We start from the raw sequence: 56,261 nt of genomic DNA, 5'->3' as shown, positions 1-56,261 counted from the left end.
TGGTGGCGTTCGCCTACCTGGCCGCCGGTCCTGGCGACGCGAGCGATCGATACCAGCTCGCGCCCTACTACGGCGCCCTGATCACGGTCGCGGTCGGTGCCCTCGGGTCGGCCGCCGCCGCGCTGCTCCCCCTCGCCGTCCTCGACCGCGACACCGCCGACAGCGCCGGGACCGCCATCGAACCGACCGCGATCCTGCAACCTCTGCCGGCCTCCCCCACCCTGCCGACGTCGGCCGCGCGTCCCGCCGACCGTCCGGCCGGCACCGGGGCCGCCGCCGGGGCCGTCGTGGTGGCCGACCCACCCGGCGGTACGCACACCAGCCCCGGCCTGCCGACCACCAGCCCCGGCCTGTCGGCCACGGGCGACGTGTCGCCACCGCACTGGCACTGGCCCGGCGAGCCCGCTCCCCCGGTGCCCGCCACGCCGGACGGACCGCCGACCGGCACCTCGCCGAGGCCCGGCGTCCCGATCGCCGCCGGCCCGACCATCGACGGCGACCTCGCATCGGCCGCCGACGGGACTTCCTCCGCCGCAGTGGAGGACTCGACCGCCGGCACCCCGTCGACCACCGGCACCCCGTCGGGCAGCGGACGACCGGACGAGTCGGACGCGGACACCGGCTCCACCGCTGCTGGTCCCCTCTCCGACGGCGCCGCTCGCGGCGACGTCTCCGACGCGGCCCCCGATTCCGCCATCGGTGCCGACCACGAGACGCCCGAGACCGACCACGACGCGACCACGGCCGACCGCGACGCGACCACGACCTCCGACCCCGGCGCGGTCACCGACGCCGGCCCCGGCGCCACCCGGCCCACCGCCGTCGACCTGGACACTCTCGGCACACCGGCCCTCGCCGTCCAGGCGACGGACCCGCTGCCGAGCGGTCCCGAACGTCCGGACCAGCCGATGACCGGCGCGATCAACGGGCCGTCGTCAGGCGGGCCCGACCCGGTCGGCGACGGCGGTGACCTCACCCCGACGGCGGGCCGGGCACCCGGGCGTACCCGCACGCCACGTCCCCTCGCCGAGCCGCCGAACCGGGCCGTGCCGGCAACCCGGTCCGGCGACCAGGCCCGGTCGTCGAGCCCGTTCGACGATCCGAGCCCGAGCGCGTACACGCCGCCGCCCTGGGACGGGCCGAACCAGAGCGGCGGTACGGATTCCGCCGACACCGTGCCCGTGCCGCCGGGCGCCGATCCCGCGTCGGCGCACGACGACGGGGTACCGACCGACGGCGGTCTGCCGGACGCGGCGGTGACACCGGCGGCCCGTCCGGCGGAAGGGCCGGAGACCGCACCCTGGCCCCGACACCGGCTCCCGTTGCCCGACCTGAACACGACGGAGTCCTGGAACGCCTTCGCACCGGCCCGCCGCCCCGACCCGGCCGACGAGACCGCGCCGCCGACCGGATCGGGCACCGACGGACCGTCGGACGACGCCGCCGACCGGGTCGACTCCACCACCGGGCCCGACCCGGCGGCAGCCGCCCGGGACGTCTCGGCGGCCTTCGCCAGTGCCGCTCCGGCGGTCTCCACCGACCCGGCGGCAGCCGCCCGCGACCTGACGGCCGCGTTCACCAGACCGCCCGTCCCCCGTGCCGAGCCTGCCGCGCCGGAGCACGAGCGGGAGAAGGGCCGCCGGGGACTGTTCCGGCGCAGCCGGCCCCGCCCCGCGGAGACCGAGCCCGCGGAGCAGGAGGAACCGCTCGCCGCGCAGGACGAGGAGTACGTGGACTGGGTGGCCGGGCTCGGCCGCCCGTCGATCGAGGACGAGCCGCTGCCGAAGGAGACCCGCCGCCGACTGCGGCCGACCGGCCGGCACCACCGGGAGTAGCCGGGACGGTCGTCAGGCCAGCGGCAGGTACACCCGCCCGCCGGAGGCGAGGAACTCCTCGGACTTGTCCTGCATGCCCCGGGCGGCGTACTCCTTGAGGTCCTGACTGATCTTCATGGAGCAGAACTTCGGCCCGCACATCGAGCAGAAGTGCGCGGTCTTCGCCGGCTCGGCGGGCAGCGTGGCGTCGTGGTACGACCGTGCCGTCTCCGGGTCGAGCGAGAGGTTGAACTGGTCCTCCCACCGGAACTCGAACCGCGCCTTGGAGAGCGCGTCGTCCCAGGCCTGCGCGCCCGGGTGCCCCTTGGCCAGGTCCGCCGCGTGCGCCGCGATCTTGTACGCGATGACCCCCGCCTTGACGTCGTCACGATCCGGCAGCCCCAGGTGCTCCTTGGGCGTGACGTAGCAGAGCATCGCGGTGCCGAACATGCCGATCATCGCCGCGCCGATGGCCGAGGTGATGTGGTCGTACGCGGGCGCGACGTCGGTGGTCAGTGGACCGAGCGTGTAGAACGGCGCCTCGTGGCACCACTCCTGCTGGAGGTCCACGTTCTCCTTGATCTTGTGCATCGGCACGTGGCCCGGTCCCTCGATCATCACCTGCACGTCGTACTCCCAGGCGATCCGGGTCAGCTCGCCCAGCGTCCGCAGCTCGGCGAACTGGGCCTCGTCGTTGGCGTCCGCGATCGAGCCCGGCCGCAACCCGTCGCCGAGCGAGAACGTCACGTCGTAGCGGGCCAGGATCTCGCACAGCTCCCGGAAGTTCGTGTAGAGGAAGTTCTCCTCGTGGTGCGCCAGGCACCAGGCCGCCATGATCGATCCGCCCCGCGACACGATGCCGGTCACCCGGTTGACCGCCAGCGGCACGTACGGCAGCAGCACCCCGGCGTGCACCGTCATGTAGTCCACGCCCTGCTCGGCCTGCTCGATCACGGTCTCCCGGAACACCTCCCAGGTCAGCTTCACCGGGTCGCCGCCCACCTTCTCCAACGCCTGATAGATCGGCACCGTACCGATCGGCACCGGCGAGTTGCGCACGATCGACTCGCGGGTCTCGTGGATGCGCTTGCCGGTGGACAGGTCCATCACGGTGTCCGCGCCCCACCGGGTCGCCCAGGTCAACTTCTCGACCTCCTCGGCCACCGAGGAGGTCACCGCCGAGGTGCCGATGTTGGCGTTGACCTTGACCAGGAACGCCTTGCCGATGATCGCCGGCTCGCACTCCGGGTGGTTGATGTTCAGCGGCAGCACCGCCCGACCGGCAGCGATCTCGTCCCGGACGAACTCCGGTGCCATCCCCTCCCGGATCGCCACGAACTCCATCTCGGGCGTGACGACCCCGGCCCGCGCGTACGCGAGCTGCGTGGGACGGTTGCCGTCCGCCCCGCCCAACGGGGTTCCGGCACCGCGTACCGGGGCGACGTCCCCCCGCTCGGCGATCCACGGTCCCCGCAACGGCGGCAGACCGACCTCCGGGTCCGAGCCCGGCCCGGCGGTGTCGTAGAGCCGGACCGGCGGGTTGTCCCCGGTCAGCTCGACCTCCGCGAACGGCACCCGGACGTCCGGTCGCGAACCCTCGACATAGACCTTGCGACGTGCCTGCATGACAGCCTCCCTCGCCTAAGCGGACCAGCCGAAGTGGTCCATCGGGCCGCGTCCCGCGCCCAACTCCCAGTCCCGCGCACCGGCCAGCGCGCGGGTGACGTACTCCTTGGCGGCGGCGACCGCCGCCGGCACCGGGTCGCCCAGTGCCAGCCGCACGGCGGTCGCCGCCGAGAACGAACAACCGGTGCCGTGCGTGTGCCGGGTCGGCACCCGTGGGGCCCGCAGCACCGTCGTGCCGTCCGGACCGTGCAGCACGTCCACCGCCTCATCGCCGGTGTCCACGTCACCGCCGGTCACGATCACCCACTCGGCTCCGCCCGCCGCCAGCGCCCGCGCCGCCGCCGTCATCTCCGCCACGCCGGTCACCGGCGCCCCGGTGAGGGCGGCGGCCTCTGCGCTGTTCGGCGTCGCCACCCGGGCGTACGGCAACAGCCGCTCCACCGCCTCCACCACGCCGAGACGATGTCCACTGGTGGCGACCAGCACCGGGTCGACCACGAGTTGCGGCAGCCGACCGGCCGCCGCCGCCTCGGCGATCGCCTGCGCCACCGCCGGCGTACCGAGCATCCCGGTCTTGACCGCGCGCACCTCGAAGTCGGACAACACGCTGTCCAACTGGTCGCTGACCATCTGCGGCGGCAACGGCAGGACCGCGTCCACCCCCCGGGTGTTCTGCGCGGTCACTGCGGTGAGCACACTCGTGCCGTACGCACCGAGCGCGGCGAAGACCTTGAGGTCGGCCTGGATGCCGGCACCGGCACCGGAGTCCGAGCCGGCGACGGTGAGCACGGTGGTCGGGGTTGTCACGTGTCTCCTCTTGGCTTGGTTCTTGCTTGTTCTGGGTTGCGGTTCAGGGCTGCGGCCGACCGTGCCCACTCCGGGCGGTCAGGCTTGATCCCTGCGTGGGCACGGTCGGCCGCAGCCCGTCGTGGGCGTTGCCCGTCGGGACGGGTCGGTGGGGGGCGGCTTTGGGGGCACTGCCTCGGGGGAGTCTCGCGGGGTGGGGTGGGGCTGGGGGCTGCTTCTGGAGAAGCTCGTGGTGGGCGATGGTGAGGGTGGTGGCGACCTGGTGGGGGTCTCGGGCGCGCATGATGGCGCCTTGCACGGCCACACCGGTGGCGCCGGCCTCCACGCAGGCCCGGACCTGTGCGGGAGTCTCGATGCCGCCCAGAGCGAGAACGGGCACGGGGCTGCGACCCACCAGGGCGGCCAGGCCGTCGGGGCCCAGCGGTGGGCCGTGACCGGGCTTGCTGCGGGTGGGAAAGACCGGTGACAGGGTCACGTAGTCCTCGGTGGTGAGTCGGTCCAGCTCCGCCTCGTCGTGGCAGGAGCGGCCGACCAGGTCGGCGACGGGTGGCGGGTACGGGCCGGCGGCCGGCAGGTGGAGCGCGACGAATGCCCCGCCGAAGGTGCTGGGGATCCGCGGGGCGGGCTCGGTCTCGGGCAGGAGCGGGTCGGGGCCGGCGACGATCAGGGTGCCGCCCGCCTCGGCCAGGATCGGTCGCAGCTCGGCGGCGAGCACCAGGCGCTCGACACGCGGCAGGTCCTTCTCGCGCAGCACCACGCACCGCACTCCCCCGGCGACCGCCTGCGCCACCACATCGCGCAGGTCCCCCCGCGCCGCCCGGCGATCCGTCAACAGCACCACACCCGAGACCAGCTGGAGCTTGGTACGAAGAGTCTCCTGGAGGGGCGGGTCAACACCAGGATCGGCGACGTGGCGGGTCACAGGTCTGGTCGACCGTCGTCGGGCGTGGAGGCGAGCGCGTGGAAGCGACGCGGAATACGTCCCGCGCCGTACGCGAGGCGGCCCGCCTCGATCGCGTACCGCATCGCGGTGGCCATCGCGACCGGGTCCTCGGCCCGGGTGACGGCGCTGGCCAGCAGGACAGCGTCACAGCCCAGCTCCATGGCCAGGGCCGCGTCCGAGGCAGTGCCGATGCCCGCGTCGAGGATCACCGGGACCGTCACGTCCTGACGGATCAGCCGGATGTGGTGCGGGTTGTTGACGCCCAGCCCTGAGCCGATCGGCGCGCCGGCCGGCATCACCGCAGCGCAACCCACGTCGGCCAGCCGCCGGGCCAGCACCGGATCGTCCGACGTGTACGGCAGCACGGTGAACCCGTCGTCGACCAGTTCCTCGGCGGCGCGCAGCAGCTCCACCCCGTCGGGCAGCAGCGTGCGCTCGTCGCCGATCACCTCCAGTTTGACCCAGTCGGTGTCGAACGCGTCCCGAGCCAGCCGGGCCACCTTCACCGCCTCACCTGCGGTGTAGCAGCCGGCCGTGTTCGGCAGCAGACGTACGCCACAGCGGTCCAGCAGGTCGAGCAGGCCGCCCGAGCCGACCGCGACGGTGTCCACCCGGCGCAGGGCCAGCGTGACCAGCTCGGTGCCGGAGGCACGGATCGCCTGCTCCAGCACGTGCAGGTTGGCGGCCCCGCCCGTGCCCAGGACCAGCCGGGAGCCGAACCGGACCCCGCCCAGCTCGAAGCCCTTCGTGCCGGCGTCCACCTCGTGCCCGTCAGTCGACGGTGTGCGGTCCATCCCGCTCACCCGCCCTGGGCGGCGCTGAGCACCTCGACCCGGTCGCCGCCCCGCAGCACCGTCGCCGGCCAGTCGGTACGCGGCACCACCTCGCCGTTGACCGCCACCGCGACGCCGCGCGGCTGCGGGGTCACGTCGCGGACCAGTTCGGCGACCGTGACCTCGTCCGACACATGGCGTCCGACACCGTTCACCGTCAACTCCATCAGGCATCCTCCGTTCACTGCGCAGGTCGGGTGGCGTCGCCGGACGCGCCGAGGCCGTCCCCCGGTCCGACGTGGGCAGCGGACGTGCCGAAGCCCTCGCCCGGTCCGGCGTCGGCGACGAACGCGCCGAACCGGTCACCCGGCCCGACGTCGGCGGCGAAGCGCTCGGGGCGGAACGGGCTGCCGATGGTGTCGGCGGTCGCCCCGGTCACCAGGTCGGTGATCAGGTCGGCGGTCACCGGGGTGAGCACGATGCCGTGCCGGTGGTGACCGGTGGCGACCAGCACGTCCGGCCGGCCCGGCAACGGACCCAGGATCGGGGCGTTGTCCGGGGTGCCGGGGCGCAGCCCGGCGATCGCCTCCACCAGGTCGTACTCGGCCAGTTCCGGCAACAGATCGGTCGCGGCACGCAGCAGTCGCAGCACCGCGCCGGCACCGACCGCCAGATCGGAGCGCTCCTCGACGGTCGCCCCGACGACCACCTCACCGTCGTCGCGGGGCACCAGATAGACGTGCTCGCCGTCGGCGTACCCCCGGATGACGTGCCGGAAGCCCGGCGGGCCGCCGTCGGGCGCGCGCAGCCGCAGCACCTGGCCCTTCACCGGGCGGACCGGCAACCCGGTGAGGGCGGCCGCGCCGCAGCCGGCGGCGATCACGGTCACCCGGGCGCGGACGTCGGCCGGTGTCCGCACCGGCTCCGGGACCACCGTCGCACCGGCCCGCTCGGCGGCGAGTCGCAGTGCCGGCACCAGTCGGCGCGGGTCGACCTGGTGGTCGGTGGCGGCGAGCGCCCCACCACGGACCCGGACCGCCAGCGCCGGCTCGCGGTCGCGCAGCTGCGAGGGGCGCAGCGGCGTCACCGGCAACCCCAGTCCCTGCTGGTACGCCCAGAGGCGACGCGCCTCGGCGAGGTCGTCGGCGGTGAGCCCGACCATCAGCGTGCCCTCGGTGCGGTAGCCGATGTCGGCGCCGGTCGCCTCGGTCAGCTCGGCGGCGAACGCCGGCCAGCGGGCGGCCGACTCGGTGAGCAGGGCGGTCAGTTCCTGCTCGCCGAAGTACGCCTCGGCCACCGGCGCGAGCATCCCGGCGGCGACGTGCGAGGCACCCGAGCCGGGCGCGGGATCGTGCACCACCACCCGCAACCCGCGCGCCGCACAGCGCCAGGCGATCGCCAGACCGATCGGCCCCCCACCCACGACAGCTACGTCGGGTGTAAGGAAGGGCCCCCTACTAACGCCTGCGGTAGAGGAAGGGTCCCCTGCTAACACGTCAACGCTCCGATCAGCTCCGCCGCGACGCGAGCCGGATCGGCGGCGGCCGAGAGCACACCGACCACCGCCACCCCGTACGCCCCGGCGGCGCGCAGCGCGGGCACGTCCGCCAGCCTCACCCCGCCGATGGCGTACACCGGCACGGTGACCGCCTCGGCCACCGCCCTCAGCCCGGAGACGCCGATCGCCGGCGGCAAACCGTCCTTGGTGGTGGTGGCCCGGCACGGACCGACGCCCAGATAGCTCGCGCCGGCACCGACCGCCTCGGTGGCCGAGGCCGGTTCGCGGGCGGTGGCCCCCAGCACGGCGGCCGGGCCGAGCACCTGCCGGGCCGCCGCGACCGGCAGGTCGTCCGCGCCGACGTGACCACCGGCCGCGCCGGTGGCCAACGCCACATGCAGCCGGTCGTTGACCAGGCAGTCGACCGCGTACGGCGCGCAGAGGGCGAGGACCCGTCGGGTCAGGTCGTACGCCTCGCGGTCGGTCGCGGAGTCCTCGACCCGGACCTGCACCAGGAGTTCGGTACGGGCCACCGGCAGTACGGCCCGGAGCACGGCGAGCGGATCCCGCCCGGGCCGGGTGTCGGTGATCAGATGCAGTCGTCCCAGGGACGGCACGGCAACTCTCCTCCCTGCGCCGGCATTACCCGGATCAGGTTCGACGGTCGGGGGCTCACAGCCCCCCTCTCAGCCCGGTCGACCGGGCTCCCGTGGGTCACTTGCGTGGCCACCGTACGACAGATCCGCTGACCTGCCAAGGTGCGTCCCGCCAGGGGGGCCTGCTCCGCCGCCGGCGTTAGGAGGGGTCCCTTCCTCTACCGCAGGCGTTAGCAGGGGACCCCGCCTTGCACAGGGGGAATGCGTGCTTCACACATAAAAACGGTAATTACAGCCCACCGATACCGAAACGTTACCCATCGAAACCTTGCCATGGATCGATTCAGCGGAATTAATTTGTTCAGCGATTCGACATAATGCCGCAACGGAAGCCCTGGCACGGCACTCCGGCTGCGGCTCCATCAGGGACGGTCTTCGGCGAGCCGGCCCCCGCGACCCCTGTCCGGCAAGGATCAAGGAGACCGGAGTGTTCCGACCACGCCGTATGCGCGTGCCCATGACCGCCACCCTTCTCACCCTCGGACTGGCCGCGACCACGCTCGCCGGCGCACCCGCCGCCCAGGCCGCCCCCGTTCCGGTAGCCCAGGCGCCGGCCCCGCAGGCCGAGGCCGACCCGTTCTCGGTGCTGGTCTTCTCCAAGACCGCCGGCTTCCGGCACGGTTCGATCCCGAGCGGCATCGCCGCCATCCAGCAGCTCGGCGCGGAACACGGGTTCACCGTGGACGCCACCGAGGACAGCACCGCCTTCACCGACCAGAACCTCGCCGGATACCAGGCGGTGATCTGGCTCTCCACCACCGGTGACGTGCTCAACGCCGACCAGCAGGCGGCGTTCGAGCGCTACATCCGGGCCGGTGGCGGGTACGCCGGCGTCCACGCCGCCTCCGACACCGAGTACGACTGGGAGTGGTACGGCGGCCTGGTCGGGGCGTACTTCAACAGCCACCCGGCCAACCAGCAGGCCACGGTCAAGGTGGAGGACCCGGCGCACCCGTCCACCGCGGACCTGCCGGACCGTTGGTCCCGGTTCGACGAGTGGTACAACTACCGCACCAACCCGCGCGGCAAGGTGCACGTGCTGGCCACGCTGGACGAGACCAGCTACTCCCCCGGCTCCGGCGCGATGGGTCACGACCACCCGATCGCCTGGTGCCAGGACTACGACGGCGGCCGGGCCTGGTACACCGGTGGCGGCCACACCAACGAGTCGTACGCCGAGCCGCAGTTCCTCGGTCATCTGCTCGGCGGCATCCGGACCGCGGCCGGGGTGCAGGACGCCGACTGCGGCGCCTCGCTGACCGCCAGCTTCGAGAAGGTGACGCTGGACAGCAACACCAGCAACCCGATGGAGCTGGACGTGGCCTCGGACGGCCGGGTCTTCTACATCGAGCGCGACGGCCGGGTGCAGATCGTCAAGCCGGACACCGGCAACACGGTCACCGCCATCGACCTCGACGTCTTCACCGGCAACGAGGACGGTTTGATCGGCATCCGCCTCGACCCGGACTTCGCCACCAACAACTGGGTGTACCTCTACTACGCCCCGAACGACGGGGTGGCGCGCAACGTGCTGTCCCGGTTCACGGTGAGCGGTGACGCGATCGACGCGGCCTCCGAGAAGGTCGTCCTCCAGGTCGACACCCAGCGCAACACCTGCTGCCACGCGGGCGGCACCATGACGTTCGACTCGGCCGGCAACCTCTACCTGGCGACCGGTGACAACACCAACCCGTTCCAGTCGGACGCGTACACGCCGATCGACGAGCGGCCGGGCCGCGCCGACTACGACGCGCAGCGCACCTCCGGCAACACCAACGACCTGCGCGGCAAGGTCCTGCGGATCCACCCGGAGGACGACGGGACGTACACCATCCCGGAGGGCAACCTGTTCCCGCCGGGCACCGAGAAGACCCGGCCGGAGATCTACGGCATGGGCTTCCGCAACCCGTTCCGGATCGGCATCGACCTGGCCACCGACACCCTCTACGTCGCCGACTACGGTCCGGACGCCGCCTCGGCGAACCCGAACCGTGGCCCGGCGGGCCTGGTCGAGTGGAACATCGTGGCCGAGGCCGGCAACTACGGCTGGCCGTACTGCCACGGCGGGAACCAGGCGTACAACGACTACCAGTTCCCGTCCGGCCCGAGCGGAGCGAAGTTCGACTGCGCCGCCGTGGTCAACAACTCGCCCAACAACACCGGCCTGACCAACCTGCCACCGGCCATCGCGGCCACCGTCGACTACGGCTACACCGGTGACCCCCGGTTCCCGGAGATCGGCGGCGGCGGCGCGCCGATGGGCGGCCCGGTCTACCGGTACGACGCCGACCTCGACTCGGACCGCAAGTGGCCGGCGTACTACGACGGCAAGGCGCTGCTCGGCGAGTGGAACCAGTCCAAGATGTACACGATGCAGGTCAGCGCCGACGGGCGGGAACTGGTCGACATCAACCAGTTGCTCACCGGGATGACCTTCATCCGGCCGATGGACTTCGAGTTCGGCCCCGACGGCGCGATGTACCTGATCGAGTGGGGCAGCGGCTTCGGCGGCAACAACGACAACTCCGGCGTCTACCGGATCGACTACATCGCCGGTGACCGGGCCCCGATCGCGGTGGCCTCCGCCGAGCCGACCTCCGGTCCGGCGCCGCTGACGGTCGAGTTCTCCAGCGCCGGGTCACGTGACCCGGACGGCGGCGTGCTGACGTACTCCTGGGCGTTCGGCGACGGCGGCACCTCCACCGAGGCGAACCCCACCCACACGTACGCCGAGGCCGGCAACTACACCGCCCAGCTCACCGTGACCAACCCCAACGGCCGTACGGCGGTGGCGAACGTCCCGGTGACCGTGGGCAACACCGCACCGACGGTGGAGATCGAGTTCCCGCCCAACGGTGGCTTCTTCAACTGGGGCGACCAGGTCAAGTACTCGATCACAGTGACCGACCCGGAGGACGGCGAGATCGACTGCGCCGACGTCCAGCTCCAGGTGCTGCTCGGGCACGACGAGCACGCGCACCCGCTGGAGCAGCACACCGGGTGCAGCGGCACGGTGCAGACCCAGCTCGCCGCCGGTCACGGCGCCGAGGCGGACGTCTTCACCGTGCTGGAGGCGACCTACACCGACAAGGGCGGCTCCGGCGGCGCCAGCCCGCTGACCGGGCGGATCATCGAGATCCTCCAGCCGAAGCGCAAGCAGGCCGAGTACTTCAGCGACACCGGACGCACGGCCGACGGCACCGGCGGCGGTGAGCCCGGCGTGCAGCGCGAGGCCACCGGCGACACCGCAGGCGGTGGCGAGAACATCGGCTTCATCGAGGACGGCGACTGGTGGTCGGTGGACCCGGCCGACCTGACCGAGATCTCCGAGATCCGGTTCCGCGCCTCCTCCGGCGTGGAGGGCGGTGTGATCGAGGTCCGGGCCGGCGCGGTCGACGGACCGGTGGTCGCCACGGCCACCGTCCCGGGCACCGGTGACTGGCAGACGTACACCGACGTCACCGCCCCGGTCACCGGGCCGGCGAGTGGATCTCTGTTCTTCGTGGCCCGGCACCCGAGCGGCGGCTCCGGTTCGCTGTTCAACGTCAACTGGGCGGACTTCGTCGGCAAGGGCGTCACCGACAACGCCCCGCCGACGGTCACCGCCACCGCCACGCCGGGCACCGGCACCGCGCCGGTCACCGTCGCGTTCGGTGGCACCGCCGTCGACCCGGAGGGCGACACCCCACTGACGTACGAGTGGGACTTCGGTGACGGTGGCACCGCCGACACGCTCCAGGCCGAGCACACGTACGAGCGGCCGGGCAACTTCACCGCGACCCTGACGGTGACCGACAGTCGGGGCGCCTTCTCGTACGCCACCGTGCCGGTCCGGGTCGACGCGCCGAACACCTCCTGCGTCGGCACGCGTTCGGACGACTTCGGCGGCACCACCCTGGACCGGGAGCGTTGGACCAGTGTGGTGCGGGAGAACCAGCTCCTGTCCGTCTCCGACGGCACACTGCGCCTGCCCACCTCGGCCGGCGACCTGTACGGCAGCCGCAACGACGCCACCAACCTGGTGCTCCAACCGGCACCGTCGGGCGCCTGGCAGGCCACCACCAAGGTGACCCTGCCGGTGACGGCCGACTACCAGCAGGCCGGCCTGCTGGTCTACGGCGACGACGACAACTACGCCAAGGTGGACCTGCTCTACAACGGCAGCCGGCGGGTGGAGTTCATCCGGGAGACCGCGGGTACGCCTCGCAACGAGGGTGCCGACAGCACCGCGGCACCGGCCGGTGACACCGTCCACCTGCGGATCAGCAGCGACGGCACCAGCCTGACGGCGTCGCTCTCGTCCGACGGTCTGACCTTCACCCCGGTCGGTCGGGCGGCAGCGCTGGAGGGCATCGAGAACCCCCGGATCGGCCTGTTCGCCCTCAACGGCGGCACGACCGCGCCGGTGGTGGACGCCGCGTTCGACTGGTTCCAGGTGACGCCGGACGAGCCGGCCGGACCGGTCGACCCGTCCGACGAGTTCGGCGGGACCGCGCTGGACAAGTGCCGGTGGAACGCGATCCTCCGGGAGGACGCCACCGCCTACCTGGTGGCCGACGGGGCGTTGAGCATCGACGTACCCAACGGTGACATCTACGGCACCGACAACACCGGGCCGACGAACTTCATCCTGCAGAACGCGCCGGACGGCGACTGGACGCTGGAGACGAAGGTCGACGGCAGCCTGCTGGACGAGCAGTACCAGCAGGGCGGGTTGATCGTGTACGGCGACGACGACAACTACGTCAAGTTCGACTTCGTCGTCGACAACCAGGCCGGCTCGCCGGTGTCGCGACGGATCGAGTTGCGCAGCGAGATCGACGGGGTGATCCAGAACCCGCAGCCCGGCCCGGAGGGCCTGACCGAGTCGGTGTGGCACCTGCGGCTGGCCCGCACCGGTGACACCTTCACCGGGTCGTACTCGGCGGACGGCACCACCTGGACGACGCTGACCGAGCTGACCAACGCGGCGGTCGGGGCGACCCCGAAGGTGGGACTGTTCGCCCTCGGGGGCAACCAGACCGCCTCGAAGCAGGTGTCGTTCGACTACTTCCGGCTGAGCACCGGCACGGTGGACGACACCGCGCCGGTGACCACCGCCGAGGTGGCCGGCACGCCGGTGGAGGGCTGGTACACCGGCCCGACGACGGTCACGCTGACCGCCACCGACGAGGGCGGCAGCGGGGTGGCCCGCACCGAGTACCAGCTCGACGACGCCGACACCTGGACCGCCTACACCGCGCCGGTGGCGGTCTCCGGGGACGGTGAGCACGAGCTGCGGTTCCGCTCGGTCGACGAGGCCGGCAACGTGGAGGAGACCCGGACGGTCGACGTCCGGATCGACACCACCGCGCCGGTCAGCACCGCGGCGTTCGCCCCGGCGAACGGCGCGGGCTGGCACGACGGCACGATCCCGGTGGTGCTCTCCTCGACCGACGCCGGTTCCGGGGTCGGGTCGCTGGAGTGGTCGTTGGACGGCGGCGACTGGACGCCGTACACCGAGCCGGTCGAGATCAGCGGCGACGGGACCCACGAGCTGCTCTACCGGGCCACCGACAACGCGGGCAACGCCGAGACGCTCAAGTCGGCGGTGGTTCGCATCGACGGCACCAAGCCGACGCTCTTGGTCTCCGGCATCGCCGACGGCCAGCTCTACGGCGACAGCCAGGACGTACGGGTGTCCTGGCAGGCGGTCGACCCCACCTCGGGGATCGCCACCGTGGTCGGCCGGCTCGACGACCGCCCGTACGTCAGCGGCACCCTCCAGGCGATGTACGAGCTGCCGCTGGGGCTGCACGAGCTGACGGTGACCGCGACCGACAAGGCGGGTAACGCCACCACCACGACGGTCCGATTCTTCGTCACCACCTCGTTCCGGGACATGCAGAACCTGCTGGACCGGTTCAAGGCGACGGGTCGGCTCACCGCTCGGGCACACACCCAGCTGTCGAACCGGCTCTCCAACGCCCGCACGGCGGAGGCCGCCGGTAACGACCAGCGGGCGATCAACCAGCTCACCGCGTTCCGGGGGCTGGCCGGCGACGCCACCCTGGTCGGTGAGGCGGAGATCCGGGACGTGCTGGTCCGGGACACCGACGCCATGATCGTCCGGCTCGGCGGCACGGCCAGCAAGGCGGGCGTACGCGCCAACGACGGTGATTCCGTCGCCGGCACCGGACGACTGGGTGGCGATCCCACCCGGCTCGCTCCCGGCCGCCGGTTGTAGGAGCGACCGCCAGTCCTGCTGACGGTCACTCTCCGCAGGTGATCGGGGCCCCGTCCGGCGACCAGCCGGGCGGGGCCCCTTCGCGTGCGCTGCCCCCTACCGGTCGAGCACCGCGCGCAGCGCCGTGAGGTCCGCCTCACCCGGCTGCCAGTTGCCCGCCTCGGCGTTGGCGCGTACCTGGTCGGGCGTGGTGGCTCCGGCGATGACGGAGGTCACCGCCGGCTGGGCGGCCAGCCCGCCGATCGCCACGTGCAGCATCGACACGCCCCGCTCGGCGGCGTACGCCTCGATGCCCTCGATGGTGTCCCAGTCGGCGGCGGCGAGCCGCTGGGCGTACCGGCCGCCACCGGCGAGGCGGCTACCGGCCGGCGGGGCCTCACCACGCTTGTACTTGCCGGTGAGCAGCCCGTTGGCCAGCGGGAAGAACGGCAGCATGCCGAGGCCGAACCGCTCGCAGGCGGGCAGCACCTCGATCTCGGCGTCCCGGTTGAGCAGGCTGTAGTGGTTCTGGGCGCTGACGAAGCGGGCGGTCCCCCGGGTCTTCGCCGTCCAGTCGGCGTCCGCGATCTGCCAGCCCGCGAAGTTCGAGTTGCCCAGGTAGCGCACCTTGCCGGCACGGACGAGATCGTCCAGGGCGGTGAGCGTCTCCTCGATCGGGGTGCCCGGGTCGGGCTCGTGGAACTGGTACAGGTCGATGTAGTCGGTGTCCAGGCGGCGCAGCGACGCCTCCACCGCCCGGATGACGTACCGCCGCGAGCCGCGCACGCTGAAGTCCCGCCCGTTGCCACCCCCCATCGACATGCCGAACTTGGTCCCGATCACCACGTCGTCGCGACGGCCCTTGAGGGCCGCGCCGAGCTGAGCCTCCGACGCGCCGTGCGGCTCGCCGTAGATGTCGGCGGTGTCGAAGAAGTTGATCCCGACGTCGAGGGCGGCGTCGACCACCGCGCGGGTGCCGTCCAGGTCGAGTTTGCGGCCGAAGTTGTTGCAGCCGATCCCCACGACGGACACCACGAGCCCGGAGTCGCCCAACCGGCGATAGGTCATCTCAGTCACGAGATCAACCCTATGTCGATCGTCCGACCTCCCACACCGGCTCCGGCGTCTCCACCACCTCACCGTCACCACGGAAGAGCAGGAAGCGGTCGAAGGTCCGGGTGAACCAGCGGTCGTGGGTGACCGCCAGCACCGTGCCGGAGAACGCGGCCAGCCCGGCCTCCAACGCCTCGGCCGAGGCCAGGTCGAGGTTGTCCGTCGGCTCGTCGAGCAGCAGCAGGGTCGCCCCGGACAACTCCAGCAGCAGCACCAGGAAACGGGCCTGCTGGCCGCCGGAGAGCGTGCCGAAGCGCTGGTCGCCCTGCCCGGCGAGCTCGTACCGGCTGAGCGCGGCCATGGCCGCGTGCCGGTCCATGCCGGCGCGGTGCTCGTCGCCCCGCCACAGGATCTCGGCCAGCGTCTTCGCCATCAGCTCCGGCCGGTCGTGGGTCTGCGAGAAGTGCCCGGGACGCACCCGCGCGCCGAGCCGGGCCGTCCCGTCGTGCGCCACCGGCGCGAGCGCCGCCGCCCCGTCGACCGGGCCGTTGGCCGGGTCCGGATCGGTGCCCCCTCGGGCCAGCAGGCGCAGGAAGTGGGACTTGCCGGTGCCGTTGGCGCCCAGCACCGCCACCCGGTCGCCATACCAGACCTCCAGGTCGAACGGGTAGGTCAGGCCGTCGATCTCGAGCTGTTCGCAGACGAGCGCCCGCTTGCCGGTCCGGCCGCCGGCCAGCCGCATCCGGATGTCCTGGTCCTTCGGCGGTACGGGCGGCGGGCCGGCCTCCTCGAACTTGCGCAACCGGGTCTGCGCCGACTGGTACCGGGAGGCCATGTCCGAGTTGTACGCCGCCTTCTGCTTGTACATCAGCATCTGCTCGCGCAGCTTGTGGTGCTCCTCGTCCCACCGTTTGCGCAGTTCGTCGAGGCGGGCGTGACGGGCCACCCGGGCCTCGTGCCAACTGGCGAAACCGCCCGGGTGCACCCAGGCGCTGCCGCCCTCCACCGCGACCACCCGGTCGGCGGTGTGCGCCAACAGTTCGCGGTCGTGCGAGACGTAGAGCACCGACTTGGTGGACTCCCGCAGCCGCGCCTCCAGCCAGCGCTTGCCGGGCACGTCGAGGAAGTTGTCCGGCTCGTCGAGCAGCAGCACCTCCTCCGGGCCTCGCAGCAGCAGTTCGAGCGCGAAACGCTTCTGCTGTCCACCGGAGAGGGTGCGGACCGGACGCTGCCGGGCGGTCTCCCAGGGCAGGTCGAGCACGATGGTGGCGACGGTGTCGAAGAGCACCTCGGCGTCGTACCCACCGGTCTCGCCCCAGGCGGCCAGCGCGTCCGCGTACGCGAGCTGGGCCTTGCCGGCGGCGGTGCTGTACTTGCCGCGCAGCTCGGCCGCGCGCATGGCGGCCTCGGTCTCGGTCAGCCGGTGTCCCGCGTCGCGCAGGGGTGGCGGGGCCAGGGACAGGGCCAGGTCGGCAAGCGTCGAGTCGTCGCCGATCATGCCGATGAACTGGCGCATCACTCCCAGTCCACCGGCCCGCGCGATGGTGCCGGTGCGGACCGGCAGGTCACCGGCGACCATCCGCAGCAGAGTGGTCTTGCCGGCGCCGTTCGGCCCGACCAGCGCCACCTTGGCACCCTCACCGACCCGGAACGACACGTCGGTGAAGAGTTCACGACCGTCCGGTAGTACGTGTCCGGCCGCTGCCACGTCGACGTATCCCACGCCGGCATCCTGCCGGAGCCGGGCCGGGCGGCCAACCGATTAGTCGTGTCCCGGCGGTCAGCGGGTGACGCGAAGCACCCGGAAGCCCTTCTGACTGGCGTGCCGCTCGACCCGCCAGCCCTGCTCGACCAGCCAGCGTTGCAGCGAGTCGCCGCCGAGGTGGCGGGCCACCACGAGCCAGGCCACCCCGTCCGGGGCCAGTCGCGGCAACCAACGGCCGAGCAACTGGTGCAGATCCTCCTTGCCGATCCGGATCGGCGGGTTGGACCAGATCTCCGCGAAGTGGAGGTCTGCCGGCACCTCCTCGGGGGTGGCCACCCGCAGCCGATCCGCGACACCGAGCCGTTGCGCGTTCCCGGCGGTCAGCTCCCGGGCCCGCTCGTTGACGTCCACCGCCCAGACGGTCGCCTGTGGTGCGACGCTGGCCAGGACGCAGGCGATCGGCCCGAACCCGGAGCCGAGGTCCAGCAGCGGTCCGACGGCCGCCGGGGTCGGCAGTTGGGCCTTGCGCAGCAGCACGGCGGTGCCGGGGTCCAGTCGGGTGGCGGAGAACACCCCGCCCGCCGACGCCAGGGCGTAGTCGCGGCCGGCGACGCTGAACTGCACCTCGCGCGCCTGGCCGGGCGTGCTCGGTTCGGCGGTGAAGTAGTGGTCCCCGGTCACGCCGGCCATTCTCGCACCGAGCCGGAACGGGCCGGACCGACGGGAGTAGGCAGTGCCTCCCGCACATCCGGCAAAATGCCCACTAATGGGGTAAAAATCCTTACTCTGGTCACCATGTACCGGTACGACTCTGATGAGGACGCATACCTCCAGTACGGCGACGACGACGCCGAGGTAGTCCCGGCCGGCGACGACCGCCGCCCGGGCGGCCCCTCCCCGTCGCGCTTTCCCACACCGTCGCTGACGCGCCCCAACCAGATCCTGCTGCCCTCGGCGACAGCGGGCTCCGCCACGGATCCGCCGCCCCCGCCCGAGCTGGTCACGCCACCGGAGCCGATCGACCCACCGGCGCCCTACCCGCCGGAGACCGACCTGGTCCTGCCCTCCGGTGTGTACGCGTCGAGCACCGCCGCACCGGCGCAGACCTCCCTCACCGGCTACGAGCCGACCTCGGCCGCCGCCCCACCGTCCACACCGGTGAGTGCACCGCCGCCCCGCACCGGCGGCAACCGCACCTGGCAGGTGCTGATCGGTGGTGCCGCCGCACTCGTCCTGCTCGGGCTCTGCGGCCTCACCGCCGGCGCCCTGATGGACGGTGGGCAGTTCATCGGCCAGCAGGCGGCACCCACCTCCGAGCCGCAGAACACCCAGGACACCGAGGACGCCGCCAGCGACCTGGACTCCCGGGACACCGACTCCGCGCCGCTGACCGCCCGCGAGGTCTTCCCGGCCAGCACCCTGACGATCGACGGCAGCACCGCCGGCTACGAGGTGCTGCGGACCCAGTCCAGCGCGAGCTGCGCGGTCGCGGCCACCGGCGAGGTCGCCGAGTCGCTGACCCTGCTCGGCTGCAACCAGGTGGTCCGGGCCACGCTGCGCACGCCCGACGGCGAGCACCTGGTCACCACCGGGCTGTTCAACCTGACCGACCGGAGCAGCGCCGAACGTGCCAGGGACCGCATCCGGCAGGCGCTCGACGCGCGGCAGGGTCGGTTCCGGGGCATGTCGGCCGGCGACGGGACCGACGTCGTCACCTCCGCGCCCGCCCGCGTCGGCTGGCAGGTACGCGGCCACTACCTCGCCTACGCGGTGGTGACCCGCACGGACGGGGCGGTGGTCCGTTCCGCCGACACCACGGTCCGCGAGATCCTCTTCGACATGCTGGAGATGCACCTCAACCGCGACGTGCTGGAACGGCGGGCGGCCGGCGGTACGGCCACCCAGCCCGACCCGACGCCCACCGACGACACCGGCGACCAGGACCCTGACACCGGGAACTGAGGAGGCGGCTCAGGCCACCACGGCTCAGGCCACCACGGCTCGGGTCACCACGGCTCAGGTCTCCGCCGGCACCCGCAGCCGACGGGTGGCCTCGGCCCGGCGGGCGTACTCGGCTGGATCGTCGGGATAGCCGACCGCCACCAGGGTCAGTCCGTGCGCCGGTGCCACCGTGACCTCGCTGGACCGCTCCCGCCGGGTCAACAGGCCGGCCGGCCACTCGACCGGCCGGCGCCCGTCCCCGGCGACCAGCATCGCGCCGACCAGGCTGCGCACCATCGCCTGGCAGAACGCGTCGGCCTGCACGGTGGCGACCAGGACGCCGTCGGCCTCGCGCCGCCAGTCCAGCCGGGTCACCTCCCGCAGCGTGGTGGCGTTCTCCTTCCGCCGGCAGTACGCGGCGAAGTCGTGTTCCCCCACCAGCCCGGCCGCCGTGGCGGCGAGCCGGTCGACGTCGAGCGCACGCGGCCAGCCCAGGATCTCGTGCCGGCGCAGCGGCTCGGCGCCCCAGGGCGCGTCGGTGACCCGGTACTCGTAGCGCCGGAAGGTCGCCGAGAAGCGGGCGTCGAAGCTGTCCGGCACCACACTCATCGCCCGTACCCGGACGTCACCCGGCAGCAGCCGGGCCAGCCGACGCAGCAGACGGCTCTCCTGCACCCGCCACACCTCGTCGGGCAGGTCGACGTGGCAGACCTGCCCGGTGGCGTGCACCCCGGCGTCGGTGCGCCCGGCAACCGTCAGCCCGGCCGCGACACCGGCCCCGAGCACCAGGTCCAACGCCTCGACCAGCACACCGGCGACCGTGCGCCGCTCCGGCTGGGCGGCCCACCCCGAGAAGCCGGTCCCGTCGTACGCGACCTCCAGCCGCAGCCGGGTGCGCTCCTCCACGTCGTACCTCCTCGACGGGTCGGGCCCGGCACCCCCGAGGGGATGCCGGGCCCGACGACGGCCTGAATCAGGCCTTGCCTTCCTCGGTGGCCAGGTCGCTGTCCTCGCGGGCAGCGGCGGTGTCACCGGACGCCGACACCGGCGGCTCGGCGTCCTGGTCGGCCGACCGGTTCTCCGGGGCCTCGTCGGCCGGGGCCAGCGCCTCGACCTTGTCCTGCTGCGCGGCCTTGCGGGCGGCGGTCTTCTGGTTCACCTTCGGCTCGGCGACCTGAAGCTCCTCGACCAGCTCGATGATCGCCATCGGCGCGGCGTCGCCCTTGCGCGGACCGGTCTTCACGATCCGGGTGTAGCCACCGTTGCGGTTGGCGTACCGCGGCGCGATCTGATCGAACAGGGCGTAGACCACGTCCTTGTCCTTGACCACGGTCAGCACCCGCCGACGCGACGCGAGGTCGCCCCGCTTGGCCTTGGTGATCAGCTGCTCGGCGAGCGGACGCAGCCGCCGGGCCTTGGTCTCGGTGGTCTTGATCTTGCCGTGCTGGAACAGCGAGGTGGCCAGGTTGGCCAGCATCAGCCGCTCGTGCGCGGGGCTGCCGCCGAGGCGGGGGCCCTTGGTGGGCGTGGGCATGCTTGGTGCTCCTCAGGTGTGGCGGCAGCGCGGACTAGAGCTGCTCGGTCTCGCGGTAGTCGTCGGTGTCGTAGTCGGCCTCGCCGAAGGTGTCCACGACATGCGCCGGGTCGAAGTTCGGAGCCGAGTCCTTCAGCCCCAGACCCATTCCGGCGAGCTTCATCTTGACCTCGTCGATCGACTTCTGGCCGAAGTTGCGGATGTCGAGGAGGTCGGCCTCGGTACGCCCGATGAGCTCACCAACGGAGTTGATGCCCTCGCGCTTGAGGCAGTTGTAGGAGCGGACGGTCAGGTCCAGCTCCTCGATCGGCAGGGCCAGGTCCGCCGCCAGCTGCGCGTCCTGCGGCGACGGGCCGATGTCGATGCCCTCCGCCGTCTCGTCCAGCTCCCGGGCCAGCCCGAAGAGCTCCACCAGCGTCGAACCGGCCGAGGCCAGCGCGGTACGCGGGCCCATCGACGGCTTGGTCTCGACGTCGATGATCAGCCGGTCGAAGTCGGTCCGCTGCTCGACACGGGTCGCCTCGACGCGGTACGTCACCTTGAGCACCGGCGAGTAGATCGAGTCGACCGGGATCCGGCCGATCTCCGCACCCGCCTGCTTGTTCTGCGCCGCCGTGACGTAGCCCCGACCCCGCTCGACGGTCAGCTCCATGTCGAGCCGGCCCTTGCCGTTGAGGGTGGCGAGCTTCAGGTCCGGGTTGTGCACCGAGACACCGGCCGGCGGCTGGATGTCACCGGCGGTCACGTCGCCCGGGCCCTGCTTGCGCAGGTACATGCTGACCGGCTCGTCGTGCTCGGAGCTGACGCAGAGCTCCTTGATGTTCATGACGAGCTCGACCACGTCCTCCTTGACCCCGGGGATCGTGGTGAACTCGTGCAGGACACCGTCGATCTTGATCGAGGTGACCGCCGCACCGGGGATGGAGGACAGCAGCGTACGCCGCAGCGAGTTGCCCAGGGTGTAGCCGAAGCCCGGCTCCAGCGGCTCGATGGTGAACCGGGACCGGGTCTCGTTGATCGACTCTTCGGAGAGAGACGGTCGCTGGCTGATGAGCATGTTTTCTCTTCTCTTCCGGGACGCCCGCTATATGACGTCCACGACACAACGTGTTCCGGTGGCCCGCCCGTCGCCGGGCGGGCCACCGCAACGAGCCCTTACTTGGAGTAGAGCTCGACGATCAGCTGCTCCTGGACCTGGGTGTCGATCACCTGGCGGGCCGGGAGCGAGTGCACGAGCACCTTCATCTGGCTCGGAATGGCCTCGAGCCACGCCGGAACCGTCTTGGAGCCGGCCTCGGCCTGCGCCACGATGAACGGGGTGAGCTCCTTGCTCTTCACCCGAACCTCGATGATGTCGTGCTCCTTGACGCGGTACGACGGGATGTCGACCTTCTTGCCGTTCACCATGAAGTGGCCGTGCTTGACCAGCTGGCGGGCCATGTCCCGGGACTTGGCGTAGCCGGCCCGGTAGACCACGTTGTCCAGCCGCGACTCGAGGATCTGCAGGAGGACCTCACCGGTCTTGGCCTGCTTGGCCACGGCCTCCTCGTAGTAACCGCGGAACTGCTTCTCCAGCACGCCGTAGACCCGGCGGGCCTTCTGCTTCTCACGGAGCTGGAGCAGGTACTCCGTCTCCTTGGTCCGACCGCGGCCGTGCTGCCCGGGCGGGAACGGCCGGGACTCGAACGGGCACTTCGGACCATCGCACTTGCTGCCCTTGAGGAACAGCTTCATCTTCTCCCGCCGGCAACGGCGGCAGTCAGCACCGGTGTAACGAGCCATCTCTCTCTAACCTCTCAGACCCGACGACGCTTCGGCGGACGGCACCCGTTGTGCGGCTGCGGGGTGACGTCGGAGATCTGCCCGACCTCCAGACCCACCGCCTGCAGCGAACGGATGGCGGTCTCCCGGCCGGAGCCGGGACCCTTGACGAACACGTCGACCTTGCGCATGCCGTGCTCCATGGCCCGACGCGCGGCGGCCTCGGCGGCCAGCTGCGCGGCGAACGGAGTCGACTTGCGCGAGCCCTTGAAGCCGACCTGGCCGGCGGAGGCCCACGAGATGACGGCACCGGTCGGGTCCGTGATGGACACGATGGTGTTGTTGAAGGTGCTCTTGATATGCGCCTGCCCGTGGGCGACGTTCTTGCGTTCCTTGCGCCGGACCTTCTTGACAGCGGCTCCGGCACGAGCCTTCGGTGGCATAAGTCTGTGCGCTCCTGTTTTTGGTTCTCGATCGGGTTCCGGTCTCTCGCCCCGCTACTTCCGTAGACACCGGCTCCGGTGGGAGTCCGGCCGACCTCGGCGGAGAAGGACCAGAATTCCGGTTGAGGAACTACTACTTCTTGCCGGGCTTCTTCTTGCCGGCGACCGTCCGCTTCGGGCCCTTGCGGGTACGCGCGTTCGTACGCGTCCGCTGGCCACGGACGGGCAGTCCCCGGCGGTGCCGGATACCCGCGTAGCAGCCGATCTCGACCTTGCGACGGATGTCAGCGGCGACCTCGCGGCGCAGGTCGCCTTCTACCTTGTAGTTGGCCTCGATGTGGTCACGGAGCTGGACCAGCTCCTCGTCCGTGAGGTCCCGGGCGCGCTTGTCCGGCGAGATGCCGGTGGCGGCGAGCGTCTCCAGAGCGCGGGTACGACCCACGCCGAAGATGTAGGTGAGCGCAATCTCCAGCCGCTTCTCGCGGGGGAGATCCACGCCGACTAGACGTGCCATCTGCGGGCGTACTCCTTGTGGTCTTCTGCCGGAGGTGTGGTCCCGTCCCACCCCGCTACGCGGCCGTCCCGTCCTTCCGGCGCGACGTGCGCCGGCGACCGGGATGGTCGCTGCCCGAGCGGGCCCCGGCCTCCGACCGGGGGTCAACCACGAGAAAGTACGCGCTGCGCACCGCTCGCGGCTGGGACGAGCATGTGTGATGTGTGGGCTGGGTTCAGCCCTGGCGCTGCTTGTGGCGCGGGTCGGTGCAGATCACCATGACCCGGCCGTGCCGGCGGATAACCCGGCACTTGTTGCAGATCCTCTTGACGCTCGGCTTGACCTTCACGGTTGCCTTACTTCCCATCTGGCCCGGCGCCACGAGGCGCGACACCGGACGTCGAAGACGGACACGGGACGATTCCGGGCCGCCGTCAGGCTTACTTGTAGCGGTAGACGATGCGCCCGCGAGTCAGGTCGTACGGCGAGAGTTCGACGACGACCCGGTCCTCCGGCAGGATGCGGATGTAGTGCTGCCGCATCTTGCCGCTGATGTGAGCCAGGACCTTGTGGCCGTTGGCGAGCTCCACCCGGAACATGGCGTTCGGCAGGGGCTCGATGACCCGACCTTCGATCTCGATGGCTCCGTCTTTTTTCGGCATGTCCTCCGCTGTCCTGACGTCGACTACTCCGGACGGCCCACAACGTCTTACACGGGTGACTGATCAAGATCAGATTTCCCGCGCCAGCCGCGGCTCCGCGTCCCACCGAAGCGCTGGTGGGCATGGCGGAGTGGACGCTGTGCGCCGATCAGAAAGTGTACGCCCGCCTGCACGCCGTCGCCAAACCGACCGGCCCGAGTACGCCGACGGGGTGGACAAAGCCGGCGTTCAGCCCGCCGCGTCACGCTCCGCCCGGTCCGCCCCCGCCGGCGTGACGGGCCCGCCAGCCGACGCCGAGGGCTGCCCCGGCGACGACGGCGCGTCGGCCGCCGTGGCGGTGATCGCGTCGGGCTGCTCGGCGGCGAGCGCGGCACGCTCCCGCTTGCGGGCCTTCTTCTCCGCCTTCCGCTGCCGACGGCGTTCCTGCTGCGCCGCCCAGCGCTGCGGCTCGCCGGTACTCAGCCCGGTGACGGTACGCACCACCTGCACCGCGCCCCACGGCCCGGCCACCCAGATGGGCCAGAAGTACACCAGGTCGCGGGCGGCGAACGAGGTGACCGCCCAGATCGCGATGACGATCCCGACGGCCTTGAGCCAGGGCTCCCAGACCTCGACGAGCCAACGGGCGGTCACGCCCCGCCCGCCGTCGGGCAACACCGGCGCGTCGGCCTCCTGCCGGGCCGGCACCGCCCCGGGCAGGTCGCCCACCAGTGCGTCGAGTTCCGCGTACGTCCGGGCCGCATAGGCCCGCTGTAGCCGGTCGTCGTACTCGTGCAGGTCGAGCCGGCCCTCGTCGAGTGCCTCCCGGAGCCGTTCGGCGACGGCCTGCCGGTCGGAGTTCGCTGCCCGCATCCCGTCCTGCCCGTCCATGTCGGCAAGCATGCCATCGTGCCGCCAGCCCGACTAACCGACGCCGTGCGGCCTGCCCCACCGTCATGCCGACACCGACCGGCTCGCCCCGGTTCTGGTCACCGACAGTGAGCGCGACGAGCCGCTCGTGTCGAACGTCACATGCCTCGTGGCCGGATGCTGCCGAGCCGCCGCCACGACGGCTCCGCGCCGAGCGCCTGGGATGCGAACGGCCGGTCGGCCGGATGCCGGGATTCGGCGACTCAGCCGGCCGACGAGGCGGCGGGCTGGCGGGCGGTGACCAGCTCACCGAGGCGGGCTCGACCGCCGTCCTGGGCGGTCAGCACCCAGACCCCGTCCGGCAACAGAGCCATGGTGTGCTCGACGTGTGCCGCACGCGACCCGTCGCGGGTGACCACGGTCCAGCCGTCGGCCAGTTCGGCGGTACGCGGCGACCCCATCGTGATCATGGGCTCGATGGCCAGCGCCATGCCCTGCACCAGCCGCGGCCCCTTGCCCGGCCGCCCGTGGTTGAGCACGTGCGGGTCCTGGTGCATCTCGGTGCCGATGCCGTGGCCGCCGTAGCCGTCGACGATGCCGTACCGGCCGCCCTTGCGCACCGCGTTCTCCACCGCGTGGGAGATGTCGGTCAGCCGGCCCTTGCCGCTGGCCGCACCCCGGGCGGCGGCGGCGATACCGGCCCACATCGCGTCCTCGGCCACCGTCGCCATCCGCAGCAGGGCCGGGTCGACCTCGCCCACCCCGACGGTGATGGCCGCGTCGCCGTGCCAGCCGTCGAGCACCGCACCGCAGTCGATCGAGATCAGGTCGCCCTCGGCGAGGACCTGGTCCGGCGACGGGATCGCGTGCACGATCTGCTCGTTGACCGAGGAGCAGATCGACGCCGGGAAGCCGTGGTAACCCTTGAACGACGGAGTCGCGCCAGCCTCGCGGATGGTCGACTCGGCGATCGCGTCCAGGTCGGCGGTGCTGACCCCGGGGGCCACCGCCTCGCGCATCCGGCGTAACGCCTCGGCGACCACCAGCCCGGCGGCACGCATCTTCTCGATCTGCTCGGGGGTCTTCAGCTGGATGTCCAGCTGGGGACGACGCATCGGGGCGCTACCTTTCGTTGCCGAACCAGCGGGGCACGCCGGGCGTACCCCGCTGTTCGCACTCTATCCGGCCGGCGATGACGCCGAGCTCAGCCGCCGTAGGACCGCAGGGCGTCGATCGCGCGGACCGTGACGTCCTCCACCGGCCCGGTGGCGTCGATCCCGACCAGCTTGCCCTGGGCGCCGTAGTAGTCCACCAACGGCGCGGTCTTCTCCGCGTACTCGCGCAGGCGGGCGGCGATGGTCTCCGGCTTGTCGTCGTCGCGCTGGAACAGCTCGGCACCGCAGCGGTCGCAGATGCCGTCCCGACTGGTCGGGTCGAACTCGACGTGCCAGATCTTGCCGCAGCCCCGGCAGGTGCGCCGGCCGGAGAGCCGCCGGATCACCTCGTCGTCGTCGACCACCAGCTCCAGTACGACGTCCAGCGCGGTGCCGAGGTCGGCGAGGAGCTTGTCCAGCGCGGCGGCCTGCGGAGTGGTCCGCGGGAACCCGTCGAGCAGGAAGCCCTCGGAGGCGTCCGGCTCGGCGAGCCGGTCCCGCACCATGTTGATGGTGACCTCGTCCGGGACCAACTTGCCGGCGTCCATGTAGCGCTTGGCCTCGACCCCGAGCGGGGTGCCCTGCGACACGTTGGCACGGAAGATGTCACCGGTCGAGATCTTCGGCACGGAGACGTGCGCAGCGATGAACTCCGCCTGCGTTCCCTTACCCGCGCCGGGCGGGCCAACCAGAACCAGTCTCATCTACCGCAGGAACCCTTCGTAGTTCCGCTGCATCAGTTGGCTCTCGATCTGCTTGCTGGTTTCGAGAGCCACACCGACCATGATCAGCACAGCGGTACCGCCGAACGGGAAGTTGAGGTACTGCTGCCGGTCCAGCCAGATGAAGAAGAAGTTCGGCAGGATCGAGATGATCGCGAGGTACAGCGCCCCCGGCAGCGTGATCCGGCTGAGGATGAAGTCCAGGTAGTCGGCGGTCGGCTTGCCGGGGCGGATGCCCGGCACGAAGCCGCCGTACTTCTTCATGTTGTCCGCGACCTCGGTCGGGTTGAACGTGATCGAGACGTAGAAGTACGTGAAGAAGATGATCAGCAGGAAGTAGACCGCGATGTAGATCGGGCTGGTCGGGTCGACCAGGTTGTTCTGGATCCACGCCTGCGTCTGACCCGGGTCGTTCTGGTCGAAGAACTGCAGCGCCAACTGGGGCAGGTAGAGCAGCGACGAACCGAAGATGACCGGGATGACACCCGCCTGGTTGACCTTCAGCGGGATGTAGGTCGACGTGCCGCCGTACATCCGCCGGCCGATCATCCGCTTGGCGTACTGCACCGGGATCCGGCGCTGGGCCTGCTCGATGAACGTGACCGCGGTGATGACCACCAGGACCAGGGCGATGACGAGGAAGAACTTGGCCCAGCCCTGGCTCTCCTTGATGCGCCAGCCCTCGCTGGGGAGGCGGGCGGCGATCGAGGTGAAGATCAGCACCGACATGCCGTTGCCGACGCCGCGGTCGGTGATCAGCTCGCCCAGCCACATGACCACGCCGGTACCGGCGGTCATCGTCATCACCAGCATGGACAGCGTCAGCCAGTCCGGGATGCCGGTGCCCTCAGGGATGATCGGGAACTGGTCGCACTGGTTGTTGAAGAGCTGTCCGGAGCGGGCCAGCGCGACGAACGCGGACGCCTGCAGGACACCCAGGCCCAGTGTCAGGTACCGGGTGTACTGGGTGATCTTCGCCTGACCGGCCTGGCCCTCCTTACGGAGCTGCTCGAGCCGCGGGATCACCACCGTCAGCAGCTGCAGGATGATCGACGCGGTGATGTAGGGCATGATGCCCAGCGCGAAGACCGAGAGCTGGAGCAGTGCGCCACCGGAGAAGAGGTCGAGCAGGTTCAGAACCCCGGTCGAGCCGTCGATGGTGTCGAGGCACTGCTGGACGTTGCCGTATGACACGCCTGGGCTGGGCAGCGTCGCGCCGAGCCGGTAGATCGCGATGATGCCTACTGTGAACAGCAGCTTCTTGCGCAGGTCAGGCGTACGGAACGCACTGAGAAAGGCGGACAGCAACTTCTTCCTCCTGCGCGAGGCGGGCCGCCGGTCGTCCCTGGCGGTTTGGGGTGGGTGCCGGGCAGGTGCCCGATATCCATGGCTGGGAAGGGACTCTAACAGCCCGATCCCCGTCCGGGCAGATGTGCCCGGCTACATAAACCGAATCCGATATTACCGGGCGCACAGGCCCTGTGGAGACCATGGCGCCCGCCAGCTGGGATCAACTGGCGGGCGCCATCGTTCGTGCTGCTTACAGCTCGGTGACCGAACCACCGGCGGCAGCGATCTTCTCCTTGGCCGACGCACTGAACGCATGCGCCGTGACCTGGAGCGACACGTTGCCGAGGTCCCCGGTGCCGAGAACCTTGACCGGGTGACCCTTGCGGACCGCGCCCGCCTCGACCAGCTCGGCCGGGCCGACCTGACCGCCGTTGGGGAACAGTTCGGCCAGGCGGTCCAGGTTGACCACCTGGAAGACCACCTTGAACTTGTTCTTGAAGCCCTTCAGCTTCGGCAGGCGCATGTGGATGGGCATCTGCCCACCCTCGAACGCCGCCGGGATGTTCTTCCGGGCCTTCGAACCCTTGGTACCCCGACCGGCGGTCTTGCCCTTGGAGCCCTCACCGCGACCCACACGGGTCTTGGCGGTCTTGGCTCCCGGCGCCGGGCGCAGGTGATGGACCTTGATCGTCATTACTCGACCTCCTCGACCTTCACGAGGTGGCTCACCTTGAAGATCATCCCGCGAATCTCGGGCCGGTCCTCCTTGACCACCACGTCGTTGATCCGCTTGAGACCGAGCGACCGCAGCGACTCACGCTGGTTGTGCTTGGTCCCGATGTCGGACCGGAGCTGGGTGACCTTGAGACGTGCCATCAGGAAGCCACCTCCGCCCGCGAGGCCAGCATGGCGGCCGGAGCGACGTCCTCCACCGGCAGGCCTCGACGCGCCGCGACAGCCTCCGGGGACTCCAGCCCCTTCAGGGCCGCCACGGTGGCGTGCACGATGTTGATCGGGTTCGACGATCCGAGGCTCTTGGAGAGCACGTCGTGGATGCCCGCGCACTCCAGCACGGCACGGACCGGACCACCGGCGATGACACCCGTACCGGCCGAGGCCGGCTTGAGCAGCACCACACCGGCGGCGTCCTCGCCCGTGATCGGGTGCGGGATCGAGGAACCGATCCGCGGCACCTTGAAGAAGTGCTTCTTGGCCTCCTCGACACCCTTGGCGATCGCCGCGGGCACCTCCTTGGCCTTTCCGTAGCCCACGCCCACGGTGCCGTCGCCGTCGCCGACGATCACGAGGGCGGTGAAGCTGAAGCGACGACCACCCTTCACGACCTTGGCGACGCGGTTGATCGCGACGACCCGCTCGAGGTGCGGGGTCTTCTCGGCGGGCGCGTTTCCGCGGCCGCCCTCACGGCGGTTGTCGCGGCGACCACCCTCGTTGCCACCGGACCCGCCGCCACGGCGCTGTTGACCTGGCATCAGCAGCCTCTCTTCTCTCTCGTGACGGGGATTGTCAGAACTCGAGCCCGGCTTCGCGGGCGGCGTCGGCAAGCGCGGCGACCCGCCCCGCGTACCGGTTGCCACCGCGGTCGAAGACGACCTTGGAGACGCCGGCGGCCTTGGCCCGCTCGGCGAGCAGGGCACCGACCTTGCCGGCGAGGGCGCTCTTGTCGCCCTCGGTGCCGCGCACCGAGGCGTCCAGCGTCGAGGCCGACGCCAGGGTGTGCCCCTTGGTGTCGTCCACGATCTGGGCCACGATGTGCCGCAGCGAACGGGTGACCACCAGGCGCGGACGCTCGGCGGTGCCACTGACGTTCTTGCGGACGCGGAAGTGCCGACGCGCACGCCCGACGGCACGCTTGGCGGCGACGCCGCGGCGGCGCTTGAGCAGCGTGGCGCTCACTTCTTACCTGCCTTTCCAGCCTTGCGACGGATGACCTCGCCCTGGTACTTCACGCCCTTGCCCTTGTAGGGCTCCGGCGGGCGGATCTTCCGGATGTTGGCGGCGACCTCACCGACGAGCTGCTTGTCGATACCGGCCACGTGGAACAGCGTCGGCCGCTCCACCGTGAAGGTGATGCCCTCGGGCGCCTGCACCTGCACCGGGTGCGAGAACCCGAGCGCGAACTCCAGGTCCTTGCCCTTGGCGGTGACCCGGTAACCGGTACCGGCGATCTCCAGGCTCTTGCGGTAGCCCTCGGTGACCCCGACGATCATGTTGGCGACCAGGGTACGGCTCAGGCCGTGCAGTTCCTTGGCCTTGCGCTCGTCGTTCGGGCGGTTGACGCTCAACTGCCCGTCCTCGGCCCGCTCGATCGTGATCGGCGTGGCCAGGGTGTGCGACAGCTCGCCCTTGGGGCCCTTGACCTTGACGGTCTGGCCGTCGATCGTCACGTCGACGCCGGAGGGCACCGGGATCGACTTACGTCCAATTCGCGACATTTCTACCTGTCTCCCGTTACCAGACGAAGGCGAGGACTTCCCCGCCAACGCTCCGCTTGCGGGCCTGCCGGTCGGTGAGCAGCCCCTGGGACGTCGAAATGATCGCCACGCCCAGTCCACCGAGCACCCGCGGGAGCCCGTCCGACTTGGCGTACACCCGGAGACCGGGCTTGGAGACGCGCTTGATACCGGCCAGGCTCCGCTCCCGGTTCTGGCCGTACTTCAGCTCGACGACCAGTCGCTTGCCGACGGCACCCTCTTCGGGCTCCTCGACCGCCCAGGTGGCGATGTAACCCTCGGACTTGAGGACCTCGGCGATGTTCGCCTTGATCTTCGAGTAGGGCATCGTCACCCGGTCGTGGTACGCCTGGTTGGCGTTACGCAGACGCGTGAGCATGTCTGCGATGGGGTCGGTCATCGTCATGAAAACTCGTCAACCTTTCTCGCCGGGGTTCCCGCGACTCGCGCAGGCCTACGGCGAAGAGACAGTCCAGCTGATGCGCCGAAGCGCGCCGGGCTATTACCAGGAAGCCTTGGACACGCCGGGCAGCTCACCGCGGTGGGCCATCTCCCGGATGCACACCCGGCAGAGCCCGAACTTGCGGTAGACCGCCTTGGGACGCCCGCACCGCTGGCAGCGGGTGTAGGCGCGAACCGAGAACTTCGGCTTCGCGGCCGCCTTGAGGATCAGCGCCTTCTTGGCCATCTCAGTTCTCCTTGAACGGGAAGCCCAGGAACTTCAGCAGCGCCCGGCCCTCGTCGTCGGTCGTGGCGGTGGTCACCACCGTGATGTCCATGCCCCGCTGGCGATCGATCTTGTCCTGGTCGATCTCGTGGAACACCGACTGCTCGGTCAGACCGAACGTGTAGTTGCCGTGCCCGTCGAGCTTGCGCCCGTCAAGGCCGCGGAAGTCACGGATACGCGGCAGCGCGATGGAGAGCAGCCGGTCCAGGAACTCCCACATCCGGTCGCCGCGCAGGGTCACCTTCGCGCCGATCGGCATGCCCTCGCGGAGCTTGAACTGCGCGATGGACTTCGTCGCCCGCCGGACCTGCGGCTTCTGGCCGGTGATGGTGGCCAGGTCGCGGACCGCGCCGTCGATGAGCTTGGCGTCCCGAGCGGCCTCGCCGACGCCCATGTTCACGACGATCTTGACCAGCCGCGGCACCTGCATCGGGTTGCCGTACTCGTGCTGCTCGCGCAGCTGGGCCACGATCTCGTTGCGGTACCGCTCCTTGAGGCGCGGCATGGTCTTGGTTTCGGTAGCCGTGGTCATCACAGGTCCTTACCGGTGCTACGCGCGATGCGGACCTTCTGGCCGTTGTCGTCGATCCGGTAACCGACGCGGGTCGGCTTGCCGTCGGAGTCCACGACCATCACGTTCGAGACGTGGATCGGGGCCTCCTGGGTGACGATGCCACCGGTCTTGGCGCCACGCTGAGTGGTGCTGATGCGGGTGTGCTTCTTGACCCGGTTCACGCCCTCGACCAGGACCTTGTCCTGCCGCGGGTAGGCCGCGATGACCTTGCCCTTGGCACCCTTGTCCTTGCCGGCGATGACGACGACCGTGTCGCCCTTCTTGACCTTCACGGTCACAACACCTCCGGCGCGAGAGAAATGATCTTCATGAACCGCTTGTCCCGCAGCTCACGACCGACCGGGCCGAAGATACGGGTACCGCGCGGGTCCCCACCGTCCTTGATGATGACGGCGGCGTTCTCGTCGAAGCGGATGTACGACCCGTCCGGGCGCCGCCGCTCCTTGGCGGTACGGACGACGACAGCCTTGACCACGTCGCCCTTCTTGACACCGGCACCCGGGATCGCGTCCTTGACGGTCGCCACGATGACGTCGCCGATGCTCGCGTAGCGCCGACCGGAGCCACCGAGAACCCGGATGCACAGGATCTCCCGGGCACCCGTGTTGTCGGCGACGCGCAGTCGCGACTCCTGCTGAATCACGTCTATCTCCTATGTCTGCCGGTTCTCCGGCCGCCGGGGCGGCCGGAGCCTGGCGGAACCTGCGCCCGACCGATCTCGGCCGAGCTCGAGCCTTCGCTACTTGGCCTTCTCGAGGATCTCCACGAGCCGCCACCGCTTGGTGGCGGAGAGCGGCCGGGTCTCCATGATCAGGACGCGGTCGCCGATGCCGGCGGAGTTCTGCTCGTCGTGGACCTTCAGCTTGCTGGTACGGCGCATGATCTTGCCGTACAGCGCGTGCTTGACCCGGTCCTCGACCTCGACCACGACGGTCTTGTCCATCTTGTCGCTGACCACGAGGCCCTCACGGACCTTCCGGCGGCCACGCTGCTGGGTGGCGGTCGTGTTCTCGCTCATGAAGCAGTCACCTCAGTCGGCGCGGCCGAGAGCCCCAGCTCGCGCTCACGCATGATCGTGTAGATCCGGGCGATCTCCCGACGGATGACCTGCAGCCGCCGGTTGTTGTCCAGCTGACCGGTTGCGGCCTGCACGCGGAGGTTGAACAGCTCCGCCTTGGCCTCGCGCAGCTTCGTGACCAGCTCCTCCTCGGAGAGCTCACGCAGCTCGGAGGCCTTAACGCCCGCTGCCATCAGGATTCACCCACTTCGCGCGTAACAATGCGGCACTTCATCGGGAGCTTGTGGATCGCGCGACGCATCGCCTCTCGCGCGATCTGCTCGTTGGGGAAGGACATCTCGAAGAGGACCCGCCCCGGCTTGACGTTGGCGACCCACCACTCCGGCGAGCCCTTACCGGAACCCATCCGGGTTTCGGCCGGCTTCTTGGTGAGGGCCTGGTCCGGGAAGATGGTGATCCAGACCTTGCCGCCACGCTTGATGTGGCGGGTCATCGCGATACGCGCCGACTCGATCTGCCGGTTGGTCACGTACGCCGGCTCAAGAGCCTGGATCCCGAACTCGCCGAACACCACCCGGTTGCCGCCCTTGGACGCGCCGCTGCGGTCCGGGTGGTGCGGCTTGCGGAAGCCCTTCGGGGGCTTGCGCGGCATCAGCATCTGTCAGCCCTCCTGCTGCGTTTCTGCCGCGGCGGCGACGGCGGACGCGTCCACCGGCTCGCCACTCGGCGTCTCGGCCTGCTGCGCGACGGTCGTCGCGGCAGCGCGGCCGGCCTCGGTGCCACCGGAGGTCGTGCCGGACGAACCGGACCGACCACGACGCGGCCGCTCGGGGCGGTCACCGCGCTCCCGGCGCGGGCGCGACGGAGCCTCGGTCGGGGTCTCCCGACCCGGCACCGCGTCGCCCTTGTAGATCCAGACCTTCACGCCGATGCGGCCGAAGGTGGTACGGGCCTCGAAGAAGCCGTACTCGATGTTGGCCCGCAGCGTGTGCAGCGGAACCCGACCCTCGCGGTAGAACTCCGTGCGGCTCATCTCGGCGCCGCCGAGGCGACCCGAGACCTGCACCCGGATGCCCTTGCACATCGGGTTCTTCATCGCCGACTGCATCGCCTTGCGCATCGCGCGGCGGAAGCTGACCCGGCTGGAGAGCTGCTCGGCGACGCCCTGGGCGACCAGCTGCGCGTCCGACTCGGGGTTCTTCACCTCGATGATGTTGAGCTGCACCTGCTTGCCGGTGAGCTTCTCCAGCTCGCCGCGGATCCGGTCGGCCTCCGCACCCTTACGGCCGATGACGATGCCCGGCCGGGCGGTGTGGATGTCGACGCGGACCCGGTCGCGGGTGCGCTCGATGTCGACCTTGGAAATGCCGGCGCGCTCCAGGCCCTTGGACATCATGCGGCGGATCTTGACGTCCTCGCCGATGTAGTCCTTGTAGAGCTTGTCCGCGAACCAGCGGGACTTCCAGTCGGTCGAGATGCCGAGCCGGAACCCGTGCGGGTGAACCTTCTGACCCATTACTCGGCGCCCTCCGTGTTGCTCTGCGTCTCGGCCGGTTCGGTCTGCTTGGCCGGGGCCGTCTTCTTCGCCGACTTCTTCGGCGCGGCCGGCGCGACCGCCTCGACCGCCACGGTGATGTGGCAGGTGCGCTTGCGGATCCGGTACGCCCGGCCCTGAGCCCGAGGCTGGAACCGCTTCATCGTCGGGCCCTCGTCCACGAACGCCTCGCTGACGAGCAACGCGTCGGGGTCCAGCCGCTCGTTGTTCTCCGCGTTGGCGATCGCGCTCGCGAGCACCTTGTACACCTGCTCGCTCGCCGCCTGCGGCGCGAACTGCAGCACCGTGAGCGCCTCCTTCGCGGGCAGGCCGCGGACGAGGTTGACCACCCGGCGCGCCTTCATCGGCGAGATGCGCACGTGTCGCGCAATCGCCCGCGCGCCCGGAAGCACCGGAGCGTCGCCCTTTCCTGGCATCGCTGTAACCCCTTGATCCTCTATCCGTATGCCCGCGGCGTCAGCGCCGGCGGCTCTTCCGGTCGTCCTTCTCGTGACCCTTGAACGTACGGGTCAACGCGAACTCGCCGAGCTTGTGCCCGACCATCGCCTCGGTCACGAACACGGGGACGTGCTTACGTCCGTCGTGCACCGCGATCGTGTGCCCGAGCATGTCCGGGATGATCGTGGAGCGGCGCGACCAGGTCTTGATGACGTTCTTCGAGCCCTTCTCGTTCTGCGTCTCCACCTTCTTGAGCAGGTGGTCGTCGATGAACGGGCCCTTCTTCAGGCTGCGAGGCATGTCTTATCTCCCTCAGCCGCGCTTACGCGTGGCGTAGCGGCGGCGGACGATCAGCCGGTCACTCGGCTGGCCCTTACGACGGGTGCGGCCCTCGGGCTTACCCTGCGGGTTGACCGGGTGGCGACCACCGGAGGTCTTGCCCTCGCCACCACCGTGCGGGTGGTCGACCGGGTTCATGGCCACACCACGGACGGTCGGGCGCTTGCCCTTCCACCGCATCCGGCCGGCCTTGCCCCAGTTGATGTTTGACTGGTCGGCGTTGCCGATCTCGCCGACGCTGGCGCGGCAGCGCACGTCGACGCGGCGGATCTCACCCGACGGCATACGCAGGGTCGCGTACGCGCCCTCCCGGCCGAGCAGCTGGATGCCGACGCCGGCCGAGCGGGCCAGCTTGGCGCCGCCGCCCGGACGCAGCTCCACGTTGTGGATCGTGGTACCGACCGGGATGTTGCGCAGCGGCAGGTTGTTACCGGGCTTGATGTCCGCGCCCGGGCCCGACTCCACCGCGTCGCCCTGCTTGAGGTCCTTCGGCGCGAGGATGTAGCGCTTCTCGCCGTCGGCGTAGTGCAGCAGCGCGATCCGCGCGGTGCGGTTCGGGTCGTACTCGATGTGCGCGACCTTGGCCGGCACGCCGTCCTTGTCGACCCGCTTGAAGTCGATCAGCCGGTACTGCCGCTTGTGGCCGCCACCCTGGTGCCGGGCGGTGATCCGCCCGTGGGCGTTCCGGCCACCCTTCTTCGGCAGCGGGGCCAGCAGCGACTTCTCGGGCGTCGACCGGGTGATCTCAGCGAAGTCGGCGACGCTGGAGCCACGCCGGCCCGGCGTCGTCGGCTTGTACTTACGGATAGCCATTGTCTACACCCCTCAGCTGACCGGGCCGCCGAAGGCCTCGATGCGGTCTCCCTCAGCCAGCTTCACCATCGCCCGCTTGGTGTCCTTGCGCTTGCCGAACCCCGTACGGGTCCGCTTGCGCTTGCCCTCGCGGTTGAGCGTGTTGACCGTCAGGACGCGGACGTTGAAGATCTGCTCGATGGCGATCTTGATCGCGGTCTTGTTCGCGTCCGGGTGCACCAGGAAGGTGTACCAGTTCCGGTTCAGCTCGCTGTAGCTCTTCTCCGAGACGACCGGCGCCACGATGATGTCGCGCGGGTCGGCGATCGTGCTCACTTGCCGTCCTCCTCGGTGGTCTCGGCGGGAACGCCCAGGAACTCGTCCAGGGCCTCCTTGGTGAAGACCACGTCGTCGGCCACCAACACGTCGTACGTGTTGAGCTGGCCGGCCTCGATCAGGTGCACCCGCGGCTCGTTGCGCAGCGACACCCAGTTCAGCTCGTCGGTGCTGCTCAGCACGACCAGCACCCGACGGGCCTCGCTCAGCTTCGCGAGCGTGGCCAGCGCGGCCTTGGTCGACGGCTTCTCACCCGAGACGAACGCCTCGACGACGTGCACCTGCCCGGCGCGCGCCCGGTCCGAGAGGGCCCCACGCAGCGCGGCGGCCTTCATCTTCTTGGGGGTGCGCTGGCTGTAGTCACGCGGCACCGGGCCGTGCACCACGCCACCGCCGGCGAACTGCGGCGCGCGGATCGAGCCCTGCCGGGCCCGACCGGTGCCCTTCTGCTTGTACGGCTTCTTGCCGCCGCCGGCGACCTCGCCGCGGGTCTTGGTCTTGTGCGTGCCCTGCCGGGCCGCTGCCAGCTGCGCCACCACGACCTGGTGCATCAGCGGGACGTTGGCCTGGACGTCGAAGATGTCGGCGGGCAGCTCGACCGAGCCGCTCTTGGCGCCTTCGGTGTTCAGGACGTCAACGGTGGTCACTTGGCCACACCGCCCTTCTTCGCCTTGGTCTTGGCCGCGGTGCGGACCAGGACCAGCGCGCCCTTCGGGCCGGGGATGGCGCCGCGGACGAGCAGGAGGTTGTTCTCGGTGTCGACCGCCTGGACGGTCAGGTTCTGCACGGTGTAGCGCACGCCGCCCATGCGGCCGGCCATCCGGGTGCCCTTGAAGACGCGACCCGGGGTGGCGCAGGCCCCGATGGAGCCCGGGGAGCGGTGCTTGCGCTCGACACCGTGGCTGGCGCGCAGACCGTGGAAGCCGTGCCGCTTCATCGGGCCGGCGTAGCCCTTGCCCTTGGTCTTGCCGGTGACGTCGATCGAGACGCCGACCGGGAACTCCTCGACCGTGACCTCCTGGCCGAGCGAGTAGTCGCCGGCGTCGGCGGTGCGCAGCTCGACGATGTGCCGGCGCGGCGCCACGTCGGCCTTGGCGTAGTGCCCACGCAGCGGCTGCTTGGCCTTGCGCGGGTCGATCGTCCCGTACGCCAGCTGGACCGCGGAGTAGCCGTCCTTGTCGGCGTCACGAACCTGGGTGATGACGCAGGGGCCGGCCTGAACCACGGTCACCGGGACAACCTTGTTGTTGTCCCAGACCTGGGTCATGCCGAGCTTCGCGCCCAGGATCCCCTTAACTTGCCTGTCCATGTGTCCGGTCCCTACAGCTTGATCTCGATGTCGACGCCAGCCGGCAGGTCGAGGCGCATGAGCGAGTCGACCGTCTTCGGGGTCGGGTCGATGATGTCGATAAGCCGCTTGTGCGTACGCATCTCGAAGTGCTCGCGCGAGTCCTTGTACTTGTGCGGCGAGCGGATGACGCAGAAACGGTTGATCTCCGTGGGCAGCGGCACCGGGCCAGCGACCTGCGCCCCGGTACGCGTCACCGTCTCGACGATCTTCCGAGCCGAGGAGTCGACGACCTCGTGGTCATAGGCCTTGAGCCGGATGCGGATCTTCTGTCCCGCCATGGTGGCTTCTGTTCCTTCTCTCGATGCCGCTGTGTTGCGGGTACCCATACCGGCTGGTACGAGCCCTCTTCGCCCACCCCCGCGGTCGGGCGTGTCGCGCCCTGTGGCCAGGCTCCGCCCCGAGAATCCGGAGCGATCCTGACCGCGGTGGGTCCAGGCGCCGATCGCGCTACCGCGACCTGAACGCCGCGCGAGGGTGGTTGGCGGCCGGACCGCCAACCACCCCACGCCCGACTGTTCTGCCTACCCGGAGGTTCGGCGTGAGCCGAACACGGGCAGCGAACTGTCGTTACGCAACCTGACTAGTATGCCGCACGACCGGCGGCGGGTCTAATCGGGGTTACCCAGCTCACTTGATGATCTTGGTGACGCGACCCGCGCCGACCGTGCGGCCACCCTCCCGGATCGCGAACTTGAGGTTGTCCTCCATCGCGATGGGCTGGATCAGCTTCACGGTCATCGTGGTGTTGTCACCAGGCATGACCATCTCGGTGCCCTCGGGGAGGGTGACGACACCGGTGACGTCCGTGGTCCGGAAGTAGAACTGCGGACGGTAGTTCTGGAAGAACGGGGTGTGCCGGCCACCCTCCTCCTTGGAGAGGATGTAGACGGTCGCCTCGAACTCCGTGTGCGGGGTGGTGGTGCCCGGCTTGACGACCACCATGCCGCGCTCGACGTCCTCGCGCTTGGTGCCCCGGAGCAGCAGACCGACGTTCTCGCCTGCGCGGGCGTCGTCCAGGGTCTTCCGGAACATCTCGATCGCGGTGACCTTGGTCTTGAAGCCCTTCTCGCGGATGCCGACGACCTCGACGTCCTCGTTCGGGAGCAGCACGCCACGCTCGACGCGACCGGTGACCACGGTACCCCGACCGGTGATGGTGAAGACGTCCTCGACGGGCATGAGGAACGGCTTCTCGGTCTCGCGCTCCGGCTGCGGGATCGCGGTGTCGACCGCGCTCATCAGCTCGAGCAGCTTCTCGGTCCAGACCGGGTCGCCCTCGAGGGCCTTCAGCGCGGAGACCTGGACGACCGGCAGGTCGTCACCCGGGTACTCCTGAGCCGAGAGCAGCTCGCGGACCTCGAGCTCGACGAGCTCCAGGAGCTCCTCGTCGTCGACCATGTCGCTCTTGTTCAGCGCCACGACGATGTACGGCACGCCGACCTGGCGGGCCAGCAGCACGTGCTCGCGGGTCTGCGGCATCGGGCCGTCGGTCGCCGCGACCACCAGGATCGCGCCGTCCATCTGCGCGGCACCGGTGATCATGTTCTTGATGTAGTCGGCGTGACCGGGGCAGTCGACGTGCGCGTAGTGCCGCGCCTCGGTCTGGTACTCGACGTGTGCGATCGAGATCGTGATGCCGCGGGCCTTCTCCTCAGGCGCCTTGTCGATCTCGTCGAACGGCGTGTACGGGTTCAGGTCCGGGTACTGGTCGTGCAGGACCTTGGTGATGGCCGCCGTCAGCGTCGTCTTACCGTGGTCGATGTGACCAATGGTGCCGATGTTGACGTGCGGCTTAGTCCGCTCGAACTTCGCCTTCGCCACTGGTGTCCTCCTGTGGACTTCTTGGTTCGTTCGCCCCGGTGCGCCAGGTCGGCGCTTAGGACTCTGTCGACAGCCTTTCCGACCTGACGGCCGGAGAGCTTTGTGGGTTCTGCGGCGATGAAGCCTACAGGCCCGGAATTCACACAATCCGACCGAGGTGGTCGCAGTCGGGGAATCCTCCCGCGACCACCTCGGATCAGCTCAGGTGAGCGTCACTCACCCGTCGCCTTGGCGATGATCTCCTTGGCGACCGAGGACGGGACCTCGGCGTAGGAGTCGAACTGCATGCTGTAGCTAGCCCGGCCCTGGGTCTTCGACCGCAGGTCGCCGACGTAGCCGAACATCTCCGACAACGGCACCAGAGCACGGACGACGCGGGCGCCACTGCGCTCCTCCATCGCCTGAATGATGCCGCGGCGGGAGTTGAGGTCGCCGATGACGTCACCCATGTTCTCCTCGGGAGTGGTGACCTCAACAGCCATCATCGGCTCGAGCAGTGCGGGGTCGGCCTTGCGGGCCGCGTCCTTCATCACCATCGAGCCGGCGATCTTGAATGCCATTTCCGACGAGTCGACCTCGTGGTACTGGCCGTCCAGCAGGGTGAGCTTGATGCCCACCAGCGGGAAGCCGGCGAGGATGCCGTACTGCATGGCGTCCTGCGCACCCGCGTCCACCGACGGGATGAACTCCCGGGGGATGCGGCCACCGGTCACGCCGTTGGCGAACTCGTAGGTCGGCGCGTCGTTGCCCAGCGGCAGCGGCTCCAGGCTGACGATCACCCGAGCGTACTGGCCGGAGCCACCGGTCTGCTTCTTGTGGGTGTACTCGACCTTGTCCACCTTGCGGCGGATGGTCTCGCGGTACGCCACCTGCGGCTTACCGATGTTCGCCTCGACGTTGAACTCGCGGCGCATCCGGTCGACCAGGATGTCCAGGTGCAGCTCGCCCATGCCGGAGATGACCGTCTGACCGGTCTGGTCGTCCAGCTTGACGCGGAAGGTCGGGTCCTCCTCGGCCAGCCGCTGGATGGCGGTGCTGAGCTTCTCCTGGTCGGCCTTGGTCTTCGGCTCGATGGCGACCTCGATGACCGGCTCCGGGAAGGTCATCGACTCCAGGATGACCGGGTTCGCCGGGTCACACAGGGTGTCACCGGTGGTGGTCTGCTTGAGACCCTGCACCGCGATGATGTCGCCGGCCTGGGCAGAGCCGCGCTCTTCCCGCTTGTTGGCGTGCATCTGGTAGATCTTGCCGATCCGCTCCTTGCGGTCCTTGGTGGAGTTGACCACCTGGGAGCCGGACTCGAGCGTGCCGGAGTAGATGCGCACGTAGGTGAGCTTGCCGAGGTGCTTGTCCGTCTGGATCTTGAAGGCCAGACCGGAGAACGGCTCGGCCACCGCCGGCTTACGCAGCAGCGGGGTCTCACCGTCGGTGGCGGTGCCCTCGATCGCCGGGATGTCCAGCGGCGACGGCAGGTACGCGACGACCGCGTCCAGCATCGGCTGGATGCCCTTGTTCTTGAAGGCGGTGCCGGTGAGGACCGGGTTGGCCTTGCCGCCGATGGTGGCCCGACGGATGGCGGCCTTGATCTCCTCGACGGAGATCTCCTCGCCCTCCAGGTACTTCTCCATCACCGAGTCGTCGACGTCGGCGAGGGTCTCCATCAGCTTCTCGCGCCACTCGGCGGCAGAGTCGGCGAGGTCGGCCGGGATCTCCTCGACCGCGTAGTCCTCACCCTTCTGGGTCTCGCCACGCCAGGTGAGGGCCCGCATCTCGACCAGGTCGACCACGCCGATGAAGTCGCTCTCGGCGCCGATCGGGATCTGGAGCACCAGCGGAGTGGCGTTCAGCCGGTCGATCATCATCTGCACGCAGCGGAAGAAGTCCGCGCCGGTACGGTCCAGCTTGTTGACGAAACACATCCGGGGGACGTTGTACTTGTCCGCCTGACGCCAGACGTTCTCCGTCTGCGGCTCCACGCCGGCCACGCCGTCGTAGACCGCGACCGCACCGTCCAGGACACGCAGCGACCGCTCCACCTCGACCGTGAAGTCGACGTGGCCGGGCGTGTCGATGATCTGGATCGTGTGGCCCTTCCACTCGCACTTCGTGGCGGCGGAAGTGATGGTGATACCGCGCTCCTGCTCCTGCTCCATCCAGTCCATGACGGCAGCGCCCTCGTGGACCTCACCGATCTTGTACGTGATACCGGTGTAGAACAGGATTCGCTCGGTGGTAGTGGTCTTACCGGCATCGATGTGCGCCATGATGCCGATATTGCGTACGTTGGCGAGCGCGTCTGCGGCGGCCACTTCAATCCCTACTTATCGTCGTCTCGACACAACTGGTGGCGGTCCCGGCGCCGGATGGGCACCGGGACCAAGCTGTTACCAGCGGTAGTGCGCGAAGGCCTTGTTGGACTCCGCCATCTTGTGCGTGTCCTCGCGCCGCTTGACGGCGGCACCGAGGCCGTTGCTCGCGTCCAGCAGCTCGTTCATCAGCCGCTCGACCATGGTCTTCTCCCGGCGGGCCTTGGAGTAGGTCACCAGCCAGCGCAGGCCGAGGGTGGTCGCCCGGGCCGGACGGACCTCGACCGGCACCTGGTAGGTCGCGCCACCGACACGGCGGCTGCGGACCTCGAGAGTCGGCTTGACGTTGTCCATCGCGCGCTTGAGCGTGACGACCGGGTCGGTGCCGGACTTCTCCCGGCAGCCCTCCAGGGCTGCGTACACGATGCGCTCGGCGAGCTGGCGCTTGCCGCGCAGGAGGATCTTGTTCACCAGCTGGGTGACCAACGGCGAGTTGTACACCGGGTCAGCGACCAGCGGCTTCCGCGGAGCGGGTCCCTTACGCGGCATGTCAGCTCTTCTCCTTCTTGGCGCCGTAGCGGCTGCGCGCCTGCTTGCGGTTACGGACACCCTGGGTGTCCAGCGAACCGCGGACGATCTTGTAACGCACACCGGGGAGGTCCTTCACCCGGCCGCCACGGACGAGCACGATCGAGTGCTCCTGCAGGTTGTGACCCACGCCCGGGATGTAGGCGGTCACCTCGATCTGGCTGCTGAGCTTCACACGAGCGACCTTGCGCAGCGCGGAGTTCGGCTTCTTGGGAGTGGTGGTGTACACACGGGTGCACACGCCGCGCCGCTGAGGGGAACCCTTCAGCGCCGGGGTCTTGGTCTTGGTCGTCTTGGCCTGTCGGCCCTTGCGGACCAGCTGCTGGATCGTGGGCACCGGGTTTCTCCGCTCCCTTCGGCCGCTCACGCGGCCGCGCTCGCTCGGTCGGCCTGATGACCGACCCTCCTACATTCCGACCAGGTCCACCTCGCGGTGGTCCCGGCACCCGCGGTCGGGCGTGTCGCCCGAGCACGGTCCCGGTTCCGACGCTCACGCGGAGGTTCCGGGTTGTGTCACCGGCGCGCGGATCTCCGCCGCCGGGTCTTCTGGCTCAGTCGTGTCGCTGTTCGGATGCCGGTATCACCGGATCCCGCGCACGCACGAGTTGCCCGGGCAAGCCCGGGCGCAAGGGGAAAGAGTACCTACCACAGCCGTGCAGGTCAAAACGGATGACCCGCCGGACTTCTCACTGCTCGCCGGCCGGGCTCGTCACGCCTCACGCCTGTGATGGGCACCTACGGAGACAAGTGTACCGGCTCCGCCGGAAACCGGACCGGTAGCCCCTGGGCGGGACCGATCGGTATTCGGCGCTCGCCCGCTCGTCCCGACCCGACGTGGGCCGGATCTCAGGTCAGCGTCAGCAGCAGCGCCAGCCCCAGGCCCGACAGGCAGAGCAGGAGACCGGCACCGCCGCAGCTGATCCCGGCGATCGCCACGCCACGGCCGGTGAACCGGACCGCCGGCGGTGCGGCCGGGCGGCGGATCTGCCGGAGGCCGAGCAGGCCGGCCACCACGGCGCCGGCACCGGTCAGGCTGCCCAGCACGGCGAAGGCACCGGCGGCCCAGGCTCCCCCGCCCGTGCCTCCCCCGACCGCGCCGATGCAGATGGTCAGGAACGAGATCAGGATCGAGGTGATGCCGGCCACCAGCGAGCCGACCGCCAGCCCGGACGTGACCGGGGGTACGTCCAGGTGCACGGTCGCGAACGGGGTACCGGGCACCGGCTCCACCCGTTTGGGCGGCCGGGGACGCTCCTGCGGCGGTGGACCGGCCGCCGGCCCACCCCAGCCCGGCGGCGGGCCGGGAAACGGGGGCGGGCCGAACCCGGGGGCCCCGACCGGCGGCCTCGACTGCGGCGGAGCCGGCGGCGGGCCGAAGCCGGAGTGCCCGTACGGAGGGCCGGGCGGCGGCCCGAACGGTGCGGGGCCGAACCCGGGCGTGGGACCACCCGAGGCCGGTCCGAACGGTGGCGGTCCGAACCCGGGCGAGGAACCGCCCGAAACCGGTCCGGGGTCGGCGCCGACAGCGGGCGAGCCGGCCGGGTCGGCGCCGGCAGTCGGCGGTCCGGGCGGACTCGCCGGCGACGAGTCGGGGGCGGCACCGTGAGCGGACGGTCCGGACGGCGGAGTCTGCGGCGGCGGGGCGTCGGTCGGCGCGTACCCGGACGGGGATGGCGGGACGGGGGGCTCCGGTGCGGGCCCGGGTCGTGGCTGCTCCCCCGGTGCCGCCCCGGCCGCGTCGTCCGAGTGCCCGGACGTGGGCTGGGCGGACTCGCCGCCCTCGGCGCGCGCCGGTTCGGTCACGGGATCTCCTCCTCATCGGCCGCGTCCACCGCCGTGCGACGGACACCGTCAGGCTACCGCCGCGAGTCAGCCCACCGTGCCCGGCGCGATGGCCACCTCGGGCCGGGTCAGTCGACGGTGGGAGCGAAGTCCTGCCCGTAGGGCGCCTCGGCGAGCCGGACCACACCGATCACCAGCAGCGCCACCACGCTCACCGCGACCAGCACCAACCCCGTCCAGGCCAGTCGTTCGCCGCGACGCAGCCAGGCCGCGCCGGTCAGGAAACCACCTGACGCGTACGCCTCCCGGCGCGCCTGCCGGGCCAGGTGCAGCGCGACCGTCGCAGGGACCACCCCGCCCAGCAGCAGGCCGGTCATCGCCCCCATCAGCCCGAGCGCGAACACCGCGCGAGCCTTGGTGGCCCGGACCGGATCGGGGTCGAGCGGATGACGTGGCGCCGACTCGGTCGGTGCCGGTCCGGGTGCGATCGTCATGAGCACATGATGCCTGCCCGGGCCGCGCCGCGCGCCGCAGCGGCGGGTACGGACACGAGGAGGCCCCCGGCAGATGCCGGGGGCCTCCCACGTCACACGGTCCTAGCGGTACGACCCGAAGTCGAAGTCGTCCAGCGGAACCGCCTGGCCACTGGCCGGCCCGAAACCGTAGTCGGTCTCCGGGTAGCCGGTCATCGAGTAGACCTTGGCCTTCGCCTCCTCGGTCGGCTCGACCCGGACGTTGCGGTACTTGCTGATGCCGGTACCGGCCGGGATGAGCTTACCGATGATCACGTTCTCCTTGAGACCGATCAGCGAGTCGCTGCGGGCGTGGATCGCCGCGTCGGTCAGCACCCGGGTGGTCTCCTGGAAGGAGGCCGCCGAGAGCCAGGAGTCGGTGGCCAGCGAGGCCTTGGTGATACCCATCAGCACCGGACGCCCGGCGGCGGGCTCGCCGCCCTCGCCGACGAGTCGGCGGTTCTCCGACTCGAACAGCGCCCGGTCGACCAGCACACCCGGCAGGAACTCGGTCGAGCCGGAGTCGATGACCGTCACCCGCTTGAGCATCTGGCGGATGATGATCTCGATGTGCTTGTCGTGGATGAGCACACCCTGCGAGCGGTAGACCTCCTGGACCTCCTGGGTCAGGTGGACCTGGACCGCGCGCGGGCCGAGGATACGGAGCAGCTCGTGGGGGTCGATGGTGCCCTCGGTGAGCTTCTCGCCGACCTCGACGTGGTCGCCGTCGTGCGCCCGCAGCCGGACCCGCTTCGAGATCTTGTCGTACACGATCTCGTCGCTGCCGTCGTCGGGGATCACGACGATCTTGCGCGACCGCTCGCCGTCCTCGATCCGGATCCGGCCGGGGGTGTCGGCGATCGGCGCCTTACCCTTCGGGATCCGGGCCTCGAAGATCTCCTGGACACGCGGCAGACCCTGGGTGATGTCCTCACCCGCGACACCACCGGTGTGGAAGGTCCGCATCGTCAGCTGCGTACCCGGCTCACCGATCGACTGGGCCGCGATGATGCCGACCGCCTCGCCGACGTCCACGATCTTGCCGGTCGGCAGCGAGCGGCCGTAGCACGCACCGCAGACGCCCAGCTTCGACTCGCAGGTGAGCACGCTGCGCACCCGGATGTGGTCGACCCCGGCGGCGACGATCTTGTCGACCAGGATCGAGTTGATGTCCGAGCCACGCTCGGCGACGACGGTGCCGTCCGGCCCCTTGATGTCGTCGGCGAGGGTACGGGCGTGCACGCTCGTCTCGGCGTGCTCGTGCACCACCAGCCGGCCGTCGAGCTGCTGACCCACCTGCATCGGGATGGCCCGATCGGTGCCGCAGTCCTCCTCGCGGATGATGACGTCCTGCGAGACGTCCACCAGACGCCGGGTCAGGTAACCCGAGTCGGCGGTACGCAGGGCGGTGTCCGCGAGACCCTTACGGGCACCGTGCGTGGAGATGAAGTACTCCAGCACGGACAGACCCTCCCGGTAGCTGGCCTTGATCGGCCGCGGGATGATCTCGCCCTTCGGGTTGGCCACCAGACCACGGATCGCCGCGATCTGCCGGAGCTGGAGCAGGTTACCGCGAGCACCCGAGTTGATCATCTTCCACAGCGGGTTCTCCTGCGGCAGCGCGGTGTCCATCTCCTTGGCGACCTCGTTGGTCGCCTTGGTCCAGATCTCGATGAGCTCGCCGCGACGCTCCTCGGCGGTCATCAGACCACGCTGGTACTGCTTGTCGATCCGGTCGGCTTCCTTCTCGTACCGCTCCAGGATCTCCCGCTTGCGCGGCGGAGCGATGACGTCCTCCATGCCGATGGTCACGCCGGACCAGGTGGCCCAGTGGAAACCGGCCTCCTTGAGCCCGTCCAGGGTGGCCGCCAGGGCCACCTTGGGGAACCGCTCGGCGAGGTCGTTGACGATCGCGGAGAGCTGACCCTTGCGGATCTCGTAGTTCACGAACCGGTAGCCCTGCGGCAGGGTCTCGTTGAACAGCACCCGGCCGAGCGTGGTCTCCACGGTCAGCGGCTCACCCTGGACCCAGCCCTCGGGCGCGGTCCACGGCTGCCCACCGACGCCGTTGTCCACCTCGACCACGTTCCGCAGCCGGATCTTGACCGGCGCCTGCAGGTGCAGCTCGCCGTTGTCGTACGCCATCCGCGCCTCGGCGTCCGAGCTGAACGCCCGTCCCTCCCCGCGCTCACCGGTGGTGAGGTGGGTCAGGTGGTAGAGCCCGATGACCATGTCCTGGGTGGGCATGGTGACCGGCTTGCCGTCGGCCGGCTTGAGGATGTTGTTCGACGACAGCATCAGGATTCGGGCCTCGGCCTGGGCCTCGGCGGAGAGCGGCACGTGCACCGCCATCTGGTCACCGTCGAAGTCCGCGTTGAACGCGGTGCAGACCAGCGGGTGGATCTGGATGGCCTTGCCCTCGACCAGCTGCGGCTCGAAGGCCTGGATGCCGAGTCGGTGCAGGGTGGGCGCCCGGTTGAGCAGCACCGGGTGCTCGCCGATGACCTCTTCCAGCACGTCCCACACGACCGGCCGCTGCCGCTCGACCATCCGCTTGGCGGACTTGATGTTCTGTGCGTGGTTCAGGTCGACCAGCCGCTTCATCACGAACGGCTTGAACAGCTCCAGCGCCATCTGCTTGGGCAGGCCGCACTGGTGCAGCTTGAGCTTCGGGCCGACCACGATGACCGAACGGCCGGAGTAGTCGACGCGCTTGCCCAGCAGGTTCTGACGGAACCGGCCCTGCTTGCCCTTGAGCATGTCGGACAGCGACTTCAGCGGGCGGTTACCCGGGCCGGTGACCGGCCGACCGCGGCGGCCGTTGTCGAACAGCGCGTCGACGGCCTCCTGCAGCATCCGCTTCTCGTTGTTGACGATGATCTCGGGCGCGCCGAGGTCGATCAGCCGCTTGAGCCGGTTGTTCCGGTTGATCACGCGGCGGTACAGGTCGTTCAGGTCGCTGGTCGCGAAGCGGCCACCGTCGAGCTGCACCATCGGACGCAGGTCCGGCGGGATCACCGGTACGCAGTCCAGCACCATGCCGAGCGGCGAGTTGCGGGTGTTCTGGAACGCCGCGACGACCTTGAGCCGCTTGAGCGCCCGGATCTTCCGCTGCCCCTTGCCGGTACGGATGGTCTCCCGGAGGTTCTCCGCCTCGGCGGCGAGGTCCATGTTCTGCACCAGGGCCTTGATCGCCTCGGCGCCCATGCCCCCGGTGAAGTACTCGCCGAACCGGTCACGCAGCTCGCGGTAGAGCAGCTCGTCGGTGACCAGCTGCTTCGAGTCGAGCTTGCGGAAGGTGTCCAGCACCTCGTCGAGGCGGTCGATCTCGCGCTGGGCCCGGTCGCGGATCTGGCGCATCTCGCGCTCTCCGCCCTCCTTGACCTTGCGCCGGACGTCCGCCTTCGCGCCCTCGGCCTCCAGCTCGGCCAGGTCGGCCTCGAGCTTGGCGGCCCGCTTCTCGATCTCCGAGTCGCGGCTGTTCTCGGACTGCCGCTTCTCGGCCAGGATCTCGTTCTCGATGGTCGAGAGGTCACGGTGACGCGCTTCGGCGTCAACGCTCGTCACGACGTACGAGGCGAAGTAAATGATCTTTTCGAGGTCCTTCGGGGCGAGGTCCAGCAGGTAACCCAGCCGGCTCGGCACGCCCTTGAAGTACCAGATGTGGGTCACCGGCGCGGCGAGCTCGATGTGGCCCATCCGCTCCCGGCGGACCTTGGAGCGGGTCACCTCGACGCCGCAGCGCTCACAGATGATGCCCTTGAACCGGACCCGCTTGTACTTGCCGCAGTAGCACTCCCAGTCCCGCTGAGGACCGAAGATCTTCTCGCAGAAGAGCCCGTCCTTCTCCGGCTTCAGGGTGCGGTAGTTGATCGTCTCGGGCTTCTTGACCTCGCCGTGCGACCACTGACGGATGTCGTCGGCGGTCGCCAGCCCAATTCGCAACTCGTCGAAAAAGTTGACGTCGAGCACGTTCATTCCCTCACACGTCGCTTGTTGCGCTAGCAGCTGACCGGGTCCGGGCCCGGGACGGGGTGACCTCCGAAGGGGCCGCCCCGTCACCGGACCGCAACGTCACACTTCCTCGACCGAGCTCGGCTCGCGCCGGGAAAGGTCGATACCCAGCTCCTCCGCGGCCCGGAAGACCTCGTCGTCGGTCTCGCGCATCTCCAGGGCCACACCGTCGCTGGAGAGCACCTCGACATTGAGGCACAGCGACTGCAGCTCCTTGAGCAGCACCTTGAACGACTCGGGAATGCCCGGCTCGGGGATGTTCTCGCCCTTGACGATCGCCTCGTAGACCTTGACCCGGCCCAGGACGTCGTCGGACTTGATCGTCAGCAGCTCCTGCAGGGCGTACGCGGCACCGTAGGCCTGCATCGCCCAGCACTCCATCTCACCGAAGCGCTGGCCACCGAACTGCGCCTTACCACCCAACGGCTGCTGCGTGATCATCGAGTACGGACCGGTCGACCGTGCGTGGATCTTGTCGTCGACCAGGTGGTTGAGCTTCAGGATGTAGATGTAGCCGACCGCGATCGGGTCCGGCAGCGGCTCGCCGGAGCGACCGTCGAACAGCTGCGCCTTACCGCTGGCACCGATCAGCTGGTTGCCGTCCCGGTTGGGCAGGGTCGACGCGAGCAGACCGGAGATCTCCTCCTCGCGGGCACCGTCGAAGACCGGCGTGGCCACGTTGGTGTCCGGCTCGGACTCGTCCGCACCGATCCCCTGGAGCTGACGCTTCCACTCCGCGTCGTCGCCGTCGACCTTCCAACCGGTCTTGGCCACCCAGCCCAGGTGGGTCTCGAGTACCTGGCCGATGTTCATCCGGCTCGGCACACCCAGCGGGTTGAGCACGATGTCGACCGGGGTGCCGTCCTCCAGGAACGGCATGTCCTCGACCGGCAGGATCTTGGAGATGACGCCCTTGTTGCCGTGCCGGCCGGCGAGCTTGTCGCCGTCCTGGATCTTCCGCTTCTGGGCGACGTAGACCCGGACCAGCTCGTTGACGCCCGGCGGCAGTTCGTCGCCGTCCTCGCGGGAGAAGGTACGCACGCCGATGACCGTGCCGGTCTCACCGTGCGGCACCTTCAGCGAGGTGTCCCGGACCTCACGCGCCTTCTCACCGAAGATCGCGCGGAGCAGCCGCTCCTCCGGAGTCAGCTCGGTCTCGCCCTTCGGGGTGACCTTGCCGACCAGGATGTCGCCGGGGACGACCTCGGCACCGATCCGGATGATCCCGCGCTCGTCGAGGTCGGCGAGCATCTCCTCGCTGACGTTCGGGATGTCGCGGGTGATCTCCTCCGGGCCGAGCTTGGTGTCCCGCGCGTCGACCTCGTGCTCCTCGATGTGGATCGAGGTGAGCACGTCCTGCTGTACGAGGCGCTGCGACAGGATGATCGCGTCCTCGTAGTTGTGGCCCTCCCAGCACATGAACGCCACGAGCAGGTTGCGCCCGAGCGCCATCTCGCCCTCGTCGGTGCACGGCCCGTCGGCGACCACCTGGCCGGCCTCGACCCGGTCACCCTCGAAGACGACCGGCTTCTGGTTGACGCAGGAGCCGGCGTTGGAGCGGCGGAACTTGTGCAGGAGGTACGTCCGGCGGTGGCCGTCGTCCTGGTGGACGGTGATGTAGTCGGCGCAGAGGTCCTCGACCACGCCACCGACCTCGGCCACCACCACGTCACCGGCGTCGACCGCGGCACGGTACTCCATGCCGGTGCCGACCAGCGGCGACTCCGCCTTGACCAGCGGGACCGCCTGACGCTGCATGTTGGCGCCCATCAGGGCCCGGTTCGCGTCGTCGTGCTCCAGGAACGGGATCATCGCGGTCGCGACCGAGGTCATCTGCCTCGGCGACACGTCCATGTAGTCCACCGCACCCGGCGCGACGTCCTCGGTCTCGCCGCCCTTACGGCGGACCAGGACGCGGTCCTCGGCGAACGTGCCGTCGGCCCGCAGCGGCGCGTTGGCCTGCGCCTTGACGAACCGGTCCTCCTCGTCCGCGGTCAGGTAGTCGATCTGGTCGGTGACCCGACCGTCGACGACCTTTCGGTACGGCGTCTCGATGAAGCCGAACGGGTTGACCCGGGCGAAGGTGGACAGCGCGCCGATCAGACCGATGTTCGGGCCTTCCGGCGTCTCGATCGGGCACATCCGGCCATAGTGGGACGGGTGCACGTCGCGGACCTCGAAGCCGGCCCGCTCCCGGGACAGACCACCCGGGCCGAGCGCGCTCAGCCGACGCCGGTGGGTCAGGCCCGCCAGCGGGTTGGTCTGGTCCATGAACTGGGACAGCTGCGAGGTGCCGAAGAACTCCCGGATCGCGGCGACCACGGGGCGGATGTTGATCAGGGTCTGCGGCGTGATCGCCTCGACGTCCTGAGTCGTCATCCGCTCGCGGACGACCCGCTCCATCCGGGACAGACCGACCCGAACCTGGTTCTGGATCAGCTCGCCCACGGTACGCAGGCGCCGGTTGCCGAAGTGGTCGATGTCGTCGGCCTCGTAGCCCTCCTCACCGGCGTGCAGCCGGCAGAGGTACTCCACGGTGGCGACGATGTCGTCCTCGGTCAGCGTGCCGGTGGTGATCGGCACGCTCACTTCGAGCTTCTTGTTGAACTTGTACCGACCGACCTTGGCGACGTCGTACCGCTTCGGGTTGAAGAAGAGGTTGTCGAGCAGGGTCTGGGCGTTCTCGCGGGTCGGCGGCTCGCCAGGGCGCAACTTCCGGTAGATGTCGAGTAGCGCCTCGTCCTGGCCGGCGATGTGGTCCTTCTCGAGCGTGGTCATCATCAGCTCGGACCAGCCGAACTTCTCGCGGATCCGCTCGGCCGACCATCCGACGGCCTTGAGCAGGACCGTGACGGCCTGCCGACGCTTACGGTCGATGCGTACGCCGACCGTGTCGCGCTTGTCGATGTCGAACTCCAGCCAGGCACCCCGGCTGGGGATGACCTTGACGCTGGAGAGGTCGCGGTCGGAGGTCTTGTCCGGCTGCTTGTCGAAGTAGACGCCCGGCGAGCGGACGAGCTGGCTGACCACGACGCGCTCGGTGCCGTTGATGATGAAGGTGCCCTTCGGCGTCATCATCGGGAAGTCACCCATGAACACCGTCTGGCTCTTGATCTCGCCGGTGGTGTTGTTGGTGAACTCCGCGGTCACGAAGAGCGGCGCGCAGTAGGTCAGGTCCTTCTCCTTGCACTCCTCGATCGAGGCCTTGACCTCGTCGAAGCGCGGTGCCGAGAAGGAAAGCGACATGGTGCCAGAGAAGTCCTCAATGGGACTGATCTCGTCGAGGATTTCCGCGAGACCCGAGCGTGCGTGCGGGTCGTCCGCCGACCGGCCCTGCCAACCCTCGTTGCCGACGAGCCAGTCGAAGGACTCGTTCTGAATGGCAAGGAGGTTGGGGACCTCGAGGTGTTCGGTGATCCGACCGAAGGAAACTCGGCGGGGAGCGAATGCGCTCGACGTACGACTGGTCTTCGCAGGGCGGGAAGCTGCCAAGATGCGTCCTTCCGAGGACCGGTGCTGCAGAACGGCTGGTACGCGTGCACTCCAATGACCCCACCAGAAAATATCCACAAACGGACATTTCCGAGCAGGGGTCAAGTCGGAAGGCAGCGCAAACTAGCAGTGTAGCCGAGAGGCTAACCGCTGTCCAGCCCACCCCGCAGGAAGTTGCGGAACGAGCCTCGGGACCCTGGAAACGGGTCACACCGGGCCGCTCGGAACGCAACGTCCCTGCCGGGCCGCCCAGATGTCTGCGGCGGTGGTGCTGCCGCTTCATACCCAGCCGGTGGCCGTCGCAAGCGCGGAAGGTCTTGCTGATGTCAGCGTGCCTGGGAGTCCATGGTCGCGTCAAGGCCCGGTGCCGCCATCCGACGGTCTTTCCCACCCACGGGCGAAACCACTGCCGTTCGGGCCCGCGCCCGCCGCGATGCACACGCCCTGCTCATGACCGGTTCCGGGCAGTGAAACCACACGGCGGGCGCCGATCCGAGATCCGGATCGTCGCCCGCCGCGATGTGGGTGTGCCCCGGCTCACGTGAGCCGGTACGCCCGGGTGAGGCTCAGGTCACTTGAGGGTGACCTTGGCGCCCTCGCCCTCCAGCTTGGCCTTGGCCTTGTCGGCGGCCTCCTTGTTGACCTTCTCGAGGATCGCCTTCGGCGCGGCCTCGACCAGGTCCTTGGCCTCCTTGAGGCCCAGGCCGGTCAGCTCACGCACGACCTTGATGACCTGGATCTTCTTGCCACCGTCGGCGTCGAGGATGACGTCGAACTCGTCCTTCTCCGGCTCGGCCTCGGCGGCAGCGCCACCCTGGGCCGGGCCCGCCGCCATCGCGACCGGGGCGGCGGCGGTGACCTCGAAGGTCTCCTCGAACTGCTTCACGAACTCGGAGAGCTCGATCAGCGTCATCTCCTTGAACGCGTCGAGCAGCTCTTCGGTGCTGAGCTTCGCCATATCTGGCGTCCTTTCTGAATGGTTAACTAAGAACGTGGGTGCGCCGCGCGGCCTCAGGCCGCCTCGGCGCCCTCCTGCTCACGCTTCTTGTCCTGCAGGGCGGCCGCCAGACGGGCGGTCTTCGACAGCGGGGCCTGGAACAGGGCCGCGGCCTTGCTCAGGTTGCCCTTCATCGCGCCGGCCAGCTTGGCCAGCAGCACCTCACGGGACTCCAGGTCGGCGAGCTTCGTGACCTCGGCCGCGGAAATGGCCTTGCCCTCGAAGACGCCGCCCTTGATGACGAGCTTCGGGTTGGACTTCGCGAAGTCGCGAAGCCCCTTCGCCGCCTCGACGACGTCGCCCGAAACGAAAGTCAGCGCGGTAGGACCGGTGAACAGCTCGTCGAGGCCGGAGATACCCGCATCTGCCGCAGCACGCTTGGCCAGCGTGTTCTTGGCGACGGTGTAGGTGGTCTCCTTGCCGAGCGAGCGCCGCAGCTGGGTGAGCTGGGAAACCGTCAGACCGCGGTACTCGGTCAGCACGGTGGCACCCGCGCTGCGGAAGTTCTCCGTCAGCTCAGCAACGGCCGAGGCCTTGTCGGCCCGGATCGGCTTGTCCGCCATGTCCCTCCTCTCTCGTTACTCGAGGCTGGTCACCGTCGCAGACAGGCGCCTGTGACGGGGACGGAGGCATCGCGGCAACAGAAAAGCCCCGGCGCAGGGCGCACGGGGCGAGGTCGGCGGAGATCATCGCAGTCGGCGGACCACGGGGACTCTGCCAGTTTTCGCTTGCCGCCCTACGCGGGTCGCCCGTCTTCGCGGACCTTCGACCGTGCCGGAGCACGGTGACCAGCGGTCTCTGGGTGGAACTTCGCGGCCTAGGTTACGCCCTACTCCCGGTAGCCGCCAAATCGCCCCGGAGTGCGCTCGGTCACCACGGACGGTGAACGTCAGGCACGTCGATGGCGGGCACGCCGACAACCCGCCAGAAGCACGGCCGCCCAACCGAGCGCCCAGGCGGTCACCAGCACCCCGGTCGCCCACGACAGGGACCCCGCCAGCGCCCGCGCGGTGGTCAGCAACGGCGGGGCCAGCCACCGGAGCGCCGGGTCGACGCGGCCGAACACCAGGGCGAGGACCACACCGAGGACGAGCACCGCGACGCCGTACCCGGCGCTGCGCGTGACCGCCCGGCCGGCGAGGGCACCGAGCGCCACGGCAGCCGGCAGGGCGATCAGGTGCGCCCAGAGGCCGAGTGCCAGGCCGGCGACGATGGACCGGTCGTCCGGTCCGGTCGGCACGGCCATCCCGCCGAGCAGCCACGGGATCACCAGCGCGACCGCGATCAGACCCAGACCTGCGGTCGCCGCGGCGAGCAGTCCGGCCGCCCACTCCCGCGTCGGCCCGAGCGCGACCACGGCCAGCCGACGCTGAGCGTCCGGCTCCACGTCCAGCAGGATCTTGGTCTGCCAGGCCAGGACCGGAAAGAGGACCACCGCCGACACGCCGTAGGCCTCGGCCGGCTCGGCGCGGCCACCGCCGTAGAGGATGCCCAACACGAGCAGGCCGGCCAGGACCGGTGCCAGCGCCCGTCCGGTACGCAGGAAGCCCGCGAGCCGGAACCGGACCAGCGCGATCACGGCGCCACCTCGGAGGCCGCCCCGGCCAACGACTCGGTGACCTCCGACGACGCGTCGTGTCCGCGTATCCGGAGGACGCGGTGACCGTCGGCGCGCAGCCGGCGCACCGTGGCGGCGACGCCGGCAGCCGGGACCGCCACCTCCACCACGACGGTGGCCTCCGCACCGGCCCACGGTCCCTCGGCCACCGTCTGACCGTCGACGGTCCACTGCCGGGCACCCGGCAGTCGGGCCGTCTCACCGCGATGATCGCTGACCAGTACCGCACCGCCCTCGGCCAGCACCTCGCCCACGACCTCGGGGACCAGTTCGCGGGCGGCGGCGTCCAGGCCCTCCCAGGGCTCGTCGAGGACGAGCAGTCCCGGCGGGCGCAGCAGTGCCTGGGCCAGACCGACCTTCTGCGCGGTGCCCTTCGAGAGCTGGGGCAGCCGGCTGGCCCGGGAGGGTCCGAGACCGAGGCGCTCGACCCAGTGGTGCACCGCCCGGCCCGCCTCGTCACGAGCGAGTCCACGCACCCGGGCTGCCGCGTCGAGGTATCCCTCGACGGTGAAGGGCTGGTCGGCGGGAAAGCGTTCCGGTACCCAGCCCACCACGGCCGGTCGATCGCGCACCCGCCCCCGGGACGGCGGCAGGATCCCGGCGACGAGTTGCAGCAGCGTCGACTTGCCGGCGCCGTTGCGCCCGTGCACCACCACCGCCTCGCCGGGCGCGATCTCGATCGTCACCGATCGAAGCACCCAGGGACCAGGACGGCGGTACCGCAGCCAGACGTCCTCCAGTCGCATCAGGCGAGCTTGCCACCTCGGTCACGGCGAAGGGGCCCCGCCACGGTCGTGTGGCGGGGCCCCTTCGAGGCATTCGTCCTGCTCAGCTGTCGGCCGAGCCCTCCTGCAGGTTCTTCACCAGGTTCGGGTCGATCGGCACGCCCGGGCCCATGGTCGTGGTGAGGGTGACCTTCTTGAGGTACTTGCCCTTCGCCGCGGACGGCTTGGCCCGCAGCACCTCGTCCAGGACCGCCACGTAGTTGTCCACCAGCTGGGTCTCGGAGAACGAGGCCTTGCCGATGATCAGGTGCAGGTTGGAGTGCTTGTCCACCCGGAAGGTGATCTTGCCGCCCTTGATGTCCGCGACCGCCTTGGTGACGTCCATGGTCACCGTGCCGGTCTTCGGGTTCGGCATCAGACCGCGCGGGCCCAGGATCCGCGCGATCCGGCCGATCTTGGCCATCTGGTCCGGCGTGGCGATCGCCGCGTCGAAGTCCAACCAACCGCCCTGGATCCGGGCGACCAACTCGTCGGTACCCACCTCGTCGGCACCGGCGGCGACGGCCTCCTCGGCCTTCGCGCCGGCGGCGAAGACGATCACGCGGGCGGTCTTACCGGTGCCGTGCGGCAGGTTGACCGTGCCGCGGACCATCTGGTCCGCCTTGCGGGGGTCGACGCCGAGGCGCATGGCGACCTCGACCGTGGCGTCGAACTTGACGTTGGTCGTCTCCTTGGCCAGCTTCACGGCCTCGGCGGGGGTGTAGAGCTTCGACCGGTCGATGACCTCGGCGGCCTTGCGGTAGCTCTTGCTGCGCTGCATTTCTGTCTACTCCTGTGGTTTCTGGCGGGCCGCGGTGCTCGCGCGCCCTCCCACGA

General features: G+C 70.0%; 58 protein-coding genes, 1 pseudogene and 1 riboswitch (1 of these 60 only partly in view). Of the genes and pseudogenes, 3 read left to right on the top strand and 56 right to left on the bottom strand.

Translation table 11 applies throughout. The features are described from left to right. A protein-coding gene (locus tag ABZ738_RS02405) for a hypothetical protein (RefSeq protein WP_357210433.1) crosses the window boundary here: on the top strand, positions 1 to 1,835 show its 3' portion. It extends 706 nt beyond the left edge of the window; the window shows 1,835 of its 2,541 coding nt (coding positions 707-2,541); the start codon falls outside the window, past its left edge; the stop codon is at positions 1,833 to 1,835. A gap of 12 nt (positions 1,836 to 1,847) precedes the next feature. On the opposite strand, the gene thiC is transcribed toward ABZ738_RS02405, so the two are convergent. From thiC to ABZ738_RS02370, 7 genes and pseudogenes are all read right to left on the bottom strand, one after another. Continuing rightward, complete coding sequence (thiC, locus tag ABZ738_RS02400) at positions 1,848 to 3,440, bottom strand: phosphomethylpyrimidine synthase ThiC (protein ID WP_131055163.1); 1,593 nt, start codon at positions 3,438 to 3,440, stop codon at positions 1,848 to 1,850. 15 nt (positions 3,441 to 3,455) lie between these two features. Then, positions 3,456 to 4,247, bottom strand: a complete 792-nt coding sequence (gene thiD / locus ABZ738_RS02395) for a bifunctional hydroxymethylpyrimidine kinase/phosphomethylpyrimidine kinase (protein ID WP_131055161.1) — start codon at positions 4,245 to 4,247, stop codon at positions 3,456 to 3,458. Positions 4,248 to 4,512: 265 nt separating this feature from the next. Next, positions 4,513 to 5,085, bottom strand: a pseudogene (locus ABZ738_RS02390) (thiamine phosphate synthase); the annotation flags it as partial. Between the two features lie 80 nt (positions 5,086 to 5,165). Continuing rightward, on the bottom strand, positions 5,166 to 5,984 hold the full coding sequence (locus tag ABZ738_RS02385; RefSeq protein ID WP_131055159.1) for a thiazole synthase: 819 nt from the start codon (positions 5,982 to 5,984) through the stop codon (positions 5,166 to 5,168). A 5-nt stretch (positions 5,985 to 5,989) separates the two neighbouring features. Further along, positions 5,990 to 6,190, bottom strand: coding sequence for a sulfur carrier protein ThiS (gene thiS, locus ABZ738_RS02380; protein ID WP_131055157.1), 201 nt, complete (start codon positions 6,188 to 6,190; stop codon positions 5,990 to 5,992). Positions 6,191 to 6,204: 14 nt separating this feature from the next. Then, a complete protein-coding gene (gene thiO, locus ABZ738_RS02375; RefSeq protein WP_357210427.1) occupies positions 6,205 to 7,458 on the bottom strand; it encodes a glycine oxidase ThiO in 1,254 nt (417 codons plus the stop codon). Further along, positions 7,452 to 8,078 (bottom strand): thiamine phosphate synthase, encoded by a 627-nt coding sequence (locus ABZ738_RS02370; RefSeq protein WP_357210424.1) that lies wholly within the window; start codon positions 8,076 to 8,078, stop codon positions 7,452 to 7,454. Before ABZ738_RS02370 ends, thiO begins: the two co-directional genes overlap by 7 nt. Next, a riboswitch (TPP riboswitch) is annotated at positions 8,073 to 8,181 on the bottom strand. (Overlaps the previous gene by 6 nt.) Positions 8,182 to 8,574: 393 nt before the next feature. On the opposite strand from ABZ738_RS02370, the gene ABZ738_RS02365 reads away from it, so the two are divergent. After that, positions 8,575 to 14,343 (top strand): ThuA domain-containing protein, encoded by a 5,769-nt coding sequence (locus tag ABZ738_RS02365; RefSeq protein ID WP_357210421.1) that lies wholly within the window; start codon positions 8,575 to 8,577, stop codon positions 14,341 to 14,343. 96 nt (positions 14,344 to 14,439) lie between these two features. Here ABZ738_RS02365 and ABZ738_RS02360 read toward each other — a convergent pair whose 3' ends face one another. From ABZ738_RS02360 to ABZ738_RS02350, 3 genes are read right to left on the bottom strand one after another with little or no spacing between them, the layout of a single operon-like run. Then, on the bottom strand, positions 14,440 to 15,390 hold the full coding sequence (locus tag ABZ738_RS02360) for an aldo/keto reductase (protein WP_131053095.1): 951 nt from the start codon (positions 15,388 to 15,390) through the stop codon (positions 14,440 to 14,442). Between the two features lie 19 nt (positions 15,391 to 15,409). Then, a complete protein-coding gene (locus ABZ738_RS02355) occupies positions 15,410 to 17,098 on the bottom strand; it encodes an ATP-binding cassette domain-containing protein (protein WP_131053093.1) in 1,689 nt (562 codons plus the stop codon). Between the two features lie 57 nt (positions 17,099 to 17,155). Beyond that, the gene (locus ABZ738_RS02350; protein ID WP_131053092.1) at positions 17,156 to 17,761 is read right to left on the bottom strand and encodes a methyltransferase; all 606 of its coding nucleotides are present in this window, start codon (positions 17,759 to 17,761) and stop codon (positions 17,156 to 17,158) included. 114 nt (positions 17,762 to 17,875) lie between these two features. On the opposite strand from ABZ738_RS02350, the gene ABZ738_RS02345 reads away from it, so the two are divergent. Further along, on the top strand, positions 17,876 to 19,042 hold the full coding sequence (locus ABZ738_RS02345) for a hypothetical protein (protein WP_357210416.1): 1,167 nt from the start codon (positions 17,876 to 17,878) through the stop codon (positions 19,040 to 19,042). 54 nt (positions 19,043 to 19,096) lie between these two features. Here the strand turns inward: ABZ738_RS02345 and truA are convergent, their stop codons facing one another. The 46 genes from truA to rplA all read right to left on the bottom strand — a co-directional run bounded on the left by truA (position 19,097) and on the right by rplA (position 56,205). Then, positions 19,097 to 19,927, bottom strand: coding sequence for a tRNA pseudouridine(38-40) synthase TruA (gene truA, locus ABZ738_RS02340; RefSeq protein ID WP_131053090.1), 831 nt, complete (start codon positions 19,925 to 19,927; stop codon positions 19,097 to 19,099). Between the two features lie 67 nt (positions 19,928 to 19,994). Then, a complete protein-coding gene (gene rplQ, locus ABZ738_RS02335) occupies positions 19,995 to 20,555 on the bottom strand; it encodes a 50S ribosomal protein L17 (protein ID WP_131053089.1) in 561 nt (186 codons plus the stop codon). Positions 20,556 to 20,589: 34 nt separating this feature from the next. Beyond that, positions 20,590 to 21,612: a DNA-directed RNA polymerase subunit alpha gene (locus tag ABZ738_RS02330; RefSeq protein ID WP_074472529.1), complete on the bottom strand. Its 1,023-nt coding sequence runs from the start codon at positions 21,610 to 21,612 to the stop codon at positions 20,590 to 20,592. 98 nt (positions 21,613 to 21,710) lie between these two features. Continuing rightward, the gene (rpsD, locus tag ABZ738_RS02325) at positions 21,711 to 22,337 is read right to left on the bottom strand and encodes a 30S ribosomal protein S4 (RefSeq protein WP_131053088.1); all 627 of its coding nucleotides are present in this window, start codon (positions 22,335 to 22,337) and stop codon (positions 21,711 to 21,713) included. Positions 22,338 to 22,351: 14 nt separating this feature from the next. Further along, positions 22,352 to 22,759: a 30S ribosomal protein S11 gene (gene rpsK / locus ABZ738_RS02320; RefSeq protein WP_007073011.1), complete on the bottom strand. Its 408-nt coding sequence runs from the start codon at positions 22,757 to 22,759 to the stop codon at positions 22,352 to 22,354. A gap of 133 nt (positions 22,760 to 22,892) precedes the next feature. Further along, entirely contained in the window at positions 22,893 to 23,273 is a 381-nt protein-coding gene (rpsM, locus tag ABZ738_RS02315; protein ID WP_117226239.1) for a 30S ribosomal protein S13, read from the bottom strand. Between the two features lie 214 nt (positions 23,274 to 23,487). Next, complete coding sequence (gene rpmJ / locus ABZ738_RS02310) at positions 23,488 to 23,601, bottom strand: 50S ribosomal protein L36 (protein WP_012184307.1); 114 nt, start codon at positions 23,599 to 23,601, stop codon at positions 23,488 to 23,490. A gap of 91 nt (positions 23,602 to 23,692) precedes the next feature. Beyond that, complete coding sequence (gene infA / locus ABZ738_RS02305; protein ID WP_007073013.1) at positions 23,693 to 23,914, bottom strand: translation initiation factor IF-1; 222 nt, start codon at positions 23,912 to 23,914, stop codon at positions 23,693 to 23,695. Positions 23,915 to 24,142: 228 nt separating this feature from the next. Beyond that, positions 24,143 to 24,784 (bottom strand): DUF1707 domain-containing protein, encoded by a 642-nt coding sequence (locus tag ABZ738_RS02300; protein WP_357210409.1) that lies wholly within the window; start codon positions 24,782 to 24,784, stop codon positions 24,143 to 24,145. 242 nt (positions 24,785 to 25,026) lie between these two features. After that, a complete protein-coding gene (gene map / locus ABZ738_RS02295) occupies positions 25,027 to 25,878 on the bottom strand; it encodes a type I methionyl aminopeptidase (RefSeq protein WP_131052666.1) in 852 nt (283 codons plus the stop codon). A gap of 89 nt (positions 25,879 to 25,967) precedes the next feature. Next, positions 25,968 to 26,621, bottom strand: a complete 654-nt coding sequence (locus tag ABZ738_RS02290; protein WP_117226242.1) for an adenylate kinase — start codon at positions 26,619 to 26,621, stop codon at positions 25,968 to 25,970. Further along, complete coding sequence (gene secY / locus ABZ738_RS02285; RefSeq protein ID WP_131052667.1) at positions 26,622 to 27,947, bottom strand: preprotein translocase subunit SecY; 1,326 nt, start codon at positions 27,945 to 27,947, stop codon at positions 26,622 to 26,624. It lies immediately after the preceding gene. A 232-nt stretch (positions 27,948 to 28,179) separates the two neighbouring features. Then, on the bottom strand, positions 28,180 to 28,623 hold the full coding sequence (gene rplO, locus ABZ738_RS02280; protein WP_131052668.1) for a 50S ribosomal protein L15: 444 nt from the start codon (positions 28,621 to 28,623) through the stop codon (positions 28,180 to 28,182). Next, entirely contained in the window at positions 28,623 to 28,805 is a 183-nt protein-coding gene (gene rpmD / locus ABZ738_RS02275; protein ID WP_117226245.1) for a 50S ribosomal protein L30, read from the bottom strand. The genes rplO and rpmD overlap by 1 nt, the downstream gene beginning before the upstream one ends. Further along, positions 28,805 to 29,419 carry a 30S ribosomal protein S5 gene (gene rpsE / locus ABZ738_RS02270; RefSeq protein ID WP_119575433.1) on the bottom strand — a complete coding sequence of 205 codons (615 nt, stop codon included), beginning with the start codon at positions 29,417 to 29,419 and terminating at the stop codon, positions 28,805 to 28,807. Before rpsE ends, rpmD begins: the two co-directional genes overlap by 1 nt. 34 nt (positions 29,420 to 29,453) lie before the next feature. Then, positions 29,454 to 29,831 (bottom strand): 50S ribosomal protein L18, encoded by a 378-nt coding sequence (gene rplR / locus ABZ738_RS02265; RefSeq protein WP_176096016.1) that lies wholly within the window; start codon positions 29,829 to 29,831, stop codon positions 29,454 to 29,456. Between the two features lie 8 nt (positions 29,832 to 29,839). Further along, complete coding sequence (gene rplF / locus ABZ738_RS02260) at positions 29,840 to 30,382, bottom strand: 50S ribosomal protein L6 (RefSeq protein ID WP_131052669.1); 543 nt, start codon at positions 30,380 to 30,382, stop codon at positions 29,840 to 29,842. Positions 30,383 to 30,398: 16 nt separating this feature from the next. Next, the gene (gene rpsH / locus ABZ738_RS02255) at positions 30,399 to 30,806 is read right to left on the bottom strand and encodes a 30S ribosomal protein S8 (RefSeq protein ID WP_093403619.1); all 408 of its coding nucleotides are present in this window, start codon (positions 30,804 to 30,806) and stop codon (positions 30,399 to 30,401) included. Positions 30,807 to 30,902: 96 nt separating this feature from the next. Beyond that, a complete protein-coding gene (locus tag ABZ738_RS02250) occupies positions 30,903 to 31,088 on the bottom strand; it encodes a type Z 30S ribosomal protein S14 (RefSeq protein ID WP_007073023.1) in 186 nt (61 codons plus the stop codon). A 1-nt stretch (position 31,089) separates the two neighbouring features. Beyond that, entirely contained in the window at positions 31,090 to 31,659 is a 570-nt protein-coding gene (gene rplE, locus ABZ738_RS02245) for a 50S ribosomal protein L5 (RefSeq protein WP_131052670.1), read from the bottom strand. Further along, on the bottom strand, positions 31,659 to 31,979 hold the full coding sequence (gene rplX, locus ABZ738_RS02240) for a 50S ribosomal protein L24 (RefSeq protein WP_018217055.1): 321 nt from the start codon (positions 31,977 to 31,979) through the stop codon (positions 31,659 to 31,661). The genes rplE and rplX overlap by 1 nt, the downstream gene beginning before the upstream one ends. Next, the gene (gene rplN / locus ABZ738_RS02235) at positions 31,976 to 32,344 is read right to left on the bottom strand and encodes a 50S ribosomal protein L14 (protein ID WP_007465279.1); all 369 of its coding nucleotides are present in this window, start codon (positions 32,342 to 32,344) and stop codon (positions 31,976 to 31,978) included. The genes rplX and rplN overlap by 4 nt, the downstream gene beginning before the upstream one ends. A 96-nt stretch (positions 32,345 to 32,440) precedes the next feature. After that, a complete protein-coding gene (rpsQ, locus tag ABZ738_RS02230) occupies positions 32,441 to 32,719 on the bottom strand; it encodes a 30S ribosomal protein S17 (RefSeq protein WP_111215565.1) in 279 nt (92 codons plus the stop codon). After that, the gene (rpmC, locus tag ABZ738_RS02225) at positions 32,716 to 32,952 is read right to left on the bottom strand and encodes a 50S ribosomal protein L29 (RefSeq protein WP_007073028.1); all 237 of its coding nucleotides are present in this window, start codon (positions 32,950 to 32,952) and stop codon (positions 32,716 to 32,718) included. The genes rpsQ and rpmC overlap by 4 nt, the downstream gene beginning before the upstream one ends. Further along, the gene (rplP, locus tag ABZ738_RS02220; RefSeq protein WP_007465292.1) at positions 32,952 to 33,377 is read right to left on the bottom strand and encodes a 50S ribosomal protein L16; all 426 of its coding nucleotides are present in this window, start codon (positions 33,375 to 33,377) and stop codon (positions 32,952 to 32,954) included. Before rplP ends, rpmC begins: the two co-directional genes overlap by 1 nt. Before the next feature lie 3 nt (positions 33,378 to 33,380). After that, positions 33,381 to 34,235 carry a 30S ribosomal protein S3 gene (gene rpsC / locus ABZ738_RS02215; protein ID WP_131052671.1) on the bottom strand — a complete coding sequence of 285 codons (855 nt, stop codon included), beginning with the start codon at positions 34,233 to 34,235 and terminating at the stop codon, positions 33,381 to 33,383. Next, the gene (gene rplV / locus ABZ738_RS02210) at positions 34,235 to 34,690 is read right to left on the bottom strand and encodes a 50S ribosomal protein L22 (RefSeq protein WP_131052672.1); all 456 of its coding nucleotides are present in this window, start codon (positions 34,688 to 34,690) and stop codon (positions 34,235 to 34,237) included. Before rplV ends, rpsC begins: the two co-directional genes overlap by 1 nt. 40 nt (positions 34,691 to 34,730) lie before the next feature. Beyond that, complete coding sequence (gene rpsS / locus ABZ738_RS02205) at positions 34,731 to 35,012, bottom strand: 30S ribosomal protein S19 (RefSeq protein ID WP_067359615.1); 282 nt, start codon at positions 35,010 to 35,012, stop codon at positions 34,731 to 34,733. Positions 35,013 to 35,024: 12 nt separating this feature from the next. Continuing rightward, complete coding sequence (gene rplB / locus ABZ738_RS02200) at positions 35,025 to 35,864, bottom strand: 50S ribosomal protein L2 (protein ID WP_117226254.1); 840 nt, start codon at positions 35,862 to 35,864, stop codon at positions 35,025 to 35,027. Between the two features lie 12 nt (positions 35,865 to 35,876). Continuing rightward, positions 35,877 to 36,179 (bottom strand): 50S ribosomal protein L23, encoded by a 303-nt coding sequence (gene rplW, locus ABZ738_RS02195; RefSeq protein ID WP_093403611.1) that lies wholly within the window; start codon positions 36,177 to 36,179, stop codon positions 35,877 to 35,879. Then, on the bottom strand, positions 36,176 to 36,826 hold the full coding sequence (rplD, locus tag ABZ738_RS02190; protein WP_131052673.1) for a 50S ribosomal protein L4: 651 nt from the start codon (positions 36,824 to 36,826) through the stop codon (positions 36,176 to 36,178). Before rplD ends, rplW begins: the two co-directional genes overlap by 4 nt. Next, positions 36,823 to 37,488 (bottom strand): 50S ribosomal protein L3, encoded by a 666-nt coding sequence (gene rplC, locus ABZ738_RS02185; protein ID WP_131052674.1) that lies wholly within the window; start codon positions 37,486 to 37,488, stop codon positions 36,823 to 36,825. The genes rplD and rplC overlap by 4 nt, the downstream gene beginning before the upstream one ends. Positions 37,489 to 37,499: 11 nt before the next feature. Further along, positions 37,500 to 37,808 carry a 30S ribosomal protein S10 gene (rpsJ, locus tag ABZ738_RS02180; protein ID WP_007073037.1) on the bottom strand — a complete coding sequence of 103 codons (309 nt, stop codon included), beginning with the start codon at positions 37,806 to 37,808 and terminating at the stop codon, positions 37,500 to 37,502. A 349-nt stretch (positions 37,809 to 38,157) separates the two neighbouring features. Then, positions 38,158 to 39,351, bottom strand: coding sequence for an elongation factor Tu (tuf, locus tag ABZ738_RS02175; RefSeq protein ID WP_131052675.1), 1,194 nt, complete (start codon positions 39,349 to 39,351; stop codon positions 38,158 to 38,160). 212 nt (positions 39,352 to 39,563) lie between these two features. Then, positions 39,564 to 41,660, bottom strand: a complete 2,097-nt coding sequence (fusA, locus tag ABZ738_RS02170; protein ID WP_131052676.1) for an elongation factor G — start codon at positions 41,658 to 41,660, stop codon at positions 39,564 to 39,566. Between the two features lie 75 nt (positions 41,661 to 41,735). Next, positions 41,736 to 42,206, bottom strand: a complete 471-nt coding sequence (gene rpsG / locus ABZ738_RS02165; RefSeq protein WP_091079418.1) for a 30S ribosomal protein S7 — start codon at positions 42,204 to 42,206, stop codon at positions 41,736 to 41,738. 1 nt (position 42,207) lies between these two features. Further along, positions 42,208 to 42,582: a 30S ribosomal protein S12 gene (gene rpsL / locus ABZ738_RS02160; protein ID WP_007465318.1), complete on the bottom strand. Its 375-nt coding sequence runs from the start codon at positions 42,580 to 42,582 to the stop codon at positions 42,208 to 42,210. Between the two features lie 509 nt (positions 42,583 to 43,091). Beyond that, positions 43,092 to 43,466 carry a hypothetical protein gene (locus ABZ738_RS02155; RefSeq protein ID WP_131052677.1) on the bottom strand — a complete coding sequence of 125 codons (375 nt, stop codon included), beginning with the start codon at positions 43,464 to 43,466 and terminating at the stop codon, positions 43,092 to 43,094. Positions 43,467 to 44,155: 689 nt separating this feature from the next. After that, positions 44,156 to 44,521, bottom strand: coding sequence for a hypothetical protein (locus ABZ738_RS02150; protein ID WP_131054313.1), 366 nt, complete (start codon positions 44,519 to 44,521; stop codon positions 44,156 to 44,158). A 102-nt stretch (positions 44,522 to 44,623) separates the two neighbouring features. Continuing rightward, positions 44,624 to 48,511 (bottom strand): DNA-directed RNA polymerase subunit beta', encoded by a 3,888-nt coding sequence (locus tag ABZ738_RS02145; protein ID WP_131054314.1) that lies wholly within the window; start codon positions 48,509 to 48,511, stop codon positions 44,624 to 44,626. A gap of 102 nt (positions 48,512 to 48,613) precedes the next feature. Then, positions 48,614 to 52,045: a DNA-directed RNA polymerase subunit beta gene (locus ABZ738_RS02140; RefSeq protein ID WP_131054312.1), complete on the bottom strand. Its 3,432-nt coding sequence runs from the start codon at positions 52,043 to 52,045 to the stop codon at positions 48,614 to 48,616. 571 nt (positions 52,046 to 52,616) lie between these two features. Next, positions 52,617 to 53,003 (bottom strand): 50S ribosomal protein L7/L12, encoded by a 387-nt coding sequence (rplL, locus tag ABZ738_RS02135; RefSeq protein ID WP_131054311.1) that lies wholly within the window; start codon positions 53,001 to 53,003, stop codon positions 52,617 to 52,619. Positions 53,004 to 53,056: 53 nt separating this feature from the next. Then, complete coding sequence (gene rplJ, locus ABZ738_RS02130) at positions 53,057 to 53,605, bottom strand: 50S ribosomal protein L10 (protein ID WP_131054310.1); 549 nt, start codon at positions 53,603 to 53,605, stop codon at positions 53,057 to 53,059. A 326-nt stretch (positions 53,606 to 53,931) separates the two neighbouring features. Next, positions 53,932 to 54,621: a hypothetical protein gene (locus ABZ738_RS02125; protein WP_176095241.1), complete on the bottom strand. Its 690-nt coding sequence runs from the start codon at positions 54,619 to 54,621 to the stop codon at positions 53,932 to 53,934. Beyond that, positions 54,618 to 55,406: an ABC transporter ATP-binding protein gene (locus ABZ738_RS02120; RefSeq protein ID WP_357210390.1), complete on the bottom strand. Its 789-nt coding sequence runs from the start codon at positions 55,404 to 55,406 to the stop codon at positions 54,618 to 54,620. Before ABZ738_RS02120 ends, ABZ738_RS02125 begins: the two co-directional genes overlap by 4 nt. A gap of 82 nt (positions 55,407 to 55,488) precedes the next feature. Next, entirely contained in the window at positions 55,489 to 56,205 is a 717-nt protein-coding gene (gene rplA, locus ABZ738_RS02115) for a 50S ribosomal protein L1 (protein WP_131052803.1), read from the bottom strand. Positions 56,206 to 56,261 lie beyond the last annotated feature (56 nt).

This window comes from Micromonospora sp. NPDC047793, from assembly GCF_040642635.1.
Taxonomy (GTDB): Bacteria; Actinomycetota; Actinomycetes; order Mycobacteriales; family Micromonosporaceae; genus Micromonospora.
This window is presented reverse-complemented; position numbering and strand designations above follow the sequence as displayed.

Excerpts from the sequence above, each read along its gene's own strand:
- thiC (WP_131055163.1), bottom strand. The coding sequence starts at position 3,440 with ATGCAGGCACGTCGCAAGGTCTATGTCGAGGGTTCGCGACCGGACGTC.
- ABZ738_RS02385 (WP_131055159.1), bottom strand. The coding sequence starts at position 5,984 with ATGGACCGCACACCGTCGACTGACGGGCACGAGGTGGACGCCGGCACG.
- thiS (WP_131055157.1), bottom strand. The coding sequence starts at position 6,190 with ATGGAGTTGACGGTGAACGGTGTCGGACGCCATGTGTCGGACGAGGTC.
- ABZ738_RS02365 (WP_357210421.1), top strand. The coding sequence starts at position 8,575 with ATGACCGCCACCCTTCTCACCCTCGGACTGGCCGCGACCACGCTCGCC.
- ABZ738_RS02360 (WP_131053095.1), bottom strand. The coding sequence starts at position 15,390 with ATGACCTATCGCCGGTTGGGCGACTCCGGGCTCGTGGTGTCCGTCGTG.
- ABZ738_RS02345 (WP_357210416.1), top strand. The coding sequence starts at position 17,876 with ATGTACCGGTACGACTCTGATGAGGACGCATACCTCCAGTACGGCGAC.
- rplQ (WP_131053089.1), bottom strand. The coding sequence starts at position 20,555 with ATGCCCACGCCCACCAAGGGCCCCCGCCTCGGCGGCAGCCCCGCGCAC.
- ABZ738_RS02330 (WP_074472529.1), bottom strand. The coding sequence starts at position 21,612 with ATGCTCATCAGCCAGCGACCGTCTCTCTCCGAAGAGTCGATCAACGAG.
- rpsD (WP_131053088.1), bottom strand. The coding sequence starts at position 22,337 with ATGGCTCGTTACACCGGTGCTGACTGCCGCCGTTGCCGGCGGGAGAAG.
- rpsK (WP_007073011.1), bottom strand. The coding sequence starts at position 22,759 with ATGCCACCGAAGGCTCGTGCCGGAGCCGCTGTCAAGAAGGTCCGGCGC.
- rpsM (WP_117226239.1), bottom strand. The coding sequence starts at position 23,273 with ATGGCACGTCTAGTCGGCGTGGATCTCCCCCGCGAGAAGCGGCTGGAG.
- infA (WP_007073013.1), bottom strand. The coding sequence starts at position 23,914 with ATGCCGAAAAAAGACGGAGCCATCGAGATCGAAGGTCGGGTCATCGAG.
- ABZ738_RS02300 (WP_357210409.1), bottom strand. The coding sequence starts at position 24,784 with ATGGACGGGCAGGACGGGATGCGGGCAGCGAACTCCGACCGGCAGGCC.
- map (WP_131052666.1), bottom strand. The coding sequence starts at position 25,878 with ATGCGTCGTCCCCAGCTGGACATCCAGCTGAAGACCCCCGAGCAGATC.
- ABZ738_RS02290 (WP_117226242.1), bottom strand. The coding sequence starts at position 26,621 with ATGAGACTGGTTCTGGTTGGCCCGCCCGGCGCGGGTAAGGGAACGCAG.
- rplO (WP_131052668.1), bottom strand. The coding sequence starts at position 28,623 with ATGACGATCAAGGTCCATCACCTGCGCCCGGCGCCGGGAGCCAAGACC.
- rpmD (WP_117226245.1), bottom strand. The coding sequence starts at position 28,805 with ATGGCACGTCTCAAGGTCACCCAGCTCCGGTCCGACATCGGGACCAAG.
- rpsE (WP_119575433.1), bottom strand. The coding sequence starts at position 29,419 with ATGCCAGGTCAACAGCGCCGTGGCGGCGGGTCCGGTGGCAACGAGGGT.
- rplF (WP_131052669.1), bottom strand. The coding sequence starts at position 30,382 with ATGTCGCGAATTGGACGTAAGTCGATCCCGGTGCCCTCCGGCGTCGAC.
- rpsH (WP_093403619.1), bottom strand. The coding sequence starts at position 30,806 with ATGACGATGACCGACCCCATCGCAGACATGCTCACGCGTCTGCGTAAC.
- ABZ738_RS02250 (WP_007073023.1), bottom strand. The coding sequence starts at position 31,088 with ATGGCCAAGAAGGCGCTGATCCTCAAGGCGGCCGCGAAGCCGAAGTTC.
- rplE (WP_131052670.1), bottom strand. The coding sequence starts at position 31,659 with ATGACCACGGCTACCGAAACCAAGACCATGCCGCGCCTCAAGGAGCGG.
- rpsQ (WP_111215565.1), bottom strand. The coding sequence starts at position 32,719 with ATGAGCGAGAACACGACCGCCACCCAGCAGCGTGGCCGCCGGAAGGTC.
- rpmC (WP_007073028.1), bottom strand. The coding sequence starts at position 32,952 with ATGGCAGCGGGCGTTAAGGCCTCCGAGCTGCGTGAGCTCTCCGAGGAG.
- rplP (WP_007465292.1), bottom strand. The coding sequence starts at position 33,377 with ATGCTGATGCCGCGCAAGCCCCCGAAGGGCTTCCGCAAGCCGCACCAC.
- rpsC (WP_131052671.1), bottom strand. The coding sequence starts at position 34,235 with ATGGGTCAGAAGGTTCACCCGCACGGGTTCCGGCTCGGCATCTCGACC.
- rplV (WP_131052672.1), bottom strand. The coding sequence starts at position 34,690 with ATGCCAGGAAAGGGCGACGCTCCGGTGCTTCCGGGCGCGCGGGCGATT.
- rpsS (WP_067359615.1), bottom strand. The coding sequence starts at position 35,012 with ATGCCTCGCAGCCTGAAGAAGGGCCCGTTCATCGACGACCACCTGCTC.
- rplB (WP_117226254.1), bottom strand. The coding sequence starts at position 35,864 with ATGGCTATCCGTAAGTACAAGCCGACGACGCCGGGCCGGCGTGGCTCC.
- rplC (WP_131052674.1), bottom strand. The coding sequence starts at position 37,488 with ATGGACAGGCAAGTTAAGGGGATCCTGGGCGCGAAGCTCGGCATGACC.
- rpsJ (WP_007073037.1), bottom strand. The coding sequence starts at position 37,808 with ATGGCGGGACAGAAGATCCGCATCCGGCTCAAGGCCTATGACCACGAG.
- rpsG (WP_091079418.1), bottom strand. The coding sequence starts at position 42,206 with ATGCCGCGTAAGGGACCCGCTCCGCGGAAGCCGCTGGTCGCTGACCCG.
- ABZ738_RS02150 (WP_131054313.1), bottom strand. The coding sequence starts at position 44,521 with ATGACGATCGCACCCGGACCGGCACCGACCGAGTCGGCGCCACGTCAT.
- rplL (WP_131054311.1), bottom strand. The coding sequence starts at position 53,003 with ATGGCGAAGCTCAGCACCGAAGAGCTGCTCGACGCGTTCAAGGAGATG.
- rplJ (WP_131054310.1), bottom strand. The coding sequence starts at position 53,605 with ATGGCGGACAAGCCGATCCGGGCCGACAAGGCCTCGGCCGTTGCTGAG.
- ABZ738_RS02120 (WP_357210390.1), bottom strand. The coding sequence starts at position 55,406 with ATGCGACTGGAGGACGTCTGGCTGCGGTACCGCCGTCCTGGTCCCTGG.
- rplA (WP_131052803.1), bottom strand. The coding sequence starts at position 56,205 with ATGCAGCGCAGCAAGAGCTACCGCAAGGCCGCCGAGGTCATCGACCGG.